Here is a 57,671-nt window from a genome sequence, read left to right on the forward strand (position 1 = left end):
CGAGTCGGTAAAGTATACCGTAACAGGACTTGAGTTGGTGGACAGCGAACCGCCAAGATCAAGATTGATCCCCATCCCTCGTGTTAAGGACTGTGCAACCGGTGTTCCGTTCACTGGCATTTCGTTCAGTTTTTTCCCATCCACCCACAGCTGTACGCTCTGTACATCTGGATTTTCCGTCAGTGTCCAAGTGAGTGCTTCAAGAATTTGACGTTCTTCTTCCGGCTTATACTCTGTAAATTTGGAGTTGAATTCAACAACAGCCAGCTTGTTATCTGTATCAATACTTACATCCTTAATTTCTGTTCCTTGGGGAAGCACACCTGTAAATCCTTCCGGCAAATACCCCGAGTAAGCTCCTCCTGTTACAAGTGCGGCAAGTTCTGACTCTGCAAAGGTTAAATCCCCAACCGTAGGAAGTGACATAGTAACAGGAGCAAGGAGACCATTCTGGTCTTTCAAATAAACCGTAGCTTGGGCTGTTTGAAGAATCCCTCCTTTACCCTCGGCTGCCTTGATCATCGCAGATTCAATGATGGAAGGCGGCTCGTCAATCGGCTCAGATGTTTGAGATGGAAATATACCGCATCCTGTAAGTAATACAGGAACCGTAATCAGACCCGCTGCAGATATCATTTTAACCTTGCGCTGGAAACGACTCATATCGATGTCCTCCTAACAATTTTGTACAGATTGTACTACTATGTATACGAGCCCTTGTTTAAAAAATAACTAAATTTTATAGAAACGGGATAAACTGTGCTTTGACAAAGGAGTGAAGACAATGACACTGGATAACATGCCTTATAGCTTGAACAGCCGTAAGGTAGCCGAAGCAACGAATGAATGGCTGGAGAAACGCGGTGTAAAAGTAGAAGAGATTGCGGAACTTGTGATGCTGCTGCAATCAAAATACTATCCTGAGCTCACCATGGAAGAGTGCATTCATAACGTGAAACAAGTGCTCAAGAAACGCGAAGTGCAAAATGCAGTAATTACAGGGATCCAGCTAGATATCCTTGCAGAAGAAGGCAAACTTATCTCGCCGCTGCAGGATATGATTAAACATGATGAAGGTCTTTACGGAGTCGATGAGGTGCTCGCATTTTCCATCGTGAACGTATATGGCAGTATTGGTTTTACCAATTACGGATACATCGACAAATTAAAGCCGGGGATTTTAGAAAAATTAAATGATAAAAATGATGGTCATATTCACACCTTCCTTGACGATATTGTAGGTGCTGTCGCTGCTTCAGCAAGCAGCCGGATTGCTCACCGGAAACAAGCGGAACGGGAAGAAGAACTCGGCGGATACCCGGTTAGAGACGATATGGAAGAGATCATGGAAATTGAAAAATAAACCGTCATCTATCGCTAAATGAGATTGATAACATGAATAAAAAAAGGACAACCCCATTCTCTAATTAAGGGTTGTCCTTCGTACTAATTACATAAACATACTGCGAATGCTTGCTTCCCTGCTCTGCGATCTGTATGAGATCCGCTCTCCCCTGACGAACAAGTTCTTGCAGATGAGCTAGCGTCTCTGCCATGGCAAAGCGCATTTGATGAATACCAAATTTCTCTCCAAATAAGGCTATGCAAACGTCAAATGCAGTCTGCGGCTGTTCGCCAATCATTCTCTCCATCTCATTCAGCCGTTCTTCGTGGTGGATCTTCAGCGAGCTTACACGCTCACGAAAAGATTTCATCGGATGCCTATGACCTGGAAAAGCTTTGCGTACAGAGAGTGCTCCGAGCTGGTCCAACCCTTGCATAAAATGCAGCAGCGGCTCTGGGTCACTTCCAGGCAGTAAGCTTATATTTGGGGAAATTTGCGGCAAGACCGCATCTCCGCATAGGATCAGTTCTCGGTCCACCTCGTAGAATGACAAATGTCCCGGTGCATGCCCGAAAGTTTCAATGACCCGGAATCTCCGTCCGCCCACTTCAAAATTGCCTTCTTCTACATAATGGACTATGGGCGCTGGAGTGACCTGTGAATCAAAACTTTCTAGGTGAGGAAGCAGCTGCTCCGCCCACTTCTCTGTCATACCATGGCTGCGAAAATACACGGGCAGAATGTGATTAATCTCCGCCTTTTTTCCCCACATAAACTCCGCTTCCTGATGTGCTCTTTGAGACATCCATACGTTTGCACCTGTCTGTTCCTGCATCCATCCGGCTAGTCCGTAATGGTCTGGGTGATGATGCGTCAGTATAATATCGGTAATCTCCTGCGGCGAAATCGATAGGTTATTCCAGACAACGCGCCATTCTTCTTCCGTCTGATTGCTACGCGGACCAGGATCCACAATCACAACACCTGTCTCCCCTCTCCACAGATAACTGTTCACCCATCGTAAGGGGCCGGACATGGAGATTTTAATCTGCGTCATTTGTTCTTCCTCGTGGAATGTCCATTCAGGCAGTTTCATAGGATTCCTCCCTCTTCTATATATGACATAAAAAAATGATATAAAAACAAATATCATGATTACAGTCTGTTTCAAACCGATAGGTAAAGTCGTATTAAAATGATAAGGGGTGTCTCATTTGAACCTCTATAAAACTTACTATATAATGTGCGAACAAAGAAAGTTTACCAGAAAAATGAGGCGAGGAGGTACACCTTAATGATCCATATTGGTCTAACGGGCTGGGGCGACCATGATGATCTGTACCTGCCCGGCACGAAACCCAAAGATAAACTGGCCGAATACAGCGCTCATTTTCCCATTGTGGAAGTTGACAGCAGCTTCTATGCTGTTCAGCCGGCAGCGCGCATGGCAAAGTGGACGGAAGATACACCGGAACATTTTTCATTTATTGTCAAAGCGTATCAAGGGATGACAGGCCATCTTCGCGGCAAACCTTACTTTTCAGACACAGAAAGTATGTATGCTGCTTTCAACGAATCTCTTACACCTATGATCGAATGCGGCAAACTAAAAGCTGTGTTATTTCAGTTTCCGCCTTGGTTTGATTGTACGAGGGACAACGTAAATACACTGCGTGAGATCAAGGAACGTATGCAGGGAATTCCTTGTGCACTGGAGTTTCGTCATCGGAGCTGGTTTGAAGGTGACATGCAGGATAAAACACTTGCTTTCATGCGCCGAGAAGGCTGGATTCACAGTATCTGCGATGAACCGGACGCGGGACAAGGCTCTGTCCCTACGATCCTATCGGCCACAGACGATGACCTGTCCATCATTCGCTTTCATGGCAGGAATGCCGCTGGCTGGCATCAGAGCGGGGCACCAAACTGGCGGGAAGTGAGATATCTTTACCGCTACAACGAAGAGGAACTTACCGATTGGAAGCAGAAACTGGATAAATTAGCTCGTCAAAGCAAAGAAATCTGCATCGTTTTTAACAACAACTCCGGCGGAGATGCGGCGGCTAATGCAAAACAGCTCATGACCTTATTAGGCATGACTCCTCAGCCTCTAGCTTCTGATCTCGTGAAACAAAGACAGGAAGAAGAACCCGAGCAGCTTGAACTCTTCTAAGCTAGCGGACGGATATATACAAAAAAGGGTAAGGGACTCCCTATGAGCCTCTTACCTTTTTTTAGCATGGGAACGAATCTATGAATTCATCTTTAAGAAGAACGAGGGGAAACGACTGCGGCTTCTGCTGCTTCTGTTTTTTTAAGCTCATTTTGTAAACGCAGCGTTTCTACCCCTGCCAGAAGCACGATTCCAATTCCATGAGTATCATTCAGGTTCCATCCTAAATCATCTTTATAATAAGCCGCTGTAAAAGAATACCCCGAGCCGCGGCAGACACCGTAAATATTGCCTTTTGCGTCAATCGCGATACGAGTCAGTCCTCTCCAGCCTTGGAATACCGCATCAATATATAGAGCAGGAGCGGTTAGCCAGCCGTTTCGAATCCCTTTAGCATAAGCATAGATAAACATAGACGTGCAAGAGCTTTCTTCATAACTGTCAGGACGGTTTAGTACCTGATGCCATAGACCATTTTCTCCTTGCAGACGAAGATAACCTTCGCACAAATCTCTGTAAAATGACATTAGTTCTGTGCGCTTGGCATGATTCTCAGGAAGGATCTCCAGAAGTTCAGTGAGCGAAAAAAGCACCCATCCATTTCCTCTTCCCCATGGGATTCCCGTTGCGCTGCCTCTAACAAAATCATATACATGAGACATGACTTGCAGTTTTGGAATATAGAGATATTTACGGAACAGCAGAAATTGTTGTACCGCATCCTCTAGATAGGAGGTATCCCCGGTCAGCCGCGCGTAACGGGACAGAAATGGTGTGCTCATATACAAATCATCACACCACATGGTCTCCTGGCGCATCTCTCCACTGCCTCTTTGGCGAAAGAAAGCCCCATCTTCCAAACGTTCTTGCTCCTCTGTAATATAAGCAGCAATACGGTCTGCTGTCTCTCTTCCATAAGGAATATCCGCTAGATCCATTGCAGCCATCATCGTTGCACCAAAAGAACCGCAGTCGTCCAAACTATCGATGGCTGACAATTGATTATTAATCCCTGCCGCTCCATACATGGCCCTGTCCCACAACCCATACTGATCAAAGGTGGTGCTGAGGGAAATATGATCTACGCCGTAGCGAATATAATCTTCTCTTCCAAGCTCTGTTCCCGTATGCAGAAGGCCGAGTAAGGTAACCCCTAAAGGATAATTCCATTTGCCATAATGCGTGTTTTCAAGATAAGGCCGGATGGTCGTTCTCGGCTGATCCAGCTCATAGTATACGCCTCGTTTGCCATCATCAAATACACGGTGCACTTCCTGAACCTGAGCCGGGGTCAAGTTTGTTCCCGGCTCAAAAGGTCCTAGGTATAAGTAAGGATCGCGGCTGCCCGCTACTGGATAAGGTGAGATCAGTGCTGCCCCGCTCTCCTGCTCGATCTCCTCCAGATGAAATCCCCACCGGGAAACCGACGAATCAAGACAAGCTCCCTTAATGATTAAATGATGAACACCGAACCTGCGCTGAATTGGCAGTATCAATTCCCCTTCGGCTGCCTTTGATTCATAGATTATCGCTCCATCTAAGTAAACCGTAATCGGTCCGTCGTGTCTGCCCTTCAATAAGAGAGGGGTGCCTCCCCGTTTGTTCACGGCAATTGTTGTCCAGGCATACGCTTCTGCCTGCTCCTCTGTTCCATAGAGCCTTGCGAATACTCCGGAATGGTTCTCTAGATCACTCCAGTGCTGCCGAGGATACCAGGTAAGTCCTGTTTCTTCTTCGGTCATTCCTTGTCGAGGCAGCTCTGCCGGAGGCTCTTCAAATGCTTCCGAATACAGCCACCCTTCCATACCATTCCGATCATGACTTGGAACGATAAAATGAAGTGGAAAGTTCTTGAATGAACCTGTACCAAATGCACCGCCAAACCCGACATCCGTCTTCACAAACTGAAGAATGACATCATTCCAGCCGTACTGTACGGGAATTTGCAGGGCGGTACGCCTTTCAGGAAATAGCTCCTGATGCAGATCCGAAGTAAAAAACAAGGCTCCGTTCACATAAATCTTCACAGGACTATAACAGATTAGACTCATATTCAGTTTTGTTTCCTGCGGTTGCCCGCTCCACAGCTTTCCCCATACATATGCATAACTTCCAGTAGTCGCTTCCGGCAGACGTTCACAGAGGCACATCTCATATCTATAATCCGAAAGTCTCTTAAATCCGTCTCTCTGAAAGGCGCGAAATAAAAACGAATGCTTAGGATTATCCCCGATATATCGCTGTGCAATGGTCTCAAGCACTTCTGGTATGGAATCAGGTACACGGCTCGCTATCGCTTCATTAGCATGAAAATATCGAATGAGGACCAGTCCCTTCTGTTCTTAATTTATAGAGTCCGTCATGACAGCGAATGTTCTAGTAGAACTTCACAAGATCATCAATCTGAACAGGAAGTCCAGTACGAATGGCTTTGTTAGCAGCAATCCCTGTCAAAATAGAACGTGCTCCATCCACATGATTCGCTGCGCGGTCAAATGGATCATGCACCGGTTCACCAAACAGATCATTTAGAAGAACGGGGTCGCCTCCGCCGTGTCCTCCTTCTCCTTCCTCTACATCAACCAGGTAAGGTGCATCAAACATAGGAAATACTTTAATACTATGTCCTTGCAGCGCCCCTTCGTTTGCCCGGTCTCCGCCTGCATTCACATAGGACTGTTCAACAATATTCATTTCAATCCGTCCCTTACTGCCGTTAAAAGCAATACGGTATCCTTCCCAAGGCATATACGCATTCAGTGAATACGTAAGGACTGCACGGTTTTTGTATTTCACAAGGACACCCATCGTATCTTCAATACTAATCCCGTCTCCAAAAACGTTTTGGTCCCGCTGATATCCATCTTCGTGCTCGGCATCAAGATACATGGCTTTGAGTGATTCATTCTCATCTAGATGGAGTGCAAAAGGATCATCTTTCGCATGAACATTTCCGGTTGCCCGCTGATAAGGATGGCTTTCTCCGCGATTCTCTGCATTCTCTTTACCATAGAAGAGTAAGTCCCCAAATGCGAAAACGGTCTCAGGCTGAGAGCCGATCCAGAAATTAACTAAGTCAAAATGATGTGTTGATTTATGTACGAGCAGTCCCCCGCTGTTTCGTTTGTCACGGTGCCATCTGCGGAAATAATCTGCACCATGACGAGTATTTAGCAGCCACTCAAAATGCACGGAATGAACGTCGCCTATCGTTCCGTTCATGATCAGCTCACGAGCTTTCGTATGATGCGGTGCATATCTGTAGTTAAACGTCACCCGAACATTCCGTCCGGTTCTTTCTACCGCATCAAGAATCTCCTGACATTTCTCCTCGTCAACCGTCATCGGCTTTTCTGTAATGACATCACAGCCGAGTTCGAGAGCTCGGATAATATAGCGGTGATGCGTTCGGTCGATACTTGTAACAATAATCGTATCCGGCTTATGTTTTTCAATCATAGTCTCAAATTCAGTGTCTTTATAAGTAGGCACCTCAGGGTAATCACATTTTTCCCTCAGCACTTGATTCGCATAATCCATACGTGTCTGGTTGGTATCACAGAATGCAAGAAGTTCAGACTGATCTCGGTAATCCTCAGCCAGTGCCGTATAGAAAAATCCTGCTCTTCCTCCCGTACCTACAACCGCATAAGTTTTTTTACTCATTTTATGTTACCTCCTAAGGTTCCTATTTTTGTACTTTGGGATGTGACCTGTGCTTCCTTTTGTTTTATTCTCACATCGACTGCAGCATGCTGCTCCTGATCAAAATAAGTACCTTCGAGCAGGCCAATCAGCGTCCCGGTAACTTTGACTTCTAGATCATTGTCTCCTTCACGAAGAAGGGAGGTACTGCCCGCCCAGCAGTAAGGAGACCAAGCGCGAATCCCCAGGGATTGTCCATTCACCAGCACTTCAATAACATCTTGCAAACGAAAATCTGTAAAAGATAGTTCAAACTGGTCGGAGCCCTGCTCTTCTACCTCGCTGCATTCAAATGTCCGTTTAACACTCGTCGTCCCAGCGTAATGCGGGAAGCCTATCATTGGCTCTGGCAGCAGAGCGCAAATAGACTCAGGTAAGGCCGCCAGTACAGGCCTATCGTCCTCGTAGTAAACACCGAATGCACCAGATAACATGAGCGGATCTACGATACCGTCATCGTCTTTGGTCACTTCCACGCGAACACGAATCTCATTTAGTCCTACCTGAAGGTAGGGAGCAATCTCCGTCCCGATATTGGTATAATCCGTAATCCAGACAGGAGTGAAATCAGAAGCACTCAGCCGGTGCTGATTGACTTCAATGACGTAATTCCCCGAGATGGCGCTCCCATCAAAAAATAATAAGCAGTTCTCTTCTTTTCTATGACATATGAACTGAGATTTATAAACAGCATCTAGTGGATAAGCCACTTTGGCTCTCTTTGGTGTACCGAATACTTGATCAAATTGGAGAGGCAGGCCGCTTCCCGCTTCACTCGTAATCTGCTCAATGAATGTTTTCGCCTGTACTTTCAGATCCTGAATATGTACCTGCCCCAGCGAGTCAGTAACCGTTAATGTAAAATCACCGATACGCAGTTTATTATCCTGCTCTGGTGTTACCGTCCACCTCCCTGTTACAGGAAGCTTGATTTGATATGGACTGGGTACTATTTGCGGTTCTCTATCCGTCATCACGTTTACCGGAACAACGTCCAATAAGAAAATGACTGATTCATACGGAGCAAGCGTAACCTCTAGTTCATATTTTTTATTGTTTGAATCCTGCTTGTCCCAATGAGACAAGGTAACAGGCAATTCTTCACTTACTTCTCCTGTACGCAGTGACAAGTATCGTACCGCTACTTCATTCTTGTCATTCTTCGCATTAACACCCAATCTGCTAAGCAGTGCCTTCTTATCAATTTGTAACTTACCTTGCAAGGTTTCTCCTTCCTGATTCGTCAGGAATAAAGCAGCCTCATGCGCTGAGATTATGCGGAACTGCTGAAGGATGTGCAGAGGGTCATTATCTACCTGTAGTACGGCAGCATCATCCAGCCATTCATCGAGCTGTAGCAGAAGATACTCTGAAATTTTCGCCTCCATTGCTCCATCTACAGGAAGAGAGTACACATTCTCCTTTTTGCCAAGTGCTTCCCAGTCCAAGGCATCCGGACATCCCGGTTCGACGGACTCAACTGGAAGGCACCCGGTCGTAATGACTTTTCCACCTGCTCTGACAAAAGCTTGAAGCTGATTCCAGGCAGCAGCCTCTAGATTCAGCATAGGGGGCAGAATCAACACCTCATAGGTTGCTTCACCGATCTCGATGTTTCCCTCTCTAATCTGTGCTTCAGCAAACAGCTCTGGATCCAGATGATCATAGTCACGGCGATATCGAAGCAGTAGATTCGATAGAATCAGCCAGTCTTCCTTGAGCTGATCTAGCTGTGCTTTTTCTTCTTCCTCTTCTCCGCCGTACGCAAAACCATGCAGCGGATTCCCCATTAGCGTCCAAAACGTAGTGGTTGGGTCAAGCAAAGCAATTCGAATATCCGCTTTCCCTTCGCTCATCAGATAACTGATGCGCCCTACATAATCTCCGAGCTCACGGAAATAAGGCCAATAGGGATTTTGTAAAAATTGAGACGGAGGTGCATCATGTTTTGCAAGCCCGCCGATTGTGTAAAAAAAAGCATGAAAATTATAAAAATTCGTGCCCATGGCAGCCATTCGGTCGATCATCCATTTTGCATCCTGTAAGGTCATGGACCAGCCAACGCTGTGAAAGCATTCGATCATATTGCGCGGTCTGCCGAGCTGCCGGGCTAGTGAACTAACCATCTTCGGGTTATCCCGCATATTTAGTCCGTAGCGCTGCAGTATATATTCAAGCGAACGGCCTGTTTTTTCATGTGCAGAGTCACCGCCTGGCAGATGACTGTACAGCTGGGTTGTCATTCGCAGAGATGGAACCTCGGCTGCATATTCAATATGTGCCTGTTCACAGAAATCGTGTGCCTGTTTATGAACCGATTTTCGCAGCAGCAGATGGACGGATTGATAATAGTCATACCGAGTCTGTTTTGCCTTGGGTACATCACTTCGCAGTAAGGCAGGAAGCTGTTCAATGAGATCATAACCTGTTCTTTCTTTGAAAAAAGACGGCAGCTGCGGTGACCACGGGATTCGGCCAAGAGGTGCAATTTCGTCCGTAAACATCCCTTTAATTACGGTTCCGAAATCGTCCCCAAGTTCCTCTTGATACCGCTCATGTGTCAGTTCAATGAATCGTTTCATTGCCTTCTCATTAAGAGGGTCTACAAAATTGCCGTAATATTTAAAATCATCAATCTCCTGCTCCATGAAAATAAAGATTTCATACTCTCCTTCAGGCACATCCCATTCCAAACGAAACGCAGTTTCATAAGTGAAAAATCGCTTGCGATTATATGAAGTAAGTCCCGTTTCCTGATATACCTGCTGAAGCTGAATATTTCCGATCTGTTTTCGAAGTTCTATTGCTTGTTCCCACTGATGTGTCCCGTCAGCATTAACCGGTACAGCTTTTGCATACAAGATTACCGCCCATGGCAAGGTCCATGACACATGATCGCCATGACTCACCCTGCCTGTGTGATGTAGGAGTGCACGCTGTTTTGCTTCCGGCATTTCAAGGGTCACTTCTCCGCCGGCCATACCGCTTGGATACGGATATTCGTCATAAAGCCAAACCTTCATGCCTTTTGACTTCGCTTCCTTTACAGCAAACCGTACCTTATGAAACCAAGCCCGTGAGAGATAAGGGACGGTTAGTCCCTGTCTCGCACAGATAAAAAATCCGCCTACGCCCTGCGCTGCCATCTCCGAAATTTGGTGTCTGATCTGCTCATCATCCATCTCACCATTCCAGAACCAGAAAGGATGAGCACGATATTCATTTCCTGGATTCTGAAATGTCCTACGATTCCACATGCTGATAACCTCCCTGAAGTCTTTTATTTCTGCAGCTCGGTATACAGTTTGTTCATCTCTTCTACGTACTCTTTACCTCCGTTTTTCTCCCACAAGGCAAAAGCGTCCTGCAACCCTTTTTCATCAATCTGACCGACGATAAACTTCGTACGAGCATCATTAATGATATTGTCGAGCTGCGGTCCTTTTTGTGCATAGACATCCGAGATCAGCGGTTCACCTGGGTTAGGAATAACGATGGACTCGTTTGCCTTTTGCACTTCAGCTACCTTTTTCCGTATTTCTGTCTGCTCTACAGTAAGTCCCAGCGTCTCCGGAATAAACATCAAAATCTGATTGGTTCCGTTTAGGTCCCTCATTTTCAATTTATCTGTGGTAGGAACGATATAATCATCCTTTTTCTCATAATGAGTGCCTTCGAGTCCATAAGACATCAGCATTTGCAGCTCCTCATCATTCAAACGGTCAAGGAAAGTAAGCACTTGTTTCAGCTCTTCCTCTGTTTTCACCGCACTTTTAGAAATAGCGATCATGCCGGCATATCCGGAAGTGGGAAGATCACGATGTCCTTCAGGACCTACCATCGCTTGCAGAACATCTACAGCATCTGTATGATTCGGATCCTTCTCCAATATTTTCGATTCAATTCGCTGCGCATTATCTGCTACATCGACCATGACTCCACCGTTGCCGTTGACCATCAAATCGGACATCTTGGTAGGATCCATTACAGCAAAATCTTTATTAATAAGGCCCTCGCTATATAACTTGCGGAAGAATTTCAATGCTTCCAAATATTGAGGTGTCTGATGCGCTGGAATCAACTTTCCGTTCTCTTCTCCCCAGCCATTCGGTGCACCAAACCATACCTGCATGATGTCCCATGGTCCGTTAAACTGACTTGCGATCAGCCCGTACGTATCCTTTTTTCCATTGCCATCTGGATCATCCTCTGTAAACGCCTTCATGACGTTGTAGAACTCCTCAATCGTGGTCGGTGCTTTTAGCTTCAGGTTATCCAGCCAGTCTTTCCGAATCGTAACCCCGTTTCTTCCAAGTGCCCGAGCACGGTATATACCGTAAGTCTTTCCATCAATGGAGGCATTGTTTAGTATGATCTCATTCGCACCGGATAGATTTTTATAATCTTTCAAATAAGGACCGAGCTCCCAGAACGCACCACTGCGGGCCGCATTGATAAAACTTGGCGATTTGCCGAGTACGACCATGAGACTAGGAAGTTTACCTGATGCGAGTGTAATATTGAATTTATCATCATAAGAACTGCTTGGCACCCACTGAAACTCAACATCGGTATCCGTAAGTTCTTCAAGTTTCTGTAGAACTGCGTTGTTATCTGCGGGCGTCTCTGCTGCAAAGTTTGGCACCATAATACTAATCTGTTTTTTCGTTTCTGGACTATTCGGGCTTTCAGATTCAGCCGTGTTCTCTTTCCCCCCAGGTGAACAAGCGGCAAGCAAGGAAGTAATCAAGAACGCAGTGCTTACCATTTTTACAGAATACGCTAACGTACTTTTGGTTTTTTTCATGAACCTATACCCCCATATATGTTTAGTTTCTTGTTACCCCTTAATGGAACCAAGCAGGACCCCTTTTGCAAAATGCTTTTGCAAGAACGGATACACGATTAAAATTGGGATGGTACCAACCACAATTACCGCCATTTTAATGGCCTGTTCAGGCGGCTGAACAAAGTTTTGATCCAGGTTAGCCATGTCTCCCACCGTACCTTGCGATAGAAGTACAATCTGTCTAAGCATGATCTGCAGCGGCCATTTCGCACTGTCTGTTAGATATAAAAGGGCCGAGAAAAAGTTGTTCCAATGACCTACCGCGTAAAATAAAGCGAAGGTAGCAATAACAGGTTTGGATAACGGAAGAACAATTCGCCATAACACGCCAATATCCGTACATCCATCGATTCGAGCCGCCTCTTCTAGTCCTGCAGGAAGTTCTTGAAAAAAGTTTTTGACCACAATCAAGTTAAACGCGCCAATCGCCCCTGGTAGAATCAAAGCCCAGTAGCTGTCGAGCAGACCGAGTCCACGAATGACGAGATAAGTCGGGATCATTCCTCCCCCAAATAACATGGAGAAGATAACTAAGTTCATCACAACATTTCGTCCCCAAAAGTCTTTGCGAGACAGGGGGTACGCCATCGTCAGCGTAAACAACAGATTGACAAAAGTTCCGGCAACCGTAATAAAAATGGAATTCCCAATACTTCTAAAAATGGTGGAGGAAGAGAAAATATACTGATACGCACTCATCGAAAATTCCTTTGGTATTAAAAAGAAACTTCGGGCCGTAATCTCTGCTTCTGTGGCAAATGAATTCCCGATGATGTAGAGAAACGGCAGTACAGTGACAAGTCCAAACAGTCCCAAGAACACGTAGTTGAACGCATCAAACACACGCCCGCCTGGGGTATTAAACCGTTTGTTCATCTTGCGGACCCCCTACAAAAAATTTAGAATCGGTGCAAGCTAACCAGCCTTCAGACTAATAGATCCCGGAGTGCCCAAATTTTTTGGCCAGTTTGTTCGCTCCAAGAATCAGGACAATGCCGATTAGAGATTTAAATAATCCAACCGCAGTACTGTAGCTGAAAGCGCCCTGTGTAATACCGACTTGATACACATAAGTATCAAATACATCCGCTACCTCACGGTTCAAGGAATTGGTCATCAGGTAAATTTGCTCAAAACCGGTGTCCATAAAGTTACCGAGACGAAGAATGAGCAAAATAATAATCGTATTCCGTATCGCAGGAAGGGTAATATGCCATATTCTTCGCATCCGTCCTGCCCCGTCTACAATAGCAGCTTCATATTGTTCCATATCTACCCCGGCAAGTGCGGCCAGGAATATGATGGTCCCCCATCCCACCTCTTTCCACAGCATTTGGATAATGATCAAAGGCCGAAAAGAATCTGGATTTGACAGCACATCAACCGGCCTTCCCGTGACTTGAGCGATCAGTTCGTACAGAACACCGCCATTTGGTGTCAGAAACACATACGTAATACTTGCGATAATAACCATGGATACAAAGTGAGGTACGTAAACCAGCGTCTGAATGGTTCTTTTAAACCACGATTTTGTAACTTCATTAAGAAGTAAAGCGACTAGAATCGGTGCGGGAAAGAAGAAGATCAAATCATATACAGCAAGAATCAAAGTATTTCGGAGCAGCCTAAAGAAGTCCGGATTCTGAAAGAAGGTGGTGAAATTATCAAACCCTACCCACTGACTGTCACGAATTCCAAGAAAGGGTTGATAGTCTTGAAATGCAATGATAACCCCCCACATCGGTGCGTATTTAAAGATAAGAAAATAAAGCAGTCCAGGAGCTAAGAGAACATAAAGCCACTTGTTTCGTTTTAATTGAGCCAGCCATCTTTTTCTAGCTTTTTGTTTCGCTTCAGCCTTGGTCATTCTATTTGGTGTATACGGCTGTAATGCGGTAGAATCCGGTGAACCACCAGGCAAATGTTGATTCATGAGCGATCTCCTTTCTTTGGCGAAAGAAACCAGAATATTATGTAAGCGTTAACATTGGAATGACTTTACTTTACATACCGCTGTTCATTTCCGGCAACTGACCATTTTTGTATATAGATGAAATCGCTCAAAAAGCCTGGTGGAACAAGAGATTTCTGTATCCTTTTCCGTTTGCATTTTGTCTTGTATATCACTTTTTTGCACTCATTTCTTTTTTTGTGCTGCTTATAAAAAATGAATTAACGGTTCCACTGTTCACGGTACTGCCCTGGGGTCAACCCTTCTTGTTTCTTGAAAATCCGATTAAAGTAGCTGTGCTGATAACCTACCTGATCTGCGATTTCGTTAATCTTCAAATCGGTTTCTCGCAGTAAACGTTTTGCCATGTCCATACGCCGAAAGGTGACATAATCAATAAAATTGATTCCTGCAACTTGTTTAAAAGCTTTACTAAGTGCATAAGGAGTCATATCTTCCAGATCGGCACAAGCTTCTAGCGATATATCCGTCATATACTGCTGATCGATGCGTTCCATGGTGCGTTCAACTGCGGGTTTCAGCCCTGAATGTGATCTTTGTTCCATAAAGGTAATAAAAGGAGTCATCACTTCCGATTTCAGCCAAGCCTCTATTTGCACGGGTTCCCTCAGCTGGGCAAGCTCATCATACAAATTACGGCCGCTAAATAGTTCATAGGGAGGAATTCCGGACTGCAGCATCAGGTGCAGCATGCTTGCCAGCAGTTGAAGCATCATCTGCTGCAGCTGATAAATCGTACATTGACGCTGTGTGACTTGTTTTAGAAACTCACGGAGCAGATCTGTTGCCTCTTCTTCTTTTCCCGTTCGAATGGCATGAATCAGGTCCCGTTCAATAAGAAACGGATAACTCGAATGTTCTATATCGTGTGTGAATGTCAAATGATCTAAATCCAGAAGCTGGTTAAGTTCTTCAATGCTATGGAATGCTTCTGCTTGCTCAAGTTCCATAAATAGGGAGGGTATATCACGAACTGAACTCGTAGGTCTACCCACCATAATGGTCACATTCATTTTCATAATTTGGTTAATGACCACCATGAGTTCTTCGGACCACTCAAGTACAGATGCTTTTAGTTTCTCTTCCTCACCGGTTAAAAGGATTGCAGCAGACAGATCGTGGAAATTCAGCACACAAGCTTGCTCAAAACGCTGCTCTGCGAATTCCTCAATAATATTCACTACTGTCAAAGTAACAAGGCCTTTATCCTGTTCTAGAAAACGTCCGCTCAGCTTGGAGTATCCTGTAAGTTGCAATCTTACGAGTAAAAAATGCTGATCCCGCACCCGAAATCCAAGATCCTCTAGTCTCTGCCGTAGATCCTCTTCAGAATGGGCAGACAGATGTCCTTGAATGAGCTGCATGATATATCCATTCCGCAATTGCGGCATCTGAAGTTCAAGCCTTTTTCGAACGGTACTTCGCTCCATGACAAGTTCATTCCACTGTGCTTCAAGCAGTTCGAATTCATCCACGTTAACCGCAGGCAAAACTGGGCTGTTACCCGTGTTACCGGCAGATTCAGCAGAAAGCAATCCCAATAATCGTTCAATTGGTGTATAGATGCGGCGAGATACCAGCCAGGATAATAGAATCGCAAGCAGGAGTCCGGCCGTACTCATCAGTACAATACCTTTGGACACCGATAACAAAGGGGCAGTTATGTCGGTAATCGGCGCTGCTGAAACATAGAACCAGTTCGAATCAATCCGATTCATTTTTCCATAGGACACAGAGTAGGTGATCCCTTCAAACGTATATAGTAATGAACCCTTGTCTCGGGACAGGTCCACCTTTTGTCTAATTTCTTCATTTAATTGTTTAGAGGAGCTGCCTTCATGGTCTCCGCCGGACAGGAGTATATTTCCTTTTTGGTCCATTAAAAAAGTGGAACCTTGATCATAAGGGGTAAGCGTTTTCAGCAGGTTTGTCACTTTTTTGTTATCCAGCTTAACGATGAGGGCTCCGAAAGGGCTGAGACTCCCCCCTGGTATTTTATGTACCAAGACTAAGGCTTCTCCTGGATCTGTATGAAGCAAATGGGCTGAGTTGTCTCCAGCATTTTTTGTTCCCCGCTCCGCCAGCGGCTGTCCTGGAATTCGATCTGTCCAGTAAATATGGCTCCCATCTCTAAGATACTCATTATAGGAATCAATCAGCGATAGATCGGTCAGCTCGCTATAAGAACGATTGAACAAGATCGGCTGAGGTTCATTTAAATACAGCTCTACTTTTTGAATAAGTGGATTAGAACCTTGCAGTACGTATAGTGTTTTCATGATATCTACTGTCTCTGTAAACTGATAGACATAATCCATTTCTTTCAGCTCTTCCCCAAACCGGGGTTCAAACGCCCAATGAGATAAGCTGAGTTCCATATAACTGAACTGGTCGGCGAGATTCTCAGCTCGGTTCGTAATCTGATTCTGATGGAGCCTGTTAAATTCTTTTTCCATCTGCCCGATAACAAGCCAGTACATCGTCATTCCTGTAATGAGCCCTGGAATACTTGCAATCAGCAGAATCGTAATTAAACTTTTACGATAAAAACGTCCCTTGCGTGGACTTCCTTTTATAAAACCAAACGGTTTTAACTTCTTCTTACGAGCTGGATGAAGAGGAATCATCGCTCAGTTCACCTGCCTATTTTCTCGAAGTCGCATTCATCATTATATTTTAAAAAAACACGTATTTTTGTTCTAGACGAGCATGTAAGTTCGATAAGGTTTAACATGACAATGAAATGGTTAATATATTTGTTTCGCCCCGTTTTATCCTTAATCCTGCAAAAATGGATTATTCTGTCGTTTAATCGCTTCATATTTCGTATTCCTCGAAAAAGAGTGTAAAATAATAAGGAATCGTTGAAGACGTTATTTGAGGAGGATCTTTACACTATGAGTATTGATTACAAGGCTTATTTTGAAGACAATCGTGAACAACATCTGAATGAGTTACAAGAATGGTTATCCATTCCAAGTATCTCTGCCTTATCTGAACATAAAGGTGATGTCCATAAAGCAGCGGAATGGCTTGCAGCAAAACTGACAGAAGCGGGTCTTGAGCATGTAGAAATCCATGAAACCAAAGGTCATCCTTTGATTACCGCAGATTATCTGCATGCAGAAGGAAAACCTACCGTTCTGGTCTACGGTCACTACGACGTGCAGCCGGTTGATCCGCTGCATTTATGGGAGACACCTCCTTTTGAGCCTTCCATTCGTGACGGGAAATTGTATGCCCGCGGTGCAACCGACGATAAAGGACAACTGTTCTTGCATGTTAAGGCTGTTGAAGCGATTTTGAAACAAGAGAAGGAACTACCTGTTAACATCAAATTCTGTATTGAAGGTGAAGAAGAAGTATCGAGTCCTAACCTCCCTCTCTTCCTCGAAGAAAACAAGGAAAAGCTGGCAGCTGATGTCGTGCTCGTCTCAGACACATCCTTGCTTGCTCCCGGAAAACCAGCCATCTCTACAGGACTGCGTGGACTTTGTTCCCTTGAGCTTTCTTTGAATACAGCGAATACAGACCTGCATTCCGGTTCTTACGGAGGCGGCGTACCTAATGCACTTCATGCGATGGTTGAATTACTGTCTACCTTACATGATAAACAAGGACGAGTAAGTGTAGAAGGTTTCTATAATGGAGTACAAGAATTGTCTCCGGAAATGCGTGAAGAATTTGCTAAACAGCAATTTGACGAAGAGAAACTGAAACAAGATCTCGGTCTTGATGCGCTTTATGGCGAAGAAGGTTACTCTTTCGTAGAACGAATCGGTGCTCGTCCAACGCTTGAACTTAACGGTGTATACGGCGGATTCCAAGGAGAAGGCACGAAGACGGTTATCCCTAAAGAAGCACACGCCAAGATTACTTGCCGGCTTGTTGCGAATCAGGATCCGCAAGCTTGCCTCGATGCAATCGAAGCACATCTAAATGCTCACACTCCGGTAGGTGCAAAATTAACTATTTCACCAAAAGAGAAAGCATATGCTTTTAATATTGATCCGTCCCATCCGATGCTGCAAAAAGCAGCAGATGCGTACGAAACCGTATATGGTACACGTGCACTGTTTACTAAAGATGGCGGCTCAATCCCTATTGTTGAAAAACTGTCCAGCACACTGAATGCACCTACCGTAATGATGGGCTTCGGCTTGCCAGATGAAAATCTGCACGCACCAAATGAGCATTTCAACTTGGAGAATTTTGATAAAGGTCTGCTGACCATTGTTGAATATCTAAAGCGTGTTTAAAAGTAAATAAAAAAACTCAATTCGAGTGAAATCGAATTGAGTTCTTAGGAAGCAGGTTGGATCGAATCCAGCCTGCTTTTTATTTTAATTTCGAACCTTTAATCCATACGTCTGTTAGCTCTAGGGAAGAATCCAGCAGCAGAATATCGGCTTGTTTCCCCTGTTCAATGGTACCTGTTACATCAAGAAGTCCAAGCAGGCTTGCCGGATTGTGACTTGCTGCCTGAGAAACTTCTACTATACTCAGCCCCGCTTCCTTAACTAGGAACTGGAATCCTCGAATCATAGTAAGTGTACTTCCTGCAAGTGTGATTCCATCTTCCAGCCGGGCTACCCCCTCTTTTACTACAACAGGCAGATCTCCTAATGTATAATTTCCATCGGGAAGACCCGTAGCTGACATGGCATCTGTGATGAGCACCAGCTTGTGAATACTGCTTTTGAGCTGAGCAATGAGAGATACTGCAGCAGGGTGCACATGAATCCCATCTGCAATCACTTCTGCACTGATTCGCGGGTCACTTAACACTGCCCCTGCCGTTCCAGGCTTACGATGATGAAGCGGGGTCATCGCATTAAATGTATGAACTGCATGATGAAGTCCAACTTCCACGGCAGCTTCCACCTCTTCATACGTAGCATCCGTATGCCCTACAGCAGCAGTAATATGCTGTTCTCGCAGCCATGTAATCACTTCGTGCGCCCCTTCTCGCTCAGGAGCAAGGGTAACTTGGCGAATAAGTCCTGGGTACAGCTTTTCCCAGGAAATAAGCCAGTTCACATCAGGCAGAGAAATATGTTCTGGATTTTGTGCACCGGGCCATTTTGGACTAATAAATGGACCTTCTAGATGAACTCCTGCCAGCTGTGCATAAGGCATCGGCTGCGCGCGATATTCATTCACTTCATGGAGAACTTTATCAATCCATTCTTTGGGAGCTGTCATCGTTGTTGCCAGCATGGTTGTCGTTCCTTGTGAAGCATGATATGAAGTAATCGTGTCTAAGACCTCTTTTGAGGAATCCATAAAATCTTGGCCGCCGCCCCCATGAACATGAATATCTATAAAGCCAGGAACAATGTATCCGTCATGCCCCTGGATCACTTCTCCTTGTTCATCCGTCCATCGATCGGGAATATCAGAGGCAGGTCCTGCGTAAACGATGGTATCATTTTGTATAATTACAGCGCCTTGTTCTAGAACCTCATCTTTCATTACTACATTTCCATAAATAGTGGTCAGGCTGTTATTATGATTTATCATCTTACATGAACCTCCCAGCTCCGCGATCCAGCAGAACAGTCACATTGGGATGGCATTGCAAAAGAGATGCTGGACATTCGGTCGTAATTGGACCCGTCAGTGCCGTACGAATAATCTCAGCCTTATCCTCACCACGGGCTATAAGCACTATATGCTTCGCCTTGAGAATAGAGGCAACCCCCATCGTCATCGCTTGTTTTGGCACATCCTCAATGGATGGGAAGAAACGTGCATTCGCCTTCAGGGTCTCCTCTTTCAAGTTCACCACGTGAGTACTTCCCGTAAGACTTGCTCCTGGTTCATTAAACCCAATATGTCCGTTATGTCCAATCCCGAGGAGCTGAAGATCCACCGGTCCCTGATTAACGAGCAGTTCCTCATAACGTGTACATTCTGCGTCCAAATCTGCTGCATTTCCATCAGGTATGTGTGTATTCTCCATCTTGATATCTATATGATGAAACAACTTGTTATTCATGAAGCTGCGATAGCTTTCCGAGTGACTTACAGGCAATCCAACATACTCATCCAAATTAAAAGAAGAAGCACTCACAAAACTTACAAGTCCGCGGTTATACATATCGATTAGTTCATTATAAATTCCAACAGGAGAACTCCCTGTGGCAAGACCGAGCACTGCTTTTGGTTTATTCTGTACAAGTGATGCGATAAGTTCTGCTCCGGTTGTGTTAAGCTCTTTTTCTTGATCAAAAATTCTAATATTCATCTTATTCATCCTCCATTCCGTAATTTCACACGTTGTACTTGCTCATAAGAGCCATCCAGTCTTGGAACAAATCGTTCAAAATCCTGACTGACCATGCCTGTAAATAAAATATCAATCACATGTAGCAAGGCGATACGCGAAGCCATATCTCCTCGGCGCATCCCCTGTTCGAGTGAGGAAGTAAACAAGGGAATATCAGTGACAGATGCTAGGGTGTTGTGTCCATACGAAGTAAGAGAAATCGTGCTTGCTCCGTGTTCTTTCGCACATACGAGCGCGTCGATCGTGTCCTGGGTCTCACCTGAATACGAAACCGCAAAAGCAACATCCTCAGCACCCAGGGACGAGGCAGATGTAATCTGCATATGTCCATCGGAAAATGCGGTACAGGAAATCCCAATTCGAATTAACTTCTGATAGAAGTCCTGCGTCACGATCGATGAAGTAGCCACTCCGTACAGATCTACTCGTCTTGCTCGGCAAAGCAGATGGATTGATTTCTCAAGACGTTCCATATCCAGCAGTCTTGTGGTGTCTGTAATCGATGCTAAGTGATTCGCTTCGATGGCTTCTACAATCGTAGTAAGCGAATTTCCTGCAACGATATCTTGATACACCTCATTACCCGAATGTTGAAAAGTTTCTGCTGCTAGCTTCATTTTGAAATCTGGAAATCCTCGAAAATGCCTGGATTTACAGAACCGAGTCACCGTTGCAGGGCTGGTTCCACTTCTTTCGGCTAGTTCCTTAATAGATAACCGCGTGATCACAGAAGGGGATTCTAAAATGACCTCGGCAATTCTTCTCTCTTGAGGAGGAAGTTGCTCCATTTCTTGGAGTAACGCATGTAAGATTGCTGCCATAGGGTGAATCCACCTCGATATGAATATTATTATAAATGAAAATTATTTTAATAAATTTTATATTTAATGAAGAAAATTATTTTTACTACCCTCTCATCATAATCCATTATAGATGGTTAAATCAACCAGGTTTTGGGTTATATCGGTAATACATCCTACTAATAAATGGATTAGCCCAAAATTTTGCACAAACCGAACCATTCTAGGTGACTTTACATAAGATGATTTGACTGTATCCCTTAACCTTGTTACACCATACAAACCCGGGCAAGGAGGGGTGAACATTGAAGGGTGACCACAAGAGCAAATTTTTGTTGACCCACCGTGAACGCGAAGTATTCGAGCTTCTGGTGCAGGACAAAACGACGCGTGATATCGCGGGACTTCTTTTTATCAGCGAGAAAACGGTGCGCAATCATATTTCCAATGTGATGCAGAAACTCAATGTTAAGGGTCGTTCACAAGCGGTAGTAGAGTTAATTAAGCTAGGAGAATTAAAAATTTGACGAAAAAGAAGCTCTATTCTTTCGTCATAGCCCTCTTCGTTTGTCCTTAGGGATGAAAGAAGAGGGCTTTACTTGTTACTGGGGCCAACAAAATCAGCTATAAAAAAGATACCCATACTGCGTCTTAGAGAGCTCTTTGTAAATTGTTTATAGAGGACATGGGAGTTGTGGAGGGATACACCTTTCAATTAGATCAGCTCAAATTAGGGTAGACAAAAAAGAGAATCAATGAACGTATAATGAACATTGATCCTCTTTATGATTATAATTAAAAAATCCCGATTTATTATTTACATCGTACTAAGATATTTAAGTATCTTAGCTCTTTTTGTATTCTAAAATATCTTCAGACTGTCCTTTTTGGCCGTTGGAAACTCCAAAATCTTGATCATGATAGGAGAGGTGTGTCCGCCTCTAAGTAGAGATATTTCCTTAATCCCAACTTATCGAGCATCCATTGTAGATTTGCCCTGATACCCGCATCTCATTTCCAACGGTTCATTAAAAATATGATGGCTCGGGACAGAATCGAACTGCCGACACTAGGATTTTCAGTCCTATGCTCTACCGACTGAGCTACCGAGCCTTATTTATTTAGAGATGGCTCGGGACGGGATCGAACCGCCGACACTAGGATTTTCAGTCCTATGCTCTACCGACTGAGCTACCGAGCCTTATTTTATTTAGAGATGGCTCGGGACGGAATCGAACCGCCGACACTAGGATTTTCAGTCCTATGCTCTACCGACTGAGCTACCGAGCCTTATTTTTAATAGATTACTATAAATGGAACCCTGTGATATCGTAAATGGAATACAAAAAAGCCCCTCATCCAAAGGGACGAGGAGCCGCGGTACCACCCTATATTAGAGCCTTCTTGACTAACAAAGAAGAACGCTCTCACTTTAATGAATAACGGTTAAACCGGTACACCTCTACTTGCCATGGAATGGTTTCAAGGGACAGCTCCGGAGCGAACTTCATTCAAACCATTACCTTAGAAACGCTCTCAATCTTCGGCGTTTCCTCCCTGTGAGCTGGTATTTGAATTACTTTTCTCCTTCAAAGCTTTTAGATCGCTATGTAATTTTCCTTATTATGATGTAATAACTATTTAAAGTCAACACTTTTAATAAATTGGTTTCATATTATTGAATTATTTTCTCTTTCTACAAATTGATTACACCTATATATTAAATAAGGAGTAAACAAGTAACACAAATGAATAAATTTCATAGTACGTATAACTCATAAAGGATAGAAAGAGGGCTACCTAAAGTGAAACCGATCATACAACTATTACATTTTGGATATCATCAAGCGATGAGCTGTATTTTCCCTGTCGCTATATTTACCACTCTTGCCATCACTAGCGTAATTGAGATCCCTTTCCTCTATCGTTATGACGCTATTCTCCTTATCCTGCTCGGAGTACAGTTCCTCATGTACCGCAGTGGACTTGAGTCCATAGATGAAATTAAAGTTATTTGTATATTTCACGTGATTGGATTGGTACTGGAGATTTATAAAGTATGGATGGGGTCATGGTCTTATCCTGAACCTGGATATACCAAACTACTTGGTGTACCGCTGTATAGCGGATTTATGTATGCAAGTGTAGCAAGTTTTATGTGTCAAATATGGCGTAGACTGCGCATGGACATGACAGGTTGGCCCGGGCTTATTCCTTCGCTTATGTTAGGAGGAGCAATTTATCTCAACTTTTTCACACATCATTTTATACCGGATTTTCGTTGGTGGTTGACTGTGCTTGTTTTTATTGTTTTCTGGAAAACCTGGATCATATACCGGGTAAGGACAGAAACTTACCGAATGCCTCTAACTCTCGCCTTTATTATTGTCGGTTTTTTCATCTGGACTGCAGAGAATATAGCTACTTTCTTTGACGGTTGGAAATACCCTGACCAGCAAGAAACTTGGCAATTCGTAAGTTTTAGTAAAATCAGCTCTTGGTTTCTGCTCGTGATCATTAGCGTTATCATCGTTGCCCAGCTAAAACACGTGAAAGCGAACCTTATTAACCATGACACACGAATAAAATGAACATAAATCATTTTATACACCTTATATAGAAGACGCTGTCCTATTGGACAACGTCTTCTTCTTTTTTGATAAAATTATGATGTCTAATACTTCAAATACAGATGTTTTACTTACGATTAGACGTTGTTTTCGCTGGGAAAATGCGGTCCATCATAACCTGGAACTCATTCACAATACCGCTGATCGGATGTCCATTCTCAAGATCAGTTCCGTAACCTTGGATACGCTCCAGGAAATCAGGGTTTGCTGAAATATAGACATTTTTCACTTTTGGATCCATTTGTTTAATTTTCTTTGTGATTTTTTCTCTTAACTCAGCTGTAACTTGTTCTTCTGCTTGCGTGTTGTTATTCATACTGCCGTTCGTTCCTGTTCCTCTTTGGTTGTTGTTATTAACGTTATTTGGATTAAAGATTCCGCCTGCCCCGTGGGAACTGTTTGCATTATCTCCATACATATTGCTTTGAGAATAGTCATTTGAGCGAAGCCCTGGTGCAATACCGCTCGTTGTATATGGAGCTCTTGTCCCCATATCATTTACACCCAAATTATTTACATTTTGATTCATTTGATTTCGGTTATTATGATGTCTTGTGTTTTGTGACCGGCCGCCTTCTTTGAGCGATACCGCAACATAAGCATTATGATCAGTGCGCAAAACATAAGCTTTTCCCACTCCGTTCATATCCGAGATCGCTTTCGTCATTTGACTATTTGCAGAAAGACTCGTCGTGCGGTGTACACTAGCCCGATCTGGGTTAATCCCATTCATTCCATAGTTAATTCCATTACGCACGTTGCGGTTTGCATCCGATGCATAATTACGGACATTGTTCGTCTTCACTCCTTGATCATCCGACGTAGATCCACAACCGGTTAGAGCTGACATCATAAGAATTGCAGCAGATAAAGAAAGGGTAACAGCTTTGGTTTTTTTCATTCCTGGCATGGTTCATCCTCCGCTTCAAATTGAAGTTGTTATAACACTCCGTTAGCATGCGCGAAGCATTACTGCGTTATGCTGAAAGGATATGGAACACGCCATAAAAAAAGCCCGAAGATTCCCAAGGTATCATCAAGGTCTTCGAGCTTTCTTTTATTATTCGGTTGTATTTGTTTCTTCTGTATTACTAGGTCCATTCCGTAAATCTTTTGCTTTATCAGTTACCTTATTCACTGAATCAGCAGAAATAACATAAGCAAGCGTCATATCCTGGTTCGTTTTCACATAGTACATACCTTGCTCAGAGGAATCCGTCAGCCCTTGATACACCTTGGTCGTTCCATCTTCTAATTCAGTTGTGACTGTAAAAGAAACCGAGGTGCTTCCTTGTTTCGGTTTTTGCAGGACTTGATCCGTTGCGATTGTCTTTAGCTGATTCATAAGCGAATCTGCATCGGTGAGTTCTATATTTTCACCATTTAAAGTCCAGGCCGCTGTCTCCCCTTCTTCATCATCCTTACGTTTTAAAACCCATGATATATCGCTGCTTTCCCACTCAAGGGATACAAGCTGATCATTATCCCATTCAAAAGGCGTGGTATCCATCAGCTGTAGAGGACTCAACAGGAGATTGGATGCTGTCGTTTCTGCAATACTCACGACTTGTCCTGCCCCTAATTGTGCGTAAACTTTGCTCCCTGTAGGCAGGTGATTCCCAAGTGCGATTTCGATCGTACCGCCATCTTCCGTTGTAATGATAATCCCTTGATCATCTACAGAAAGTCCATATTTCTCAAGATCTGCCGGATTCTCTTCTACGACAGAAGCTAGATCCACGTTGGTCACCGTATCAAGCCATTCATCCACGGCATAGTTATTTACAGGATACGCTTCTGGTGAAGTCATTACCCACTCGTTATTTTGCTTCGTAAGTTCTGTTATTTCACCGCCGCTTACAATACGGAATGACGTTATTGCTGCTGGGTCGATCACATCCGTGCCCATTAGTTTTTCCGGTTCTGCTTGTTCCTGAAAATAGTTCTGGGAGTGAGCGAATGCCCACATCCCTGCGAGTACAACTAACAAAAGAATCGTCGGAATAAACTTTTTCATTTTTTTCTGCGCCTCCACCATAATAAAGCACCAATGATGACAAAAATAAGCGGCATTCCGATGACAGCAATCGCGAAAATTGCCGAACCTTGGGCCTGTGTCAAGTAAGCCAGTTCATATCCCATCTGCTCCCTTGGACGAATGGTTAAACCATTTTCTTTTTCTGCGAGATAATTAATGGTATTGAGGATAAAATCCCGATTCCCCCCGCTTCCAATTTCGTAATCTTGCATGAAAGTGGTTGCACCTATAATAACGGCCTTTGGATTACCATCCGTCGTTTCGATGGCGTATCCTAATTTGACGGGTCCTTGCAAATCTTCTTCCGTATCATTACTCGTTTCATTCTCCAAAAGACCTGTTATATCTGTTTCCCCGTAACTCGTGTCTGAGGACGCAAGAATAGACGTTACCACCCATTGATCTTGTGTTTCAGCGCTAAGTCCAAGCGATAGACTGAAGACAGGCTGAAGATGATTTTGAATTAATTTATCGGTAACCGTATGTGATTCAAGCTCAGGCATGGACCATAAAGGTCCATTCGTCGTAGAAGATTCCTGATCGACCATAATCGCATGTTCATCTACCACACCGTACTGTTTCATCAGTGCATCAATATTGGTCCACTGGCTCTTCATCTCTTCGTGAAAACCAAGGGTGAGGAGCAGCTTGCCCCCTTGATCCATATAGTTTTGAACCTGCTTTAACTCTGCATCACTCAAATCCTCTTGCGGACCCAGAATAGCTAAGACATCAGTGCCCTCCGGTACCCCGGTATCTTCCGCTAATGTTATCTCCGTAGTCTCCATGTTGCTCTGATTCAGTGAGGTTTGAAGCGTTGTAGCCGCAGATAGTTCTAGTTCTCCATGTCCAGTTAAAAAGGCTATTTTATGTTTTTCATCTGACTCCAGTGAAAGAAGTGCCTGGGTTAATTTTTCTTCTCCTGAGAACAAATAAGATCCTTCATTCTCCCCAGAAGAGAATAAATCAATCATGGGCACAACTTGCTGCTTGTCCCCTTGTAAAATAACAATGGAACTTGAATTTAGCTCATACTGCTGAGCCAGTACAGGTTCTGATTCAAGATTATATTTTTCCACTTTCAGTTTACTATTCAGCTTACTGTACTCATCGACTAAATCCGTTACTTCCCGGTTTAGCAGTTCATCACTTGAGCTGTTCACCGTAAACACCAGCACCCGGGTATCTTCCGAAATCGCTTTGACCGCTTCTTTCGTTTGGTCTGATAACGTGTTTTGTTTTCCCTCCGAGAGATCCAGCTGAAAACCTCCGAGTGAATTCATAAATAACGTCAGCAAAATAAAAATACCGATAATCGCTGCAGAAATAATACCGCTGTTCGTATGATTCATCCATTTTTTCATTGTTCTTACCTCCACCGTTTCCGCTCAATGCCCTGAATACTGAGCGTCAGGAAAACACCGGCTAATGTAAGATAAAAAATCACATCAGGTCCGCTAATCACACCTTTAGTGAAGTTCGCGAATCGATTAGACAACGAAAATGGAGAGAGCCAAGCTGTGACGGCACTGCTGCTATCTGTAAAGGAATCAATCATCCACAGCACAAGCAATATAATGAAACCAGCTACCGCTGATACCATCTGATGTTGGGTAAGAGACGACGCAAAGAGTCCAATTGCCATCATCGAAGCGCCCATTAAAAAGAGCCCCAGTGCCGACAGCCATACGGTCGTTTCATTAATATCACCATACAAGGACATAATAAGCGGGTAGGTCAGACTGCATAGAATCAGGAGCAGTAAAATGACCAAAGATGCCAAATATTTTCCGAATACAATTTCAGTTACGCTCGTGGGTGAGGTCATTAATAGTTCGTCGGTTCCCTGCTTAAATTCTTCCGCGATAAGACGCATGGTCAGCAGAGGTACAATATAGATCAGTAAAGATACGGTATCTCCGAGCACTAGCCGGTAGTCCACAATACTAGGCTGATAGTAGACAAAGCTCATAAAGAACAAAAAGCTCGACAACAATACATACACCGCAAAAGCAAAGTACGTAGTTGGAACAAGAAAATAGGATTGAAGTTCTTTATAGAAAATCGCCATCATCCGTTTCATTTCCGCTCTCTCCCTTCTTCCGTCATCGTCAGCTTCTGGAACACTTCTTCGAGCGTCTGATCCTGTTTCTTCATCTCAAGAATCGGAATATGCTCCGAAGCAAGCTTATAAAAAAGCGCCTCTCTATAGTCATATTGAGTTGGAGTACTCAGCCGCAGCTGCAAAATCTCTTCGGATTGACTATGCATACCCAGTGTAATCGGGTGTTCTTGTCCATTTCCCCAAGAAGTCAGAATAGGCATTACATGTTCTGCTTCTCCTTTTACCGTAAGATGAACCTCAAAAGCATCTCCCATCGAATTCCCTACCGAATCAGGTGAACCATCCAGCACAAGCTTTCCTTGATTGATAATAAGAACTCGGCTGCATAAAGCACTTACTTCTGGGAGTATATGCGTGCTGAGTAATACCGTGTGATTCTCGCCTAACTCTTTAATTAAATCCCGTATCTCCATAATCTGGTTTGGGTCTAGTCCAGACGTAGGTTCATCGAGAACCAGCAAATCCGGCTTATGGATAATGGCTCCTGCGAGTCCCGTCCGCTGTTTATATCCTTTGGATAAGCTCCGAATCATTTGGTGTTCTCTTCCGCTAAGTCCAAGTCGGCTTACCATCTCATCTACTCTCAGCTTCTGTTCCCTTGCAGGCACATCACGTAATTTTGCGACAAACTGTAAATAAGACAGCACGGTCATGTCTGGATATAGTGGGGGGGTCTCTGGTAAATATCCGATCCGAGAACGAACCTTTCTCCCCTGCTCATGTACAGACATTCCATCTAGAAGGATTTTGCCTTCGGTTGGTCTTAAATATCCGGTAATCATTCGCATGGTTGTTGTTTTCCCTGCTCCGTTCGGGCCCAAAAAGCCAACAATCTCTCCCCGTTCCATTGAGAAATCAAGGTCCTGAACCCCTCTTTGACCATTGTAAGTTTTACTTACTTGATCCAGTTTCAGCAAAAGACTTCATCCTTTCTGCTTCTCGTCTCCGTTCATTAACGGTATTCCCAGTCTAGCCTGATAACAATAAACGATTCTTAAATCAATCTAAAAGAATCCTTAAAAAAATATGTCTAAATTGTGAACTGATACCTAACTACCCACACCGTCCCCCCATGTTATACGTACCTTATCTTATCAATAGTAACGGGAGGGGTATGTCTTGAAAGTATTGTTTACTTTCTTTATTCCAAGCGGCGGTGTGGAGACGCTCAATCGGCTGCGCTGTGCAGCCTTGAAACAACATGGGATCGAAGCACATACCTTATATCTCATGCCAGGCACCGGACTTCAGAATACTACAGGTACGGTGTATACCATGTCAGATAATGAGGAGATTCGTGCGCTTTTGGAAGAGCAGGAGTATGATGCCGTCATCTCTACTTCGGATATTAATATGTTGGAACGGCTCCGTGTTTTTCTTCATTACAAAGGGAAAATTATCTTCGAGGCACAGGGACTAGGCACAAAGGAAGCGGCTGTCGAGACCATTGAAATGGCTTCTCCTTATCTGCAAGCCTATGCAGATGCGGTTCTTATTCCCCCAACCACCCATCTTCATCAACTTTTTTTGGACATGTGCCCGTTTATGCACCTGTTTATTATTAAAGGAATGCTCGATACAACGAGCTTTGCCCCGCTTGAAACCGACATCCCCCCTTACCCCGCCTTACTCTGGGTTGGTCGTCTCGAATTTAATAAAAACTGGCGGGAATTTCTTCACATTGGTCACCGCGTAATTCAAGAAAAACCAGAAGCAAAACTATGGTTTTTTCATGACCCTACCCTTGCCTTTTCAGCGGATGAACAGCAGTTCTACGAAACATTAAAAACACTCCATTTGGAAGATAAAATCGGAATTTTTAGCAACGTTCCACACTCCAAGATGCCGATGTACTATTCTATGGCAGCGAGATCAGGCGGAGTTATGATTTCAACGTCGATTATGGAGGGCTTTGGATATGCGGTAGCTGAAGCGATCAGCTGTGAGTGCCCTGTTGTCAGCACGGATTCTGACGGCGTAAGAGCGTTCATTACACATAATCAAACCGGTAAATTTTATCCGCTTGGAGAGGTCGAACAGGCAGCAAACGAGGTACTGGAATTGATGAACAATCATACGATGCGTACGCAGATTCAAAAGGCAGGCCGTGAGTATCTTGTCTCTCAATTCTCCCCAGGTGCTTATGCTCATTCGTTCCGTCAAATGATGAACGCCTTGGCTATTTTTTAACAGGAAGGAGCACACTTCTTCATGAAAATACTCATGGCAACCTTCTGGGGACTTCAGAATCTTGGGGGGATTTGGACGTATATTCGGCAATTATCGGAGTGGTACGCGGAACATGGAATCGAAGTCGACGTCATTGGAACGGATATGCAGAAAGAGACCGTTTATATACTAAAGAAAGGATGGTTATTTGAAAAAAAAGCGGTCCTCCCTGCTCTGCATTCAAGCCTCTCTAACGGGCATGTTCCTGCACTTCATGCAGACCCCTACCTTGCTTATTTAGAACTGAATCGGTATGCCTATGAACTTGGAATGGCCTATCTTGGAACTGAATCTTATGATCTAATTCATGCCCAAGACCCGATTAGCGCATACTCTATTTCCCGTGTGATGAAACGCAAAGTTCCACTTGTTACAAGTTATCATGGATCGCTGCATTTAGAAGGATATCTCGATGAACTGCAGATCAACCCGGATACGCGCAAAGAAGATTATTTACGTACCCCGCTCGGAAATTACTACAAGACGATGGAACAACTCGGCATTGCTGCATCCGACGGGTTTATTGTCTCATCGAGCTGGATTCAGCAGCTCATGCAGCAGTTTCATGCACCTGCTGCTGCATTCAGCCGAATTCCTTATGCGGTAGACTTGGTTCAGTATGATGAGCTTGCAGCAAAACAAACTTCCTATTCTGCTCCTCCTAACAAGCAAGTCATTGCTTTTACAGGTCGTTTGGAATACATCAAAGGGATTCATGTTCTTCTTGAAGCGGCCTCGATCCTGAAAAAATATAGAGAGGATTTTGTTATCTGGATTGCCGGGGAAGGAAGTATGGGCTCTCTTTATAAAGAACAAACTCAGAACAAAGGATTAGAGGGTCATGTGAAATTCTGGGGGATGGTCAATAACGTGCCTTCGTTCCTGAAAAACGTTCATATCTATGTACAGCCAAGTTTACAGGATACTCAGCCCTTCTCTGTTACAGAAGCACAACTTGCAGGAATTCCTGTCATTGTGGCGGATACCGCCGGAATGCCGGATATGGTAGTAGAGGGCAAGACCGGTTATGTCGTTCCTCCCTCTGATGCTGCTGCTCTTGCCCGCAAGCTTGATTACCTTCTCACCCACCCTAACGTAAGAACCCGTGTTGGAACGGCAGCGCGTACATGGGCACGTAAATACCGATCACTGGAACGGCAAGCGAAAGATACTCTTGCCGTTTATGAGCAGTATATCAAAAAGAATCGGATAGCAGAGCGTGGACAAGACGAGATGACCGATGTAAAAATCAGAAGAGACGAACGAACGGAATCCCTAAGTACATCAGCAGCTTTCTCTCTTCCTCATCTGCCGATTGCTTCCGATCTTCTTGCTGATTTAATGAGCAAACTTCCCCCCGATTACCGCCTGCCTGATCGGAAGGTAATAAAGGATAGAGAATAAAAAAGACGGCAGACAAACTAGAGAAAGCTAGTGAATCTGCCGTCTGCGCGCATCGTTTGATCGAGGCACTTATTTCTCATCCTTAGGAGAAAAGTATTTATCTATTCTTTTAGTAAAATCTAACCGTTTCTTTGAACTAGAGCTCTGTAACCATCTCTATCGCATTTCTCGTTAGCGCTGAGCCAGTCACAGTGACTTTCGTAATCGCAATAAGCTGAGTATCTGTCATTAGCAGTTTTACGATGGTGCCTTGTGTCTTGTATGTTTTCGTCGTGGATAATGTGTTTGTATCCACTTGGTTAATCACATTTTTTGTAGCTGTATAAAATTTTTCCGTATGATTCTTATTCGCAGCAAAGATATCAAACGTATCCATCGTACCTGCATAATTCATATCAGTCGTCTTGTTATTAGTAGCCGTAAAGATCGAACCCGCACCGTTCACAATAAACTTACCATCTGGCGTAATCCCAAATACCGTAGACAATTTATAGTCTCCATGATAGGGAGAATCATAGGTGGTTGTGATCTTCCCATCCGTGAGCCGGAACACATCCATATCTCTCGGACTTAACGGAGTAGTGATAGAATAAATTCGATTCTCTGATGGATGCATCATGATTTTTGTTTGGTGATATACGCCAGACGAAGAAAGCTCCCTCTTGGTCGTCCGGTCATAACTTTTCATATAGGTCCACTGACCGGAGCCTGAGGTAAGATATACATGTCCCGATTCATCAGCCGCAATATCGTAAGGATCAATATCCACATCCCACTCATCTATTACTTGCAGTGTAGAGGGATTAAGTACTTTCACGGTTCCGCCTTGCTCTTCATCAAACCGATAGGGACTGTATTCTCCATCACTAAAAATGACATAAAGTTCTCCACTTGCATAAACGAGTTTCCGCGGCACCTTGCTAAATGAAGTGGAAGTCTTGGTTACTTTTTTCTTAGTAAGGTCATAGGAGACAATAGTAGATTCACTGTCATCGATAGCATAAACAATGGGCCTCGATGGATCGGTTACCGCTTCCTGTATAACTTCATTGAGTACACTTACATTTCCTGCTGGTATTGTGACTGCTGGAGGCTTTGGAGTTTCTTCCGGTGTAACTGTATCAGATCCATTCGAAGGTTCTCTAAATTGATCTTGATTTAATACCGTTATTTTTGAAAAAGCTGCTGCATTATATTGGCTAATCCAAGATTTCGCATAATCTATAGGAACAGCAAAATTCAAATTTCCTTCATCCATACTTGCAGAAGTAACGCCGATAACTTCTCCTTTTTTATTAAACAGCGCTCCTCCCGAACTGCCTGAAGCAATGGGCGCTGTAAATTGAATTAAACTTTGGCCGTCAATGACACGAAGTCCGCTTATCACTCCCGTCGAAACGGTGTTTTGCAGTCCTTCCGGATTACCAATCGCAACTACGGCTTGTCCTTTCGCCAAGTTCTGCGTGGAACCGATATAAAGCGGAGGTACATTCGTCCGAATCTTCGCTTTTACTAAAGCCAGATCATTCGTCTTGTCCACAGCGACAATGCCTGCTGCTTCATACACTTGATCTTTCCCTGTGTAAATTACATAACTGCTTGCTTCATTAATCACATGATAATTCGTTAAGTACAAACCATAACCTACCGCGAATGCACTGCCAAATCCGGTAGATTCACCGCTGCGATCCAGTGATTCCAATAGAACAACACTTTGTTCAAAACCCGCAATTTGCTGATTTGTTAAATTCTTACCTGTATAAGGACTCTTTTTATAGGGTTCTAAAATAAATTTTAAATAATCTACAATCTCAGCATCTTGCACCGGATCTAGAATCGCTTCCTCACTAATCACGATAATTCCCCGGCTGTAAAATACCTTCTTCCCGAGTGTTTCACTGATCAGACGAATAGGTACAAACGTCCGGCCTTGTTGATATTCTGCCGGTGCGTCAAGTGCTGTCTTTTTCCCATTCACAAGTATGGTCTTGCTGCCTAGCGTAATTTTTATTTCCTTTCCTGCAAGCGTAATGGTTGCCGTAGAAGTAGACTGGTTCCAGGCAACTCTTGCGCCAAGGCTTTCACTAATAAAGCGCAGCGGCACCATTGTTCGTTGACTCTTTACATACGGCACAATGTTGTAGTTGTTTTCATCAATAATACGATCTTCCGTATCATAGATGGCGTTTGGACTCCCAATGGACAGAATAACTGCCTCGTTAAATAGATCTTCAAAATCGAGCTCATCTGCCTGAGCGTACCCTGATATTGGATAGCAAAGCAGTCCTAAAATAGTAATTAAAACTAGTAACCTGCGCTTCATTTGTTTCATTCTGTCTCCTTCTAGGTGTGTGATATTTGTAGGACTGCGTATAAAAAGCCCGTGCCCTAAGTTAGACGCAGAATGAATTATAATGTTTCACACGATCTAAGTGAAACCATATTTTACCTTTAGATAAAAAAACGTTTGAACCCCAAAAGGCTCAAACGCTTTTCACGTCTCAAATTTACATATGTTTGTGCAGCGTGTTCAGCACACTGCGAAGTTCTTCAACAGGCACCTGACCTGGAGCAGATGCTTTTTTGGCAGATCCAAATGTGAGGGCAGAACCAAACAATTCACCCGCAATCCGGCTGATCACGCCTTTGCCCGCCATGGACATCGTAATGATCGGTCTATCCGCATACTCTTCTTTCATAATATGAGTGGCTTCCATCAGCATCAGCACATCAGAGACACTTTGCGGCATGGCTGCCAGTTTCGGAATATCGCCGCCGAGTTCTTGTGCTTTGCGAAGACGGGATATGATTTCTTCTTTAGAAGGGGTCTTGTCAAAATCGTGGTTCGAGATGATCACATAGACATGATGCTTATGAGCTTCTTCGATTATTGCTTTTACTTCTGCATCACCAGTGAACAGCTCAGCATCCACGATATCTACTTGTCCGGTTGCCGCAATAGCTTGATTCAGTTCTACATAATAAGCGGTGCTGACTTCTTTTTCTCCGCCTTCTTTTGCGCTGCGGAACGTAAAGACAATCGGCTGGGAAGGAAGAATCAAGCGGATCTCCGCTAGAGCTTCTTTCACTTTTTCAATATCTTCTACATGTTCATAGAAGTCGACACGCCATTCAATGACATCAAAATCCTGTGATGTTAGAAAATTCGCTTCTTCTTTTAATTGTTCCATTGTCTCGCCCACAAGAGGAACACAAATTTTAGGTGCGCCTTCGCCAATGGTGACGTTTCTAACGACAACGGGTTTTAGCGTGTTTTGCATGTTGGTAGACTCCTTTGCCTTCTGTTAAATACTCGTTCTGGATAGTATACCTGTTATTACAACTATTGAGAATGTATTAGAAAAAAACCAAGTCTCAAAAAGAGAAGCAAGATATGTTGCATCATTAAAAAAACGTACAAGAACCCCTGGCTTCTAAAGCAAGGGGTCTTTCCATATCGAAAGTCCAAAGAGGACTTCCAGCTAATTTGCATGGAATCTGCTCACAATATCGTTCACAATCCGCTCCAGCTCGGAATAGCTTTTCTCCCAGGTGAAGACATTCGAATCGCGCTCTCCATTCTTCGCCAGTTTTAACCTCAGATGATCATCTTCAATCAGCCTGATCACATCTTTCGCTAACCGATTTTCGTATCGATAAGACATGAGACAATTTCGCTCATGCACGGCATATTCGGTGTTGCCTCCAGAATAACAAGCGACAAGAGCTGCACCGCATCTCATGGCTTCAAGACCGGGAAGTGAGCCGGTATCATATGAACCTGAACTAACATAGATATCTGTCTCGTTATAATGATATCTCAGCTCTTCATCGTTCTCTGGCGTGTAGATATTATATTTTCCCGTCGATTGAAGAAACTGTATATCCTCAGATTCTGCATACTCTCCAGGAGGTGTGATTAAGTTCAAAATCACTTCTGGATGAGCGGCCTTCACAAGATCAAGCTCGGCAAGTAGATATTTTTGTTCCCGATGCCACGAGAAATTCCCTTCTTCTTTCCGGTAGATCGAAGTAATACGCAGCGGACCATTTAATTGCTCCCGGATATGCATATTATGAAAAAAGCGGCTGACACCGACAGGTACAATTCTGCCTTTGATTCCATGATTAAGAAAAATCATATCTTGCTGCCATCTGGATAGTACAAGTAAATGAGGGGTTAGATGATAGGAAGGAAATGAATACTGGTTATCTCTCAGAAAAGTAGGCTCATAACACAAGGATAACCTAACATGCAGCCCTTTGCCTTCTTCGCTGGCTTGCTGGGCCGGATAAGCTGTTGTGTAAAAATTAGATAAAATGACATCCCCCTTAGGGATATGGCGTGATTGTAAAATGGTCTCCTTCACTTGCAAAATTCGTGCTTTGATCTCATATTCCACTACGCCTTGGCTTGGCATTACGATCAAAACTTCATGCCCCGTGTCAACAAGCCGATTCGCAAGTTCCGCGATCATTCGCTGTGCTCCGCCGTGACATAATGTATATACAGGTAAAATGTAACGCAACTGCCCTTCACCTCCATCCATTCACAGTAAAGATAGCAAAGCAGACCGATGAAGATTCTGAATGGCAGCTACCTCTTTTTCGATCTCTCCCATATGTCTTGCAGTCCCCATCTGTTCGTGCATCCGGTACTTGATCAGCGGGATATCCACACATCCAAGTTCATAAAACGGAAGTAATCTAAGCCACATCTCATAATCATGTGCATAGCGGAAATTCGGATTGAACAGTCCCACTTTACCAAATACCTGCATAGCCAGCATGACGGAACAACCGTTGATCGGACAATACGATAAAAGAGTATGAATCATGTCTGACCTGCTACCGAGTTTCGGATAGATCGTTTCGGTCTGCTCACTGAGTGAATTCATATAATGATAAGCCGATTGGGTAAAAGATAAGCCTTTTTCAATCATATAATTCACTTGTGTCTCCACTTTATGGGGAAGAAACGCATCATCACTGCTCAGCCAGGCAAAATACTGCCCCTTTGCATGTACAATTCCTGTATTTAGTGCCGTAGCTGTCCCGCCATTCACTTTTCGGATATAGCGAATTTGATCTTCATAAGGTGTAATGAGTTCTGTATGCTGAGTTGATCCATCATCTACAACAATAATTTCAATATGGGGATAGGTCTGCTGTAAAGCACTCTCGATGGCTTCTCCAATATATTTGCAATTATAAAAGGGAATGACGATGGTCACGACAGGTTTGCTAATCACAAGCATCTCACCTCACTTTTACTCATCAAGGATCTTCCAGGCCAATAGGGCATCAACAGGCTCGTGTTCTGTTCCATAGGACTCCTCGAAAGAGGGGTTCTTCTGATTATGAAATCCTTTAAGGACAATGACCTGATATCCAATGCTCTCGAGTTCCTCTGCTTCCCAACCGCTGTAATGATTCTGATACACTTCACCCTGTAAGTTGTAATGATCGACTCCTTCTTGATGAAAAAAACCGCGCGGTGTAAAAATAACAATCCGATTTTTGGCGATTTTTTCGGCTTGCTGAAGGATTGAGATTCCCTCTTCTTTTGTAAAGTGTTCCAAAGAATCAATCATGGTTACCGCAGAAAATGATTTGGGAAGAAATAATTGATCTAATATTTTCGCATCTGCATTCAGAGGGATGACATGGGGAGCTCGGCAGACGCGATGTTCCAGATAGGGCCGGTGGATATCCAGTGCTACTATGAGCCTGGACTCGTAATATTCTAGTAAAACACCTAGACCGCTGCCAACATCAAGCACACTATCTGAGAACCGAAGCAGTTCACTGAGTAATGGTAAAAAATCAGACTTCTGTATTTCATGATACACTCGCTTTCCCCCTTCCCTACCGTCCTTGCACTTGAATCATCTTCTGAATCTGTTCCGCATACCTCTTTTGAATCATTCGAATTTCTTGCTGGATTGCATCTGCATATTTAACAGACCCCATGCCATGATGTTTACGGTAGGCTGTCAGCGGTTCTGGCAAATAGGGAACTGAATATCCCTTTAGCAAAACACGGTACCACAAATCATAATCATGCGTATACGGAAGAGATTCATCGAACAATCCGATGTTCTGAACCAGTGATTTATGAAACATAACCGTACATCCATTCACCGGATTTCCTGTAAGAAAAACTCGCAGCATTTCTTTGTCTGTCATGGGAGAAATGCCGGCACGGTGCTGGGTGACACTGCTATCTTCATTAATATAATTAAAATTGGTATGAGAAATGACAGCCTGCTGATTCATCATGAACTGCACTTGTTTCTCTATTTTCTCTGGATAGAACCGGTCATCCGAGCTGAGCCAAACGATGTACTCTCCAGAGGCATACCGAATTCCGTGATTGAGTGCGGAAGCCGTTCCGCCATTCGCCTTACCAAGATAATAAATAAAAGGCAGATAGGGATGAATTTGTTCTGTATACTGTGTAGATCCGTCATCCACTACGATAATTTCTACCATAGAATACGTTTGGCTGAGTGCACTGCGAATGGCTTGCGAAATATAGGGACAGTTATAGAAAGGAATGACCACCGTGACCAGAGGGAGCGAATTCATGCTTGCCCTCCTTCCTTACTTCGGCGAAAGCGATGATCTTGTAGTACATCTTTTATAGAAGAAGCGAATGGAATTTCTGGTTTCCACCCTATTTTGCTAAGAGAAGCGAAGGAAGAAGAATCATCTTCTACTGCCGATATACCTCCAGGACCAGAAGAAGGCGCTCCCCAGAGCAGAGGTACCTGCGCTTTTGTATAAGAAAGGAGTAAGTCCGCGATCTCTCCAAGTGTTCTTTCTTTCCCTGAAATAACAGGATAGATTCTGCCTGGCTCCCCATTCAGCAAAAGCGCAACATATGCCCGGACCGCATCCCGCACATCTAAATAATCACGAGCATCCGTACGGGATGATAAGCGAAAAGGAGTTGGATTTTCCCCTTGTTCAGCCGAAACCACATGGGCAGCAAGCAGTGAACATATGCCTGTCGAAGGCCCGGGCCCAATTAGATTTCCTGGTTCAGCGTAGATCATCTGCTGGCTGTACATCGCTGAGAATGACATAGAAACGAGTTCTTCCATGTACTTACTGAGACTATAAGGATGAGGAGGCGATAGCGGGAGATCTGGGACAGGAATGTATTTGAGACGTGAACCAACGATGACTGCCCGGCATTCGGGCAGTGTTCGCATGGCATCGAGCAGATAAAGCGGGGACATCACATTCATTTCAATCGTAGATACGGGGTCTGCCCAGGAGACAGGTACGGAATTCTGTCCTGCTAGATGTAAGATATAATCAGGCTGAGTACGACTCACCAGCTGATTCACGGCCTGACGATCCCTTAGATCACATAAATGGACGGTTACCTGATCATCTTGCCAATCTGCAGAAAGTGACCGGGTGACGGCCGCAACCTTTGTACCACAGGCACGTAGCAGCTGAACTGCATGCCGGCCTGTAAATCCAGAAGCACCGGTTACCAGCACGACTTTGTCTTTCAGCCTTGTTGTATCCATTCCTTCAGCTCCTTCAGCATGTCACGATAAGACGGCAGAAGAGGGTTTACATCCTCCCGAGTGACAGCGAGGGTTCGATCCTGTACAAACGTACTATTAGGGACGATTACTGTTTCTTTGAGATCCCATATTTCTTTGAAAAGTAATAACAGCTCATACTTCGATACGGGTTCAGGATGAGCCAGATGAATCAGACCCGACACTTTTGAAGTCATATACTCATCCACCACCTTAGCAAGCATGAGTGTAGTCACTCCATTCCACCTTGCCTTCGCATACCCTTGCACAACCCCTTTTTGCTGAAAGAACCAATGCATGAGACCGATCCCATTCTTCCGCACTTCCGGCCCAATGATGGAGGTACGTATCGTAAGATGACCCGGGGAACGAACTTCCCCGAGTGATTTAGTAATCGCATATATCGTATCTCCATCTGGTAAATCCTCTTCTGTATATCCTCCTGACCGGTCCCCTTTAAATACACAATCTGTGCTGATATGAATGAGTTTTGCACCGATTTGATCAGCTAGATTCGCAAGGCGGTGCGGTAAAAATCCATTGACATGGTAGGCTTGAATTATATTTTTTTCTGCATATTGATTTAAAATCCCCACTGCATTGATAATGACATCAGGTTGAACCGCTTTTACGAGCAGATCGACGCTGTGAATATCATTCACATCCAGGATTAGTCCATTCGGATCTTTCTTATTACGAGATGTATAAAACACCGTGTGTTTTCCTTGTTGTTTGAAATATTGAACCATCATGTGGCCTGCCATACCCTGACCACCAATTATGAGCAGTTTCATCCAAGGAACCCCCCGCGCTGCAGGATTTCCTTAATCTCCTCTTTCGACATCAGATTAAATTCGGAACTGAAGCTGGAGAAGGTCACCGGCTCGTAGTGTTTATAGTGTTCTTTTAGTTCAGGCAGATTAATGGTCGGAAGAATGACAAGGTATTTTTCATCATAAACAACGGTTGTTCTGCTCTCGAACTCGCTCATCAGGATTTCGTGAATTTTTTCTCCCGGCCGAGTACCTCGTTCCACGATTTGAACACCAGATACCGCTGCATCTTCGATTAATACTTCTGCTAGATCTACAATTTTGCAGGTAGGCATCGTCATTACAAAAATTTCACCGCCCACACTTTTTACAGAAGCATCAAATAAAAGCGATATCGCATCACGCAGCGTAAGAAAGAACCGTGTCATCTCCATATCCGTAATCGATACTACACCTTTATTCTTAATCTGATCCTTAAACAGATGGACTACACTTCCGTTCGTACCCAGCACATTACCGCCCCGCACGGTTACGAATGCTGTTTTGCTGCGGAGTAAGTTCGCATATACAATCAGCTTTTCTCCAATCGCCTTTGTCATTCCATAAAAGTTCGATGGGTTTGCTGCTTTATCCGTGGAAATATAGATCACTTTCTTTACTTCATTCTCTACTGCTGCCTCAATCACATTCTGAGTACCAATGACATTGGTTTTCAGCGCTTCATAAGGCTGATCTTCGCAGACAGGGACATGTTTCAGTGCTGCTAGATGATAGACATAATCCACTTCTTTACAAGCGGCAACGAGGGCTTCCTTATCCCTGATATCTCCAATACAAAAACTGAGGCGGCTGTCTTCAAATTCACGGCTCATGGCTACTTGACTCGATTCGCCGCGAGAATATACGATGACTTCCTTCGGATTTAAAGTCAGTAATTGAGTGATTAATTCATGCCCCCAGGAACCAGTACCTCCGGTAACGAGAATACGTTGATTTTCAAACATGCAGCTTCCCTCCAAGCAGAAATTTAACTACTTTATCCGATACATCTTTAGCGAGATACCCTTTTGGACACTCCCAAGAACGATTTAGTTCCATCATCAGCGCTGCGGATGCAGCAATTCGTTCTGCTTCAAGCCCTGATACAATGTTACTTCCGCAATCGACGGTCTCTGGCCGTTCTGTCGTCTTACGCATGGTCACCGTAGGCACTCCCATAATGCAGCACTCTTCCTGGACTGTTCCGCTGTCCGTTAAAGCGCAGCATGCATTTTGCTCCAGTAAAAGAAAATCGAAAAATCCGAAGGGCTCATGAAATTCTACTAAGGGATGCATCGTCAGCTTCAAATGTTCTTTAATCCGTGCTGCGGTACGAGGGTGAATACTGCAAATGATCCGTTTTCCATGTTTCTCTGCTACGAGATTGAGTCCTGTCATAATAGCTGCTAGATGCGCGGGATGATCTACATTTTCTGCTCTATGGGCGGTAACGAGAAAGTACTCTCCTTTTTCAAGGCCCAAGGTTTTCATAATTTTGCTGTCCAGCATACGATTTTCATAATGCTTCATTACTTCATATATGGGATTGCCCGTGAGCACGATTCGCTGACTAGGAACACCTTCCCGGATTAAATGTGCTTTGCTTTGTTCTGTATAAGGCATATTAATGCTTGATATAGCGTCAATTACCCGGCGGTTTTTCTCTTCGGGTACATCGAGGTCATAACACCGATTCCCTGCTTCCATGTGAATGACCGGTATACCCATTCTCTCTGCGAGAATGGCAGATAAAGCACTGTTCGTATCTCCTAGCAGCAAGATTTTATCTGGCTTTTCCTGTACCAGAATTTTTTCCAGCTGACTGAACATGGCAGACAATTGCTCACCAAGCGTAGCTGCTTCATCCTGAAGTACATAATCTGGAGATCGCAGGCCTAATTCTCTAAAAAATTGACCGCTGAGACTTTCTGTGAAATTCTGTCCTGTATGCACAAGGATGTGACGATCTGCATAACGGTCCAGCTTAGGAATAATAAGACTCAGCCGGATAATTTCCGGCCTTGTTCCAAGTACCGTCATAATCTTCAAGGTGACCCCTCCTTTTTCATGAAGTCAACTTTCGTTTTTTCTGAGACCTCTGAGGCTTCATGACAGAACGTGTTTGCTTCCTTTTATTTTTCTTCAATGGCTTTATCTTCGTGTTATTTCTAGATTTTTTACCGTTTTTTTTCAGCCGCGCAGAGCTTGATTTTTTCTTTCGTTGCTGCATTATCCTTCTCTTACTTTTCACCGGTTTACGCTTTTTGGCATGAGTTCGCAGACGAGCAGAGGGTGTACCAAACCAATCTGGGAATTGGCTCATGAGTTGACGAATCATGTCTTCTGCACGGTTTTTATATGCTTCTGCACCGTATCGCTGCTCTGCGGCTATTTTGCTCCGTTCGCCCGTACGCGCCGTTTCCTCTGGATTTTGGATACAGACAGCCATTCTGCTTGCTAAGTCCGAAGCACTACCCGGCTCAGCAAGTAAATGCGAATTACCGACAGCCTCCATCATCTCCTGAAGACCTCCCTGTCCAAAGGCAACAACCGGTGTTCCAAAGTAGAGACTCTCCAGTGCCGTCATCCCAAAACCTTCTTTGACCATACTCGGAACGGCGGTAAGATCCATCGCACAGTACGCTTCGCTGACTTGTTCAAGAAAAGGAGTAAAGATGAATTGTTGGCGGTATCTCGATTCAGCGATCAATCTCACACATTCGTTGTAATAGACCTCATCGACTGGGTTTCCTATAATCCAAAACCTGCTATGGGGATAGGATTCACATAAAGACAGAGCACTTTGTACGAAAGGCAGTAACCCTTTAGCATCGTATATAAAAGTGGAAATATAACCAACGCAGAAATGTTCGGGCGATAGTCCAATCATGCTGCGCCTTGTTGCTCGAAGAACATTCCACTGATGAATTGCAGCAAGAGAAGCATCCCATGTGGGAGATAATATGGTGGATTTTGCGGAGATATTGCTGCCTTGTAAAGGTTCGAAGACGGTTTGCGAGATGCCGATGACCCAGTTGCTGAACTCATCAATGATCTTTATGGATTCCCCCGTATACGCGTTCATGGTAATCGTTTCAGTAATTTTCCAAATCACCGGGATGTAAAGCATTCGTGCTGCCATAGCAGGTACCGCATTCACACAGGTATTCGTGAGTACGATTTGAGGGGATTCTTTTTGCAGCAGACGGATCACAGCGTGGGAAGACGGGGTATGCATTAACTGATCTGCCTCTTGTCTAAGCCCCTCATGGGGAGTGTAGATGTTGTGAAGCAGTTCATAAGACTGGACTTTTACTCGAATTCCATTCTTTCGAGCTAGCAAGGAAATCATTCCTTCATTAGGGACCACGAGTACACAGCGAAAGTAAGGCCTCATTTCTTGGCAAAAGCGAAGCAGCAGCTTTTCTGCCCCCGTAATACTTTGGCTGTGACTGATATGACTGAATAACATTAATTTCGGCTTTTGTGTCATCTCGGGCGTACAACCTTCCTGCTTACTTGCCTAACTATAGCCAGCGAAAGGATGTGCGTCGTTCACCTCCTTCGTTTGTGCGTTTGAAGGATCATGGCTCTACCTCAATATATGAAATACGGCAAATGACGGCACGACATATGCACCGTATCATTCGCACATAATTTACAGCATACTCGCTATGAGCCGAATATCGTCTGAAGCAGGGATTCCATGCGGTGATGATAGGAATGCTCTTTCCAGGTACGCTCAAAACCTCTGAGCGCAATAGCTCTCCGTTTATCTTCATTAGCAAGATAGTATTCAATTTTGTCCATCATCTCAGCAGCCGTCTCATATGTTTCAATCTCTACTCCAGGTTTATAAAAACGGGCTAAGTCTCCTCTGGCATCGGTAAGCTGCAGGGTTGCACAGGCTGAAATTTCAAAGGTACGGGGGTTCGGTGATAAAGCAGGGATTTTAAGACTATTATTATTTACAGAATCGTCTTCATGGGAACGGTGTAAGTTGAGCACAATCTTTGTTCCGTTATACACCTCTTTTGTCTCCTCTGGACTCATCCAGCGATTCAGTTCAATCTTGTGTTTATATTTTTTAAAGTCAGGGAGTCGATCCCACCATATTCCGTTGAATACAGTTTGATGCGACATGATTTGCGGGAGGAGAGGATTGAAATAATTCACACGGTTCCAATATCCTGACCCAATGAAGCTGATATCTCTGCGATGAAGGGCAGGCATTTTACTCGGGTGAAACTGGGGGAGGTAAGCAGCAAAAGGTAAATAATGCACTTCTGAACATCCATGACTCTCGTATAACTCGATACAATTCAGTTCAAGTGTGAATACATAATCGTAACGGGGAGCAATATTTAGCGTTATATCTGTATAATAAGGATCATCTGTCAGCCAAATTGCTGTTTGTATTCCTTGATTTCGGATGGCATCTACCTGTTCTACCGGAAAGTACATTCCATCTAAGACCAGCACGAGATCAGGCTTTAGCAAGGCTGTCATTTCTGCAACGGGTTCATGAGGTTCTGCTGTATGAAGAGTCGTAACCATGTCTCGTAACGTCCCTCTTATTGCCTCGTCCAGAGGCGAGTAAGGAAATCCCTTACCTGAGGAAACATATAGGACGTGTAGAGGTCGTACAGGCGAAGGCTCGACTGCTCGGTTCATTATAAAATGAGCGCGGCCGCGCAAATACCCATCATCATAACCTCGTTGAAAAGATGTACTCTGATTCGCTGGATTTACGGAATACGGTAACCGCTTCGGTCTTGCTCGTACTGTTTTCTTTCTTGAAGCCTTTACTCGCTTTATGGCCACCTCATTCACCCACCTTCTTCTTATCTCTTCATCTGTTCACGAAGTGAATAGTTTACAAATAACTCAGCAGCATCTGAATGCGCGTCTGAAAGGTATGCTTCTCATGCGTTGTATATAGACTTCTCCAAGCAACAGCTAGCCTTTCTTCTTCATTCTTAAGATAATAGGAAATCTTATCCTGCAGCTCAGCACTATTTTCATAAGTCTCTATATCGTATCCAGGTCTGTAGTAATTCGGTAAATCCTCTCTTATATCTGTGATTTGCAGGGTTCCACAGGCATTCATTTCATACGTTCTGGGATTAATAGAACCTGCTGCAATCTGATGAGTGTTCCGATTATCCAGCCCATATTCATGGGGTCTATGCATATTAATCACGATTTTTGCTCCGTTGTAGTAATCTACCGTTTCCACTGGAGGAATCCAGTCCGGCTTGATAAAAGAAGCGAGTAAGTCTTGCCTCTGCAGTCTGCTCCACTGTCCCCCTGCAATCAGGACACGCTTATTACTTAGAAAAGGAGCAAGTTCATCGAATAAAGAAATTCGATTCCAGAATCCATTGCCGATAAAGCAGACATCATACTGGACATCTGAGGATATTTTACGAGGTGAGAAAAGAGAGGTGTTTACCCCGAGCGGAACATGATGGACATGCTTAGCCCCCTGGTTCTGATAGAAGGGTACCGCCCTAATTTCATGGGTGAAGACAAGATCGTAATGCAGACAAATGTCTGCTGTAGCTTCTGTAAAATATGGATCATCTACAAACCAGATCGCTGTACGAATACCTAGTGCACGAATCTCATCTATCTGTGATAAATGGTTCTCCGGAAAGACATGAAGACCATTCATAACGAGTACAAGATCCGGCCTATGAATAGCCGCATATTCTTTCATATGAGCTGCATTCACGACGATACATTTAGAAACAGTCATTTGAAGCGCAGCAATCACACCGCCATCAATCGCTTCAAAACCTTGCGGTACATAAAGTACCTTCATGTTTCGAATCACGGTCTCCGGCTGCTTTACTCTCTGAAGGATGGCTTCACACCCGCCAAGCCGAACCCCTTCCGCATAACCATCAAGATAACTTTGCTTCCTTCTTGTATTTTTCACCTCGCACTCACCTATCTCTCTCTGTACATTAGTTCATGTAGTCCTTCTAACTATATGCCCTAAGGTCAAATGCATCATGGACGTGTGTCCAGAAACTAAGAAAATTGGCGTTTGTACGGCAGACATTTGTCTAAACTGCGTTATGTATATGTAAGTCTAACTTGAGTGACTTGTCCTCCCGAAAATAGAGCCTAAGCCGTCATCTTGAACGTCTGTTTTGTCTAACACAGACAAAGATGACAGCCCTCATGAGCTTAGATCTCTTCACCTTGATAAGCGAGTGCATGACCATCTTCGAACCCTTTGGCAAATCCGACGTTGAACCCCTCGTTGTAAGCATCGTTGTAGGATTTGTGTCCGGTTTTTTTTGCTGAGGAGTGTCGTCTCCCGGTAGTTTTTCGAGAGACCTTTCGTTTTCCGTTCTTTTTTTTGATGAGTGAAGAGGTTTTTTTTCTCAATAGAGATTTGTTCTTCTGCCCTGCCGCCTTCTTCTTTTTCTTCGCAAGTCTCACTGATTTCGGCACCGAACGAGTTGCCTTTTTGACAGCACCTTTTTTTAAGGTCCCCACTTTTGAAGACTTTTTTCTTGTCATCCTCATTCCTCCTGTCTAAGTTCAGTCTTGGGACGTGCCCTTGCATGGCAGTCGCTTATTTGCGAACCATGGAGGTGCTGGAGTTCCCTTATTCAGTGGACTAAACTTCATCAGCCCAGCCATCTCTGCCATCTCTAGGCGACAACGTTCAATAAGAAGGATATGCTCAGGCAGACGCTCCTCGCCCTCGGTGGAGCTCATCAGCTCATAGCGATCGCCAATGATGGTCAGTATCCGTGACAGTGCTAGCTGACTCCTTGTCATCGACTCAAGAAAGGCGATTTTCGCTTCTTTTTCTTTGGATAGTAAATTCATCTTTATCCCTTACCATTATCATAGTCCATCATCATTTGATCATAGCCATTCTCTTCACTCTGATGAAGCAGTGCTTTCAAATTCTTGTTCAGTCCTGCTTCCATACGGTTAATACCTTCAAGCAGTTCAAGCAACTGCTCCTGTAGTTTAAGAGAGACCGTTAGTTGATCCTCATGACTGTCATAGGTGGCAGCGCTTAAGTGATTGACAGACCAATTTCTCATCTTTTCTGCTTCGAGTGCTTTCGCCTCCAAGATAAGGGAAATGTTGTGCTGAACTTTGACCGCAGCATCCAGCATTTGGAGCAGTGACTTCTCTCTGTTCATTTCTTAGATCACCTGCCTTTAAGAAATTTACTCTTCATCGGCTACTGCCAGTTCCTTCACTAGATGAGAAATGGAATCTGCAATCATTTCTTGTAAATCTGCAAGTCCGCTGAGATAAGCTACAATCCCTGCATTCACAGAAGCCGAACCATCAAGTAAGCCTTGAGCATCTGCAAATTGCGGCATCAAATCTGGCATTTCATGCATGAGTTCTGCCATACGGACATTGACCTCTCGTTCCGCATCCAGTACTCTGGCCACCTGCTGATGCGCATGAGCCATATGTGCAAGCATTTCATCTAATTTGTTTTGCATGTCCCGGCCCCTTCTTCTTAAATTTGAGATCGGTTATTTTGATTTTCCGAAAGAACAAAAAAAATACCCGGCCTTCGCATTTGCCTTAGGTAGCATATGCCGGGCCGGGTAGCTCAGTTCCTATATATGGAGGGAATTAGCTGTAGATTTTATTAATGAACTCTTTGAGTACTTTTGCAGAGTGATCGAATTTCGCTTTTTCTTCTTCGTTCAGATCGATTTCGATTACTTCACGAACACCGCCGCGGTTTACAACGGCTGGCACACCGATATACATATCTTCATGACCATATTGTCCTTCAAGAAGCGAAGAAACAGTTAAGATACTGTTCTCATTACCAAGAATCGCCTTGGTAACACGAGCCAGTGCCATACCGATTGCATAGTATGTTGCACCTTTACGCTCAATGACGTGATATGCTGCATCACGAACGTTGACGAAGATTTCATCAAGTTTGGCGCGGTCTTCTGGGTTATTACGACGCTCAATTACTTTATCAAGAGTTTCGATACCAATGGAAGCTTGACTCCATACCGCAAATTCTGTATCACCATGCTCACCAATAATGGCTGCGTGTACGTTACGGGTATCCACTTCCAAGTATTCACCCACCATATAACGAAGACGAGCTGTATCGAGAGTCGTACCCGAACCAAGTACACGCTCTTTTGGCAATCCGGACTCTTTCCAAGTTACATAAGTAAGGATATCTACCGGGTTAGAAGCGATTAGGAAAATACCGTCAAACCCGCTGTCCATAATTTCACGTACGATGGTTTTGAAGATGTTCGCATTTTTATCTACAAGATCAAGACGGGTCTCACCTGGTTTTTGCGGTAAACCTGCTGTAATAACTACAAGGTCAGCATTTTTGCATTCTTTATAAGAACCACTCCATACTTTGGTTGGAGAAGGTGCGAATGGTACACCATGATTAAGGTCCATTGCTTCGCCTTCCGCCTTAGCAGCATTTACGTCAACAAGAACGAGTTCCTCAGCAATCCCTTGGTTAATCATAGCGTAAGCGTAACTGCAACCTACTGCTCCAGTACCTACCAATACAACACGATTAATTTTATTACCTACCATAATAATAATCTCCCTTCAATCTCAAAAGCTGAATTTTTGGTCTTAATAAAGAGCCCAGTTTATTATCCCAACAACAACGAGTAAAATTACACTGATCTTGATTGTAAATTTAAACAATTCATTCTCTTTACCCGCAAGACCTACTGCCGCTGCAGCGACTGCTACGGATTGCGGCGAGATCATTTTAGCCATTGCACCACCCATTACGTTCGCTGCAACCATGGCTTCTGGCAAAATGCCGATTTGGTTTGCCGTTACCGCCTGTAATGGTGCAAATAGAGATCCGCTGTTAACAACAGAACCCGTTAAGAATACCCCAATCCAACCCAGAATTGGTGCAAACAATGGGAAGATACTGCCCGTTGATGCAAAAGCAAGACCGAGTGTTGAAGACATACCTGAATAGTTACAAATGTAAGCAAATGCAAGTACGCTACAAATGGTAATAATCGGGATGTACAATTCTTTAAACGTTTCTACTGCTGCTTCTTTAATAATGCTTCCTTTAATTCGATAAATCAGAATGGTTAGAAGCGCTGCAATGACAATTGCGGTGGTAGTAGATGAGAATAAATCAAGATTAAATACAGCAGCGTAAGGTGTCTCTTCTGGAACAACCGGAGGTTGTCTCAGAATTTGGTTGTGAACTCCTTTTATAGGGAAACTGAAGACCAGATTGTTAAGCGGTCCACCTGCTGCGAACAACGCTTTAACTGGTTTCAGTGAAAACAAAATAACCATAATCGTTAGCAAAATAAAGGGTAACCAAGCAAAAGCAACTTGTCCCAAACTATACGTTTCTTTCTTAACCGCATGTTTCGTTTGTTTCGCTGTTTCCTTATGATCCAAACGGTAAATTTCTTTTGGTTTCCATACACGCAGGAAGAGTGCAAGTGCAACCAGACTGACAAGAGCAGAGATAATATCTACGAGTTCAGCACCCAGGGTATTAAGTACAATATACTGAGTGATGGCAAAAGAACCTCCACTTACCAGAATTGCTGGCCAAGTTTGTTTCATTCCTTTGAAACCATCAATTAAGTAAACCAACAGAAAAGCAATCATTAAACTGATAATCGGAATAACATACGATGTTCGGCTTGCAACATCAAGCCCAGAAAGTCCTGTTAGCGTAGCAGGTGTCGTAACAGGAATACCCATCGCACCATAAGAACCTCCAGCAATGTTAGCCACAAGACAAAGACCAGCTGCGTATACAGGTTTGAATCCCAAACCAATCAGGATTACCGCTGTAATCGCCACAGGAGCACCAAAGCCAGCCGCCCCTTCCAGGAAGGCACCAAAGGAAAAAGCAACAAGAAGTACTTGTAAACGCTGATCTTCGGTAATTGTTGCTATACTATTCTTGATTATATCAAATTTTCCTGTTTTTACCGTAAGTTTATACAAGAAAATTGCTGCAAGTACAATTGAAGCTACTGGCCATAAACCAGCAAGTACACCATAGAAACCAGTACCAACCACTTTAACGAAAGGCATTTTATAAAAAAGCAGTGCAACAATTGCTGCAACGATAATGCTCAAAATTCCTGCTACATAACCTTTCATTTTAAAAACCGTTAAAGCCACAATAAAGAATATAATGGGTATAGCAGCCACCAAAGCAGATAGCCATATATTGCCCATCGGGTCGTATATTTGATTCCAAACCTCCAAGTTGTATCCCACTCCCTACTCCAAATTGTTTTTTTAGATATTGTGAGCCGCGCTAGATTATCCTATTCACAATGCCGACAAAATAGAGATGCTTGTCTTTCTAATCATTTTATGTGAAAGTTTTCACTTTATTGAGATTAAAAAAAGCCGCCATTTATCGTTATGATAATTGTCACAATGCCCGGCTGCGTGTATTACTATAGCGATACTTATTGTTTTTGTATGTGATTTTTGTCACACCAAAATAAGAAAACAATATATACCAGTGAACAAATTTCTAATTTTTTCTATTTTTTTAAATACTAGAGACAGTAAATCTCACCAAATGCCCTTCTCTGTGACTTTCTCCCCTAATCTTGATATGATGTCCTTAAGCAGATAAACTCAGGAAGGTGATGAGATTCATGACAGTAAAAAAAGCAGTCATTCCTGCTGCCGGACTTGGAACCCGATTTCTTCCCGCTACAAAAGCCATGCCAAAAGAAATGATGCCCATCCTGAATAAACCAACCATCCAGTATATTGTCGAAGAAGCGATCGCTGCTGGAGTCGAAGATATTATTATTGTTACCGGAAAGGGAAAAAGAGCGATTGAGGATCATTTCGATCATGCTTTTGAACTGGAGCAGCTACTTGCAGACAAAGGAAAATCTCTCGCTCTGGAAGAAGTCCTTTCTTCCTCTAACGTGCCTAATATTCATTATATTCGTCAAAAGGAACCTAAAGGTCTCGGTCACGCAATCTGGTGTGCTCGCAAATTTGTCGGAGATGAGCCATTCGCAGTTCTCCTTGGAGATGACATTGTGGTAAATCCGGTACCTTGCTTGAAACAATTGATTGATGAGCATGAAAAGGTGGGCGCTTCCGTGCTGGGGGTCATGCAAGTACCTGATGAAGAAACACACAAATATGGAATTATGGAACCGCTTAAAAAAAGAGGTCGAAGTTACTCCGCACTGCGATTTATCGAGAAACCAAAACCAGGATCCTCCCCTTCCAATCTTGCGATTATCGGTCGGTATGTACTGACGCCTGATATCTTTCCGTTGCTAGAAGATCACCACATTGGTCTTGGGGGTGAAATTCAGTTAACGGATGCGATTGAGAGATTAAACCATATTACGCCTGTATACGGTTACGAATTTGAAGGCAAACGATATGATGTAGGTGATATACTAGGATTCCTCGATACAAATATTGAATTTGCTTTAGCTAATCCTCATTACCGCGAGGAGGTATTACGCATGTTACATACCAAACTTGAGAATCCCTCTTTGCATCGATAATTTCACAACGAAGTGAGTGTTTTGATTAAAAAAAGGAGTATGTCCCATGTTATGAGACATACTCCTTTTCGCTTTCTGCTATGCTGTTAATCCAGCAACAATTCGTAACAGCTCTTAAAGTCTACGTTACTTTTCGGGGTAAGGATCAATCATACGAATCGTACCATCCGAATTGTACGTAAGTTCTGCAAATTTTACGCAGCGTTTGTAATCAACGCCGCCGGAAAGAGAACAATCGTGATAGAATAAATACCATTTTTCCTCGAATTGGACAATCGAATGATGTGTTGTCCAGCCCATAACAGGCGGTAAAATCGTGCCTTGATATGTGAAAGGTCCCATCGGACTGTCACCGATCGCATAAACCAGCTTGTGTGTCGAACCAGTGGAGTAGGACAAATAATATTTGTCATTATACTTGTGCATCCATGGTCCTTCAAAATACCTGCATTCCTCATTACCAGCGGTCAGCGGCTGTCCTTCCTGGTCTAGGATAACCATTTCCATCGCTTCTGTGGTCATGGAGAGCATGTCTTCACTTAGCTTCGCTATTCTTGGACCAAGCGCCGGCTCATCCGGAGCTGGACCTTCTGCATTTTCCACATAGCTTCCAGTCTGCCACTTTTCTAATTGCCCGCCCCACAGTCCGCCAAAGAGCATATAAGCCTGTTCATCTTCGTCAATAAAGACAGCCGGATCAATACTGAAACTGCCCTGAATATACTGTTCCTCGGCCTTAAATGGACCTGCCGGAGACGATGACGTAGCTACGCCGATACGAAAGATACCTTCATGATCCCGCGCAGGGAAAAATAAGTAATATTTTCCGTTTTTGAAGGCAGCATCCGGTGCCCACATTTGACAAGATGCCCACGGGACATCCTTCACATGCAGTACTTCACCGTGGTCTGTCACGGGTGAATTCAGATCATCCATTGATAAAACGTGATAATCCTCCATCTTATATTGATCACCATTGTCATTGATTGGACCGTCGTGATCCAAATCATGAGAAGGATAAATATAGATACGACCCTCGAACACATGAGCTGAAGGATCAGCAGTATAAATATGAGTAACTAAAGGTTCATGGGGTTTCGGCTGTTTAGGCATTGTAGACATCCAAATAACTCCTTCCAAAAGGTGTAATGAGTTGCTCTATTATTTCGATAATCTATCGATTCCGTTAATATATTAATTCCTCTTGCTCATGTTTAGTTGAGGAATTTGGGCAACCCGCTGATAGGCTTCCTTCGGATGATGAGCCTCATCAAATAGGAAAGGCCAGTTTTTACGTCCTCTAACCGGAAAACCATCAAGCCATGTATAATCGTCAGCAGCTCCCCAGAAAGTTACGGCGCTGATATGTTCACGATATTCATAAAGCACGCGGAAAATAGACTCATATCTTGCAGCTTGTAACTCCATCATGTCCTGCGTAGGCTGAATAAGATCAGTGCGTCTATCCTCGAAGCGGAATACCGACATATCCAGTTCAGTCAGCTGCAGTTGCAATCCCAGCTCGGCATACCGTTCAATCGCGGCGCGAATATCATCCAGAGACGGATCGTACAGATTCCAGTGTGCTTGCAAACCAACGCCATGAATCGGCACTCCTTGATCTAACAAGGAACGAACGAGACGATAAATGCGCTCCCGCTTATGCGGATGGGACTCATTGTAATCGTTATAAAATAATAGTGCCTGAGGATCTGCTTCATGGGCAAATTCAAAAGCTTTGGCAATGAAGTTCTCTCCAGCAATATCTAACCATTTCGATGGTCTTAAAAATGCATTCTCATCATTCGCATCATCTGAAATTGCTTCATTCACGACATCCCAGGAGTATATGACATCTTTATATCTGTCGACGACGGTCTCAATATGCTCACGCAAACGTGCGAGTAATACGTCACGTTCCACAAGTCCTCCTGTTTCATTCTCGAACAACCAGCCTGCAGTTTGGTTATGCCATACCAGTGTATGTCCGCGCAGCGCCATGTTATTTTCTTTGGCAAACGCTGCGATGATATCTGCCTTTTCGAACGTGTACACCTCTTCTTGAGGATGCAAACTTTCGAATTTCATTTCATTTTCTGCTGTTAAGCTGTTGAAATGATAGGTGAGCAGTGATTCTTGGGTTACAATCGTTGTCGGATTAACCGCTGCTCCAATCTGGAAAGCATCCTTGTATAAATCCTTCAGCGGAGCTTCTGTTCTGCTTGGTTCCATGGTACCCCTCCTCTTCTCTTGCCGTTAACCTGCTTTCGCATCCATTTACTTTGAATCAAACAAGATACTCAAACCAGTCGAAGCGAGCAGGTGTTTGACTTTCCTGGCCATTGCCGGTAGCATATAGCCCGACCACTGCGCCGGTAAAGCACATTTTATGCACAAAAGCCTCTGGAGAGATTGCACGAGCTGTACCTGAACCTAAACGTAACCAGCTCTGTCCATCCTCTGAACAAGTTAGATTGTATTCGTCCTCTGTCGATTCGATTCGGAGTAATAGCTGCTCCGTTTCTTGCTTGCTCTCATGCACAATTTTGGACTCTCCACGTTCCGTTAGGCGGGCAAAAATAATATTCTGACCTGCAGAGCGTCTTATGCCAATTTCATAATGCGCATCCTCATCTCGGCGAATACATAGTCCAGCCTCTTCTCCTTCGAAAGCCGGCGCGAATGATATACAAGCAGTAAAGCTGGCATTCAAATGCTGCTGTCTTCTGCCGACAAATGTGATCTGCTGGGTATCGTTAAGCCCTGCTTCTTGACCATACAAAGTAAGGAACCCTGGTCTTTCCGTAACCGTACATTTCCCATCTGTTGGATTACGTACATACAGCCAGTGCGGCCCAAGCTCAGCGTCAAAGTCCTCCCGGCCCACAACAATTGCTTCATTCCTGTCTAGGTTAGAAGCTTCTGTCATCTCTAACCGCTGGACTGACATATCGAGGCTCACTGTCCCTTCATTATTGTCGATGTGCGGCCAACCATCCTTCCAAACGACAGGAGCGAGAAACGTTTCTCGTCCAAGCACGCTGTATCCGTCATCTGTCAATCGAACCCCAAGGAATACAGCCCACCAGTCGCCTTGATGATCTTCGACCAGATCGGCATGACCCAAATACTGGATAGGATGATCCAGATTACGATGAGTAAGAATCGGCTCAGGGTAGCGTTCAAAAGGACCATACGGATTTTCACTTCGACCGATGATTTCACGGTGTTCCTTGGCCGTACCTCCAGAAGCGGACATCATGTAATACAATCCATTGATCTTGTATAAATGCGGTCCTTCCGTCCAGGGACCGCCATCTCCATACCAGACAATTTGCGGATCAGTGAGTGCCTCTCCTGTAGCAATATTGATCTCATACTGAATGGCATGAGAGTCGTAATCAGCACCTTGCTGAGCAGTAACATACACTTTGCCGTCATCATCGAAAAACAACGATGGGTCGATCCCTCCATAAGGAATGCGAATTGGATCTGACCAAGGCCCCGCAGGGTTTGTTGCCGTAACATAAAAGTTACCGATGCCCCTCACATCTGTTGTAATCATATAGAAAATGCCTTCATGATATCTAATTACAGGAGCATAAATTCCGTCAGAACTTTTCTGTCCCGTTAAATCAAGCTGGCTGAACCGATCTAGTACATTGCCTATCTGCTCCCAATGGATTAAATCCCGGCTCCGAAAAATCGGAACGCCGGGGAAGTATTCAAATGAGCTGCAAATGAGATAAAAATAATCTTCTGCTTTCACGATACTAGGATCGGGATAGAACCCAGGAAGGATTGGATTCGTGTAACGGATCGTTTTTGATAGTAGCTGATCCTTCATTTATTCCTTCACACTCCCTACATTAAGTCCAACGACAAAGTATTTTTGCATGAATGGGTAAACTACCAAGATTGGCACTGAAGCAACAATTGTAACTGCTGCTCGGATGGAAATCGGCGTTACCTGGGTTGCAATTTCCGCTCCCACACCGTTAGCAACCGAAGGATTGCTGTTGGCATTCATACTAGAAGATAATAGTTTCATCAATTCATATTGCAGTGTGCTCAGTTCTTGACGAGAAGACGTGTATAGGAATGCATCAAACCAAGTATTCCATGCACCGACCGCAACAAAGAGGGCGATGGTTGCAAGAACAGGTGTGCATAACGGAAAGATGACTTTCCAGAAAATTTTGAATTCTCCTGCACCGTCGATTTTTGCTGATTCGATCAAGGCTTCAGGAATGGTATAAATATAAGTCCGAATAACGATAAGGTTAAATGCACTGATAAGTGATGGTAAAACATATACCCAGAACGAATTAATTAGATGCAGGTCTTTAATCAAGAAGTACCCTGGGATAAGTCCTGCGTTGAAATACATGGTGAGAACAAAGATCGTAGTAATCAGCTTACGGAAGACATAATCTCGCCGGCTCAGCGTATATGCCAGCATACTAGTCAAGAAAATATTCAGCACGGTAGATAAAACGGTCCGTGCTACGGAAACTAGGAATGCGTTATAGATGGTACCTGAAGCAAATACTGCTTTATAATTCTGCAGGGTGAACTCACGAGGCCATAAATATAATCCTCCTCGAATGGTATCATTTCCTGCGTTAAATGAAATAACGATTGTGTTCAAAAATGGATATAGTGTCACTGCCACCAGCATAATCATGAAAATGGTATTGAAGGTATTGAACAGTATTGGTTCGAGGGTACCGTTTCCCGAACGCCGTGTAGAAACTACTGCTGAACCAGACATTGGTGTTTTTTTCATCATAACAGCCTCTCTTCCCCAAGCCGCTTGGCCGTCCAATTCGCAAAGAGCAACATGGTAATACTGACCACAGACTTAAAGATTCCGCCTGCAGTAGCCAGTGAATAGTTGCCTTGTGCAATCCCGTATTTAAGCACGAAGATATCAATCGTTTCTGACCAATCCACTACAAGTCCGTTACCAAGCAAATATTGAACCTCGAATCCCGCTTCTAGAATATGTCCGATAGACATAATCAGCAGGATAACAATCGTAGGCTTAATTCCTGGCAAAGTAATATTCCACATTTTTTGATAGCGGTTAGCTCCATCGATATCAGATGCTTCATACAGCGCCGGATCAATGGAGGAAATAGCTGCCAAATAAATGATTGTATTCCATCCTACTTCTTTCCAAACATGTGAGCCTGCAACGACTCCCCAGAAATACTTTCCTTCAGTCAGCCACAGGATCGGCTGATCGATTAGATGCAATTTCATTAAAATATCATTGACAATCCCATCGGAAGCAAGCGACGTTGCCACGATGCCGGTAACGATAATCCAAGATAAAAAGTGAGGCAGATAGGAAATGGTCTGTACCGTCCGCTTCCATAGTACCTTTTTGATCTCATTAAGCAGAAGCGCCAAGATAATGGCAGTTACAAATCCTAGTATTAAGTTAATAATACTCATTCCTAGCGTATTTCTAAGTACGCGTAGAAAGTTGTCATCTGTGAACAAAAATTTAAAATGTTTAAATCCCACCCAAGTTTGATCCGAGAAGCTTCGTGCAGGTTTGTAATCCTGAAAAGCCATCGTCCAACCCCAGATTGGTACATATGCAAAAGTGATGATATATGCTAACAGAGGAACAGACATGAATATAAGCTGTTTCTGTTCTTTAATCGTTTGCCAGGTCAGCCGCTTATTTTTCAGTTTTTTCTTCGGGCTGTGGGGCTTGGTGCCCACTACAATTTCCTCCATAAGTATCAAACTCCCTATCCATCTTTGTCATGAAAAGAAAAACGTAGAGTAGCGCTTCGATATACGTGTCAAACATGCCTTTTGAAAAAAAAATCAGGAAGGAAGGATACCTTCCTTCCTGATCGAAACAACCTTACTTCACAGACCAGTTATCAATTCTCCACTGCAATACTTCATTGATGCGATCTTCATAAGCTTTAACGTCCAGTTTTTGAATCTCAGAAACGTATTCACTCCAAACACCGTCAAATTCAGTTGGTTTAGCCAGAATAGCTCTAGGTAAATACTTAGTAGACGTTTCATTCAGCTTCGTACTTGCAATTTTGGCTGGAGATCCTTCAACCAAGTCAACTGACCACGCTGGGTAATAAACCGGGTTTTCCGGTGGAGCACTGAAGAAGTCAATATAGCTGTTAAACCCGTACGCATCGA

Annotated in this window: 50 protein-coding genes, 3 tRNA genes and 1 other annotated feature (2 of these 54 running past the window's edge); of the genes, 8 read left to right on the forward strand and 45 right to left on the reverse strand. The window is 43.8% G+C overall.

All coding sequences use genetic code 11. The annotated features are described in order from the left end of the window. Positions 1-663, reverse strand: the 5' portion of a protein-coding gene (locus tag QPK24_RS19365) for a GerMN domain-containing protein (RefSeq protein ID WP_285743930.1). Its footprint begins 393 nt before the window's first position; 663 of the gene's 1,056 nt are visible here — the first part of the coding sequence; the start codon lies at positions 661-663; the stop codon falls past the left edge of the window. Positions 664-784: 121 nt separating this feature from the next. Between QPK24_RS19365 and QPK24_RS19370 the strand changes: the two genes are divergently transcribed. Then, on the forward strand, positions 785-1,363 hold the full coding sequence (locus tag QPK24_RS19370; RefSeq protein ID WP_160036321.1) for a phosphatidylglycerophosphatase A family protein: 579 nt from the start codon (positions 785-787) through the stop codon (positions 1,361-1,363). Positions 1,364-1,427: 64 nt separating this feature from the next. Here QPK24_RS19370 and QPK24_RS19375 read toward each other — a convergent pair whose 3' ends face one another. Next, the gene (locus QPK24_RS19375; RefSeq protein ID WP_285743933.1) at positions 1,428-2,441 is read right to left on the reverse strand and encodes an MBL fold metallo-hydrolase; all 1,014 of its coding nucleotides are present in this window, start codon (positions 2,439-2,441) and stop codon (positions 1,428-1,430) included. A 198-nt stretch (positions 2,442-2,639) separates the two neighbouring features. Between QPK24_RS19375 and QPK24_RS19380 the strand changes: the two genes are divergently transcribed. Then, positions 2,640-3,518 carry a DUF72 domain-containing protein gene (locus tag QPK24_RS19380; RefSeq protein WP_285743935.1) on the forward strand — a complete coding sequence of 293 codons (879 nt, stop codon included), beginning with the start codon at positions 2,640-2,642 and terminating at the stop codon, positions 3,516-3,518. 92 nt (positions 3,519-3,610) lie between these two features. On the opposite strand, the gene QPK24_RS19385 is transcribed toward QPK24_RS19380, so the two are convergent. The 7 genes from QPK24_RS19385 to QPK24_RS19415 all read right to left on the reverse strand — a co-directional run bounded on the left by QPK24_RS19385 (position 3,611) and on the right by QPK24_RS19415 (position 16,671). Next, the gene (locus tag QPK24_RS19385; protein WP_285743937.1) at positions 3,611-5,668 is read right to left on the reverse strand and encodes a glycoside hydrolase family 88/105 protein; all 2,058 of its coding nucleotides are present in this window, start codon (positions 5,666-5,668) and stop codon (positions 3,611-3,613) included. Positions 5,669-5,894: 226 nt separating this feature from the next. Then, complete coding sequence (locus QPK24_RS19390) at positions 5,895-7,184, reverse strand: Gfo/Idh/MocA family oxidoreductase (RefSeq protein WP_285743939.1); 1,290 nt, start codon at positions 7,182-7,184, stop codon at positions 5,895-5,897. After that, positions 7,181-10,480, reverse strand: a complete 3,300-nt coding sequence (locus tag QPK24_RS19395; protein WP_285743941.1) for a glycosyl hydrolase — start codon at positions 10,478-10,480, stop codon at positions 7,181-7,183. The genes QPK24_RS19390 and QPK24_RS19395 overlap by 4 nt, the downstream gene beginning before the upstream one ends. 23 nt (positions 10,481-10,503) lie before the next feature. Continuing rightward, positions 10,504-12,030, reverse strand: a complete 1,527-nt coding sequence (locus QPK24_RS19400; RefSeq protein WP_285743943.1) for an extracellular solute-binding protein — start codon at positions 12,028-12,030, stop codon at positions 10,504-10,506. A 33-nt stretch (positions 12,031-12,063) separates the two neighbouring features. Then, the gene (locus QPK24_RS19405; protein WP_285743945.1) at positions 12,064-12,948 is read right to left on the reverse strand and encodes a carbohydrate ABC transporter permease; all 885 of its coding nucleotides are present in this window, start codon (positions 12,946-12,948) and stop codon (positions 12,064-12,066) included. Between the two features lie 55 nt (positions 12,949-13,003). After that, complete coding sequence (locus tag QPK24_RS19410) at positions 13,004-13,939, reverse strand: ABC transporter permease (protein ID WP_285749452.1); 936 nt, start codon at positions 13,937-13,939, stop codon at positions 13,004-13,006. A 305-nt stretch (positions 13,940-14,244) separates the two neighbouring features. After that, entirely contained in the window at positions 14,245-16,671 is a 2,427-nt protein-coding gene (locus QPK24_RS19415; RefSeq protein ID WP_285743947.1) for a helix-turn-helix domain-containing protein, read from the reverse strand. 276 nt (positions 16,672-16,947) lie between these two features. On the opposite strand from QPK24_RS19415, the gene QPK24_RS19420 reads away from it, so the two are divergent. After that, a complete protein-coding gene (locus QPK24_RS19420; RefSeq protein ID WP_285749454.1) occupies positions 16,948-18,303 on the forward strand; it encodes a dipeptidase in 1,356 nt (451 codons plus the stop codon). 79 nt (positions 18,304-18,382) lie between these two features. Here QPK24_RS19420 and nagA read toward each other — a convergent pair whose 3' ends face one another. The 3 genes from nagA to QPK24_RS19435 are packed head-to-tail and all read right to left on the reverse strand — an operon-like array spanning position 18,383 to position 21,157. Beyond that, positions 18,383-19,567, reverse strand: coding sequence for an N-acetylglucosamine-6-phosphate deacetylase (gene nagA / locus QPK24_RS19425; RefSeq protein ID WP_285743949.1), 1,185 nt, complete (start codon positions 19,565-19,567; stop codon positions 18,383-18,385). A gap of 1 nt (position 19,568) precedes the next feature. Then, positions 19,569-20,294 (reverse strand): glucosamine-6-phosphate deaminase, encoded by a 726-nt coding sequence (nagB, locus tag QPK24_RS19430; protein ID WP_285743950.1) that lies wholly within the window; start codon positions 20,292-20,294, stop codon positions 19,569-19,571. A gap of 5 nt (positions 20,295-20,299) precedes the next feature. Next, positions 20,300-21,157, reverse strand: a complete 858-nt coding sequence (locus QPK24_RS19435) for a MurR/RpiR family transcriptional regulator (protein WP_285743951.1) — start codon at positions 21,155-21,157, stop codon at positions 20,300-20,302. 284 nt (positions 21,158-21,441) lie between these two features. On the opposite strand from QPK24_RS19435, the gene QPK24_RS19440 reads away from it, so the two are divergent. Next, positions 21,442-21,663, forward strand: a complete 222-nt coding sequence (locus tag QPK24_RS19440; protein ID WP_047913631.1) for a helix-turn-helix domain-containing protein — start codon at positions 21,442-21,444, stop codon at positions 21,661-21,663. A gap of 513 nt (positions 21,664-22,176) precedes the next feature. On the opposite strand, the gene QPK24_RS19445 is transcribed toward QPK24_RS19440, so the two are convergent. The 3 genes from QPK24_RS19445 to QPK24_RS19455 form a co-directional block, all read right to left on the reverse strand. Then, a tRNA-Phe gene (locus tag QPK24_RS19445) sits at positions 22,177-22,249 on the reverse strand. Positions 22,250-22,264: 15 nt separating this feature from the next. Beyond that, positions 22,265-22,337: transfer RNA gene (locus QPK24_RS19450), tRNA-Phe, on the reverse strand. A gap of 16 nt (positions 22,338-22,353) precedes the next feature. Beyond that, a tRNA-Phe gene (locus QPK24_RS19455) sits at positions 22,354-22,426 on the reverse strand. Between the two features lie 70 nt (positions 22,427-22,496). Further along, positions 22,497-22,738, reverse strand: a binding site (T-box leader). 203 nt (positions 22,739-22,941) lie between these two features. Here QPK24_RS19455 and QPK24_RS19460 point away from each other — a divergent pair. Beyond that, positions 22,942-23,727 carry a DUF817 domain-containing protein gene (locus QPK24_RS19460; protein WP_285743955.1) on the forward strand — a complete coding sequence of 262 codons (786 nt, stop codon included), beginning with the start codon at positions 22,942-22,944 and terminating at the stop codon, positions 23,725-23,727. A gap of 106 nt (positions 23,728-23,833) precedes the next feature. Here QPK24_RS19460 and QPK24_RS19465 read toward each other — a convergent pair whose 3' ends face one another. From QPK24_RS19465 to QPK24_RS19485, 5 genes are all read right to left on the reverse strand, one after another. Further along, the gene (locus QPK24_RS19465) at positions 23,834-24,676 is read right to left on the reverse strand and encodes a YhcN/YlaJ family sporulation lipoprotein (RefSeq protein ID WP_285743957.1); all 843 of its coding nucleotides are present in this window, start codon (positions 24,674-24,676) and stop codon (positions 23,834-23,836) included. A 150-nt stretch (positions 24,677-24,826) separates the two neighbouring features. Next, positions 24,827-25,783 (reverse strand): DUF4340 domain-containing protein, encoded by a 957-nt coding sequence (locus tag QPK24_RS19470; RefSeq protein WP_285743959.1) that lies wholly within the window; start codon positions 25,781-25,783, stop codon positions 24,827-24,829. Continuing rightward, entirely contained in the window at positions 25,780-27,168 is a 1,389-nt protein-coding gene (locus QPK24_RS19475) for a GldG family protein (protein WP_285743961.1), read from the reverse strand. Before QPK24_RS19475 ends, QPK24_RS19470 begins: the two co-directional genes overlap by 4 nt. A gap of 5 nt (positions 27,169-27,173) precedes the next feature. Next, positions 27,174-27,887: an ABC transporter permease subunit gene (locus tag QPK24_RS19480; protein WP_285743963.1), complete on the reverse strand. Its 714-nt coding sequence runs from the start codon at positions 27,885-27,887 to the stop codon at positions 27,174-27,176. Continuing rightward, positions 27,884-28,846, reverse strand: coding sequence for an ABC transporter ATP-binding protein (locus QPK24_RS19485; protein ID WP_285743965.1), 963 nt, complete (start codon positions 28,844-28,846; stop codon positions 27,884-27,886). Before QPK24_RS19485 ends, QPK24_RS19480 begins: the two co-directional genes overlap by 4 nt. Positions 28,847-29,048: 202 nt before the next feature. On the opposite strand from QPK24_RS19485, the gene QPK24_RS19490 reads away from it, so the two are divergent. Then, positions 29,049-30,119: a glycosyltransferase family 4 protein gene (locus QPK24_RS19490; protein ID WP_285743967.1), complete on the forward strand. Its 1,071-nt coding sequence runs from the start codon at positions 29,049-29,051 to the stop codon at positions 30,117-30,119. Positions 30,120-30,140: 21 nt separating this feature from the next. Continuing rightward, positions 30,141-31,562, forward strand: coding sequence for a glycosyltransferase family 4 protein (locus QPK24_RS19495; RefSeq protein WP_285743969.1), 1,422 nt, complete (start codon positions 30,141-30,143; stop codon positions 31,560-31,562). Positions 31,563-31,698: 136 nt separating this feature from the next. On the opposite strand, the gene QPK24_RS19500 is transcribed toward QPK24_RS19495, so the two are convergent. The 19 genes from QPK24_RS19500 to QPK24_RS19590 form a co-directional block, all read right to left on the reverse strand. Continuing rightward, the gene (locus tag QPK24_RS19500) at positions 31,699-33,894 is read right to left on the reverse strand and encodes a stalk domain-containing protein (RefSeq protein WP_285743971.1); all 2,196 of its coding nucleotides are present in this window, start codon (positions 33,892-33,894) and stop codon (positions 31,699-31,701) included. 175 nt (positions 33,895-34,069) lie between these two features. Next, the gene (aroD, locus tag QPK24_RS19505) at positions 34,070-34,843 is read right to left on the reverse strand and encodes a type I 3-dehydroquinate dehydratase (protein WP_285743972.1); all 774 of its coding nucleotides are present in this window, start codon (positions 34,841-34,843) and stop codon (positions 34,070-34,072) included. 201 nt (positions 34,844-35,044) lie between these two features. Further along, complete coding sequence (locus QPK24_RS19510) at positions 35,045-36,091, reverse strand: glycosyltransferase family 4 protein (RefSeq protein ID WP_285743974.1); 1,047 nt, start codon at positions 36,089-36,091, stop codon at positions 35,045-35,047. Positions 36,092-36,112: 21 nt separating this feature from the next. After that, positions 36,113-36,814: a glycosyltransferase family 2 protein gene (locus QPK24_RS19515; protein WP_285743977.1), complete on the reverse strand. Its 702-nt coding sequence runs from the start codon at positions 36,812-36,814 to the stop codon at positions 36,113-36,115. 18 nt (positions 36,815-36,832) lie between these two features. After that, positions 36,833-37,414 (reverse strand): class I SAM-dependent methyltransferase, encoded by a 582-nt coding sequence (locus QPK24_RS19520; RefSeq protein WP_213533946.1) that lies wholly within the window; start codon positions 37,412-37,414, stop codon positions 36,833-36,835. A 16-nt stretch (positions 37,415-37,430) separates the two neighbouring features. Continuing rightward, the gene (locus tag QPK24_RS19525) at positions 37,431-38,153 is read right to left on the reverse strand and encodes a glycosyltransferase (RefSeq protein WP_285743981.1); all 723 of its coding nucleotides are present in this window, start codon (positions 38,151-38,153) and stop codon (positions 37,431-37,433) included. Beyond that, a complete protein-coding gene (locus tag QPK24_RS19530) occupies positions 38,150-39,109 on the reverse strand; it encodes an NAD-dependent epimerase/dehydratase family protein (protein WP_285743983.1) in 960 nt (319 codons plus the stop codon). Before QPK24_RS19530 ends, QPK24_RS19525 begins: the two co-directional genes overlap by 4 nt. Next, positions 39,091-39,921 (reverse strand): dTDP-4-dehydrorhamnose reductase family protein, encoded by an 831-nt coding sequence (locus QPK24_RS19535; protein WP_285743985.1) that lies wholly within the window; start codon positions 39,919-39,921, stop codon positions 39,091-39,093. The genes QPK24_RS19530 and QPK24_RS19535 overlap by 19 nt, the downstream gene beginning before the upstream one ends. Continuing rightward, positions 39,918-40,904 (reverse strand): polysaccharide biosynthesis protein, encoded by a 987-nt coding sequence (locus QPK24_RS19540; protein WP_285743987.1) that lies wholly within the window; start codon positions 40,902-40,904, stop codon positions 39,918-39,920. Before QPK24_RS19540 ends, QPK24_RS19535 begins: the two co-directional genes overlap by 4 nt. After that, entirely contained in the window at positions 40,897-41,988 is a 1,092-nt protein-coding gene (wecB, locus tag QPK24_RS19545; RefSeq protein ID WP_285743989.1) for a non-hydrolyzing UDP-N-acetylglucosamine 2-epimerase, read from the reverse strand. The genes QPK24_RS19540 and wecB overlap by 8 nt, the downstream gene beginning before the upstream one ends. Positions 41,989-42,004: 16 nt before the next feature. Next, the gene (locus tag QPK24_RS19550) at positions 42,005-43,432 is read right to left on the reverse strand and encodes a glycosyltransferase family 4 protein (RefSeq protein ID WP_285743991.1); all 1,428 of its coding nucleotides are present in this window, start codon (positions 43,430-43,432) and stop codon (positions 42,005-42,007) included. 179 nt (positions 43,433-43,611) lie between these two features. Beyond that, positions 43,612-44,757: a CgeB family protein gene (locus tag QPK24_RS19555; protein WP_407083034.1), complete on the reverse strand. Its 1,146-nt coding sequence runs from the start codon at positions 44,755-44,757 to the stop codon at positions 43,612-43,614. Between the two features lie 58 nt (positions 44,758-44,815). Next, entirely contained in the window at positions 44,816-45,883 is a 1,068-nt protein-coding gene (locus QPK24_RS19560) for a CgeB family protein (RefSeq protein ID WP_285743995.1), read from the reverse strand. 254 nt (positions 45,884-46,137) lie between these two features. Further along, positions 46,138-46,476 carry a hypothetical protein gene (locus QPK24_RS19565; RefSeq protein WP_285743997.1) on the reverse strand — a complete coding sequence of 113 codons (339 nt, stop codon included), beginning with the start codon at positions 46,474-46,476 and terminating at the stop codon, positions 46,138-46,140. 21 nt (positions 46,477-46,497) lie between these two features. Next, positions 46,498-46,740 carry a hypothetical protein gene (locus QPK24_RS19570; protein ID WP_285743998.1) on the reverse strand — a complete coding sequence of 81 codons (243 nt, stop codon included), beginning with the start codon at positions 46,738-46,740 and terminating at the stop codon, positions 46,498-46,500. 53 nt (positions 46,741-46,793) lie between these two features. Then, positions 46,794-47,117, reverse strand: coding sequence for an alpha-helical endospore appendage domain-containing protein (locus tag QPK24_RS19575; protein WP_285744001.1), 324 nt, complete (start codon positions 47,115-47,117; stop codon positions 46,794-46,796). A 27-nt stretch (positions 47,118-47,144) separates the two neighbouring features. Then, positions 47,145-47,432 (reverse strand): nucleoside-diphosphate sugar epimerase, encoded by a 288-nt coding sequence (locus tag QPK24_RS19580; RefSeq protein WP_285744003.1) that lies wholly within the window; start codon positions 47,430-47,432, stop codon positions 47,145-47,147. Positions 47,433-47,568: 136 nt separating this feature from the next. Beyond that, positions 47,569-48,522 carry an L-lactate dehydrogenase gene (locus QPK24_RS19585; RefSeq protein WP_285744005.1) on the reverse strand — a complete coding sequence of 318 codons (954 nt, stop codon included), beginning with the start codon at positions 48,520-48,522 and terminating at the stop codon, positions 47,569-47,571. A 42-nt stretch (positions 48,523-48,564) separates the two neighbouring features. Beyond that, the gene (locus tag QPK24_RS19590; protein ID WP_285744007.1) at positions 48,565-50,199 is read right to left on the reverse strand and encodes a lactate permease LctP family transporter; all 1,635 of its coding nucleotides are present in this window, start codon (positions 50,197-50,199) and stop codon (positions 48,565-48,567) included. Between the two features lie 404 nt (positions 50,200-50,603). Here QPK24_RS19590 and galU point away from each other — a divergent pair, with 404 nt between their 5' ends. Further along, positions 50,604-51,485 carry a UTP--glucose-1-phosphate uridylyltransferase GalU gene (gene galU, locus QPK24_RS19595; protein ID WP_285744009.1) on the forward strand — a complete coding sequence of 294 codons (882 nt, stop codon included), beginning with the start codon at positions 50,604-50,606 and terminating at the stop codon, positions 51,483-51,485. A gap of 126 nt (positions 51,486-51,611) precedes the next feature. Here the strand turns inward: galU and QPK24_RS19600 are convergent, their stop codons facing one another. From QPK24_RS19600 to QPK24_RS19625, 6 genes are all read right to left on the reverse strand, one after another. Further along, complete coding sequence (locus QPK24_RS19600; RefSeq protein WP_285749456.1) at positions 51,612-52,598, reverse strand: glycoside hydrolase family 43 protein; 987 nt, start codon at positions 52,596-52,598, stop codon at positions 51,612-51,614. Between the two features lie 81 nt (positions 52,599-52,679). Next, a complete protein-coding gene (locus tag QPK24_RS19605; protein WP_285744011.1) occupies positions 52,680-53,717 on the reverse strand; it encodes an endo-1,4-beta-xylanase in 1,038 nt (345 codons plus the stop codon). A gap of 55 nt (positions 53,718-53,772) precedes the next feature. Beyond that, positions 53,773-55,332: a glycoside hydrolase family 43 protein gene (locus QPK24_RS19610; protein ID WP_285744013.1), complete on the reverse strand. Its 1,560-nt coding sequence runs from the start codon at positions 55,330-55,332 to the stop codon at positions 53,773-53,775. Continuing rightward, positions 55,333-56,259, reverse strand: coding sequence for a carbohydrate ABC transporter permease (locus QPK24_RS19615; RefSeq protein ID WP_285749457.1), 927 nt, complete (start codon positions 56,257-56,259; stop codon positions 55,333-55,335). Between the two features lie 14 nt (positions 56,260-56,273). Next, complete coding sequence (locus tag QPK24_RS19620; protein ID WP_285744015.1) at positions 56,274-57,239, reverse strand: ABC transporter permease; 966 nt, start codon at positions 57,237-57,239, stop codon at positions 56,274-56,276. Between the two features lie 133 nt (positions 57,240-57,372). Continuing rightward, positions 57,373-57,671, reverse strand: the final stretch of a protein-coding gene (locus QPK24_RS19625; RefSeq protein ID WP_285744017.1) for an ABC transporter substrate-binding protein. The gene runs 1,384 nt beyond the window's last position; the window shows 299 of its 1,683 coding nt (coding positions 1,385-1,683); its start codon lies beyond the right edge, outside the window; it ends in the stop codon at positions 57,373-57,375.

Source organism: Paenibacillus polygoni (assembly GCF_030263935.1).
Classification (GTDB): domain Bacteria; phylum Bacillota; class Bacilli; order Paenibacillales; family Paenibacillaceae; genus Paenibacillus; species Paenibacillus polygoni.

Bases quoted from the DNA above. Each gene is read 5' to 3' on its own strand.
- QPK24_RS19410 (WP_285749452.1), bottom strand. From the start codon at position 13,939: ATGACCAAGGCTGAAGCGAAACAAAAAGCTAGAAAAAGATGGCTGGCT.
- QPK24_RS19415 (WP_285743947.1), bottom strand. From the start codon at position 16,671: ATGATTCCTCTTCATCCAGCTCGTAAGAAGAAGTTAAAACCGTTTGGT.
- QPK24_RS19500 (WP_285743971.1), bottom strand. From the start codon at position 33,894: ATGAAACAAATGAAGCGCAGGTTACTAGTTTTAATTACTATTTTAGGA.
- QPK24_RS19405 (WP_285743945.1), bottom strand. From the start codon at position 12,948: ATGAACAAACGGTTTAATACCCCAGGCGGGCGTGTGTTTGATGCGTTC.
- QPK24_RS19435 (WP_285743951.1), bottom strand. From the start codon at position 21,157: ATGGCAGCAATCTTACATGCGTTACTCCAAGAAATGGAGCAACTTCCT.
- QPK24_RS19495 (WP_285743969.1), top strand. From the start codon at position 30,141: ATGAAAATACTCATGGCAACCTTCTGGGGACTTCAGAATCTTGGGGGG.
- QPK24_RS19375 (WP_285743933.1), bottom strand. From the start codon at position 2,441: ATGAAACTGCCTGAATGGACATTCCACGAGGAAGAACAAATGACGCAG.
- nagA (WP_285743949.1), bottom strand. From the start codon at position 19,567: ATGATAAATCATAATAACAGCCTGACCACTATTTATGGAAATGTAGTA.
- QPK24_RS19600 (WP_285749456.1), bottom strand. From the start codon at position 52,598: ATGCCTAAACAGCCGAAACCCCATGAACCTTTAGTTACTCATATTTAT.
- aroD (WP_285743972.1), bottom strand. From the start codon at position 34,843: ATGCAAAACACGCTAAAACCCGTTGTCGTTAGAAACGTCACCATTGGC.
- QPK24_RS19395 (WP_285743941.1), bottom strand. From the start codon at position 10,480: ATGTGGAATCGTAGGACATTTCAGAATCCAGGAAATGAATATCGTGCT.
- QPK24_RS19370 (WP_160036321.1), top strand. From the start codon at position 785: ATGACACTGGATAACATGCCTTATAGCTTGAACAGCCGTAAGGTAGCC.
- QPK24_RS19540 (WP_285743987.1), bottom strand. From the start codon at position 40,904: ATGTTTGAAAATCAACGTATTCTCGTTACCGGAGGTACTGGTTCCTGG.
- QPK24_RS19565 (WP_285743997.1), bottom strand. From the start codon at position 46,476: ATGACAAGAAAAAAGTCTTCAAAAGTGGGGACCTTAAAAAAAGGTGCT.
- QPK24_RS19475 (WP_285743961.1), bottom strand. From the start codon at position 27,168: ATGAAAAAATGGATGAATCATACGAACAGCGGTATTATTTCTGCAGCG.
- QPK24_RS19610 (WP_285744013.1), bottom strand. From the start codon at position 55,332: ATGAAGGATCAGCTACTATCAAAAACGATCCGTTACACGAATCCAATC.
- QPK24_RS19530 (WP_285743983.1), bottom strand. From the start codon at position 39,109: ATGGATACAACAAGGCTGAAAGACAAAGTCGTGCTGGTAACCGGTGCT.
- galU (WP_285744009.1), top strand. From the start codon at position 50,604: ATGACAGTAAAAAAAGCAGTCATTCCTGCTGCCGGACTTGGAACCCGA.
- QPK24_RS19575 (WP_285744001.1), bottom strand. From the start codon at position 47,117: ATGAACAGAGAGAAGTCACTGCTCCAAATGCTGGATGCTGCGGTCAAA.
- nagB (WP_285743950.1), bottom strand. From the start codon at position 20,294: ATGAATATTAGAATTTTTGATCAAGAAAAAGAGCTTAACACAACCGGA.
- QPK24_RS19385 (WP_285743937.1), bottom strand. From the start codon at position 5,668: ATGTGCCTCTGTGAACGTCTGCCGGAAGCGACTACTGGAAGTTATGCA.
- QPK24_RS19480 (WP_285743963.1), bottom strand. From the start codon at position 27,887: ATGAAACGGATGATGGCGATTTTCTATAAAGAACTTCAATCCTATTTT.
- QPK24_RS19470 (WP_285743959.1), bottom strand. From the start codon at position 25,783: ATGAAAAAGTTTATTCCGACGATTCTTTTGTTAGTTGTACTCGCAGGG.
- QPK24_RS19620 (WP_285744015.1), bottom strand. From the start codon at position 57,239: ATGGAGGAAATTGTAGTGGGCACCAAGCCCCACAGCCCGAAGAAAAAA.
- QPK24_RS19380 (WP_285743935.1), top strand. From the start codon at position 2,640: ATGATCCATATTGGTCTAACGGGCTGGGGCGACCATGATGATCTGTAC.
- QPK24_RS19615 (WP_285749457.1), bottom strand. From the start codon at position 56,259: ATGTCTGGTTCAGCAGTAGTTTCTACACGGCGTTCGGGAAACGGTACC.
- QPK24_RS19535 (WP_285743985.1), bottom strand. From the start codon at position 39,921: ATGAAACTGCTCATAATTGGTGGTCAGGGTATGGCAGGCCACATGATG.
- QPK24_RS19525 (WP_285743981.1), bottom strand. From the start codon at position 38,153: ATGAATTCGCTCCCTCTGGTCACGGTGGTCATTCCTTTCTATAACTGT.
- QPK24_RS19585 (WP_285744005.1), bottom strand. From the start codon at position 48,522: ATGGTAGGTAATAAAATTAATCGTGTTGTATTGGTAGGTACTGGAGCA.
- QPK24_RS19605 (WP_285744011.1), bottom strand. From the start codon at position 53,717: ATGGAACCAAGCAGAACAGAAGCTCCGCTGAAGGATTTATACAAGGAT.
- QPK24_RS19570 (WP_285743998.1), bottom strand. From the start codon at position 46,740: ATGACAAGGAGTCAGCTAGCACTGTCACGGATACTGACCATCATTGGC.
- QPK24_RS19390 (WP_285743939.1), bottom strand. From the start codon at position 7,184: ATGAGTAAAAAAACTTATGCGGTTGTAGGTACGGGAGGAAGAGCAGGA.
- QPK24_RS19465 (WP_285743957.1), bottom strand. From the start codon at position 24,676: ATGCCAGGAATGAAAAAAACCAAAGCTGTTACCCTTTCTTTATCTGCT.
- QPK24_RS19550 (WP_285743991.1), bottom strand. From the start codon at position 43,432: ATGACACAAAAGCCGAAATTAATGTTATTCAGTCATATCAGTCACAGC.
- QPK24_RS19400 (WP_285743943.1), bottom strand. From the start codon at position 12,030: ATGAAAAAAACCAAAAGTACGTTAGCGTATTCTGTAAAAATGGTAAGC.
- QPK24_RS19580 (WP_285744003.1), bottom strand. From the start codon at position 47,432: ATGCAAAACAAATTAGATGAAATGCTTGCACATATGGCTCATGCGCAT.